This window comes from Agromyces italicus DSM 16388 (assembly GCF_000421545.1).
Taxonomy (GTDB): domain Bacteria; phylum Actinomycetota; class Actinomycetes; order Actinomycetales; family Microbacteriaceae; genus Agromyces; species Agromyces italicus.
On sequence record NZ_ATXF01000010.1, the window covers coordinates 1 to 57,671 of the forward strand.

Below are 57,671 nucleotides of genomic sequence, written 5' to 3' on the forward strand. Positions count from 1 at the left end.
GCATGGTGCTCACCCTTGCCGACGTCCAAGCCGACGAAGATCTCCACGCTCTCGTAGCCAGCGACACTCAGGTTCACGCGTTCCTCCGATCGTCAGGTCATTGACGGCCTGCTATCGGCAGTGAGTGTCGGCATCCACGTTACGAATGACCTCGGATCTGTCTCCGGGCCCAGCCCCTATCAGCGATCACGCACTGCCAGACCAGGCCCGGTGACAACACCCCCCAGATCATGACTTCGACAGGGGGCAGTAATCATGCCGGGCCCGGCAGGCCGTCGCCCCTCAGCTTGCCGCCGAGAAGGCTCACGAAGAAGGTAACGGGGCGTGCGCGGGCTGGACGGGGCGACATCGCCCGCCCGGAGGCGCACCCCACCGCCTCGAACGGCCGGCAGCGCGCCTGCCTGCTCGATCACGAACCAGCACGCCGTCGTCCGCGTGCCCGAGACGCTCGCCCGGTGGGTGCGCGAACCGGCCTGCGTCGAGGCCGCATGATGCGCGCATCGCTCGCACCCTCACGCAACGCCGCGGAGTTCGAAGCGCGCACGCCCGCCGAGCCTCGGCCGCTGGTCGGGATCGACGTGGGGTGGTGGAACGAACCAGATCTCGTGCCGCCGCGCGAGGATGCGCCACCCGTCGCGGTGCACCTGGTGATGACAGTGGGTGCAGAGCAGCACCCCGTTGTCGAGGTCGGTCGGACCGGTATCGCGCTCCCACCAGCTGATGTGGTGGGCGTCGACGTAGCCGATGTTGCGACCGCAGCTCGCGCACCCGCCGTCGCGTTCGGCGAGGGCGACGCGTTGCGCCCTCGTGAACAGTCGCTTGGCCCGACCGACGTCGAGCGGTTCGCCGCGCCCGCCGAGCACGACCGGGATGATCTCGGCGTCGGCCGCCATTCGCCGGAGCGTCGCCGCCGAGGCGACCCGGTCGAACCCGTCGATCGAGCCGAGCCCGCCCGGCGTCGACGGCGCGGCTGAACCGTGCCGCGTGCGGTCGTCGCGTGCTGCGGCCGGATCGCCGGCGAACGCATCGCGCACCGGCGACAATGCCGCCGCGAGCGCATCGGCGCTCATGCGCAGGACCACCGTGGTCTTCGCCACCGATGGCAGCTCGGCGCAGCCGAGCGCATGCCGGGCGAGATCGGCCAGTGCGTCTGCCTGCAACTGCGGGATCGACCGCAGATCATCGATGGCCGGACCGTCATCTTCGGGCCCGTCGTCTGACGTCGCCCGACGCCGCCGCTGCAGCACCTCCGTGACGATCTGCTCGATCGCGGCCTTGACGGGGGCCGCGGTCGCGACGTCGAATCGCCCGTGCAGTCGAAGCATGCCGGACGCATCTTCGGCGAAGGTCAGTGATCGCTGCTCGTGCAACGCTTCATCGCGCGGCTCGACGCCGTCGGGATCGAGCCGGGCCTCGGCGTGCGTGAGCGCGCGTTGCAGCAACGAGGAGGGCACCGTCGTGGCGAAGGCGGCGAGCTCGCGCTCGTACGCTTCGGCTCGCGCGGCGCTCGTTCGAGGAGCGACCCGCTCGAGCATCGAGCAGATCGCGTCGGCTGCTTCGACACCGATCGCCCCGACCTCGAGAACGCCGGCAACCGCAGGCCGTCGTGGCGGCAACCACCCACCCGTGAATGACGCTCGCGGCCGGGTCGCTGCGCCCACCCGCACGAGCATCGCCGCATGGCGCGCCGTCGTGCCGACCGCGCCGGCGACGAGCTGGCTCGCGTTGCGATGCCCGTGCTGCTTCGCGAGCCCCTCCGTGCCGAATGCACCGTCGCTGCGCTGGTCGACCTCGGCGGCGAGCGCCGCGAGCACCCCGTCGAGCTGACGTCGCAGCCCGCCCGCGACCTCGAGCACACGCACGAGGCCTGCATCGCTCATCGCGACGACGTCATCGAACCCGGCGTCGACCCGCCCACGGGCGTCGGCACCGAACGCCGGCGCAGCCCCCACCCACTCGGCGCGCAGCGCGTCGAGCCGAGCCTCGAGGGCGGCGAGCGGGTTCGTCATGCTTCGATCCTGCCGCTACCCACCGACATTCGATCGCGCAGAGAATCATCGGCTGATCAGCGATTTGCCCTGTGGACAACCCCACAAGAGTACGCCCTGTGGAGGAGAAGTCGGGCCGCTCAGCGGCCGCCCGGCGAGGCATCCTCGATCAACCGCTTGCCGAGGCTCACCGCATCGTCGACCGCGTACCCGAGGCGCTCGTAGAACGCGATGACCTCGGTGTTCGAGGTGCGCACCTGCAGGTTGAGCTTGGGGCATCCCCGCTCGATGAGCAGGCGCTCGGCCTCGGCCATGAGCAATCGCCCGAGGCCCGTGCCGCGCGCGGGGTCGGCCACCGCGAGGTAGTTCACCCAGCCGCGGTGACCCTCGTATCCGATCATCGCGGTGCCGACGAGTCCAGCGGACTCACCGTCGACCGCGCCCGCGTCCGCGGCCTCGGCCACGAGGAACAGCTCGGGCTGCACGCCGAGCTTGCGCTCGATGTCGAGGTACGGGTCGTTCCACGGCTTCACGAGCCCGGCCGCGCGCCAGAGCGCGACGACCGCCTCGGTGTCGGCGACGGCGAACGGCCGGATCGACGTCGATCCGGCCGTCGCGTCGTCGTGGTTCCTATCGCTCACGCGTCGAGGCGGAGCAGCCAACCGTGCCGGTCGTCCACGCGCCCGTACTGGATGCCCGTGAGCTCCTCGCGCAGCGACATCGCGAGCTCGGCAGCCGCGTCGCCCTCGTGCACGATCTCGAAGTCTTCAGCGAGGAGGCGCCCGATCGGGGTGACCACCGCAGCGGTGCCACAGGCGAAGGCGCCCACGATGTCGCCGGATGCCGCGCCCTCGCGCCACTCGTCGATCGTCACCCTGCGGCGCTCGACGGTGTGGCCGCGGTCCTTCGCGAGCTGAAGCACCGAGTCGCGCGTGATGCCCTCGAGGATCGAGTCCGACTCGGGCGTCACGAGTGTGCCGTCCTGGTAGACGAGTACGACGTTCATGCCACCGAGCTCTTCGAGGTACTTGCCCTCGTCGAGGAAGAGCACCTGCTGGCAGCCGTGCTCGGCCGCCTCCGCCTGCGGCAGGAGCGACGACGCGTAGTTGCCGCCGGTCTTCGCCGCACCGGTGCCGCCCTTGCCGGCCCGCGCGTAGTTCGTCGACAGCCAGATCGAGACGGGCTGAACGCCGCCCTGGAAGTAGGCGCCGGCGGGGCTCGCGATCACGTAGTACGCGACCTTCTTCGCGGGGCGTACCCCGAGGAACGCCTCTTTCGCGAACATGAACGGGCGCAGGTACAGGCTCGTCTCGGGCGCCGACGGCACCCAGTCTCCATCGATCGCGATGAGCTTCTTCAGCGACTCGATGAAGATGTCGCTCGGCAGCTCGGGCAGCGCGAGGCGCCGGGCCGAGCGCTGCATGCGTGCCGCGTTCTGCTCGGGGCGGAAGGTCCAGATCGAGCCGTCGGCGTGCCGGTACGCCTTCATGCCCTCGAAGATCTCCTGCGCATAATGCAGCACGGCGGCGGCCGGGTCGAGCGGGATCGGGCCGTAGGGGGTGACGCGGGGGCGGTGCCACCCGCCCTTCTCAGACCAGCACACGTCGACCATGTGGTCGGTGAAGTGGTTGCCGAAACCCGGGTCGGCGAGGATCGCCTCGCGTTCTTCGGGCGTCCTGGCGTTCTCGTTGCGGACCGTCTGCCAGATGAGTCCGGCGGCGGAGGGGGCCTGGAGCGGGAGGTTGATCGTCATGAGGTGTCCTTCGATGCGCTTGCGCTTGATCAGTCGAGTGCGCCGATGCGTGCGGCGATCGCGTCGCCGACCTCGGAGGTCGTACGCGTGGCCGCGCCGCGTTCGGCGATGTCGGCGGCGACCGCCCGCGAGACCTTCGCCGAGGCTTCCGCGAGACCGAGGTGGTCGAGCAGGAGGGCCACGGAGAGGATGGCCGCGGTGGGGTCGGCGATGCCCTTCCCGGCGATGTCTGGAGCCGAACCGTGCACCGGCTCGAACATGCTCGGGAATCGGCCGTCGGGGTTGATGTTGCCCGAGGCTGCGAGGCCGATGCCGCCGCTGATCGCGCCGGCCAGGTCGGTGAGGATGTCGCCGAAGAGGTTGTCTGTGACGATGACGTCGAATCTAGCAGGGTCGGTGACGAGGAAGATCGTCGCGGCGTCGACGTGCAGGTAATCGACGGTCACGTCGGGGTACTCGGATGCCACGGCGTCGACTGTGCGCTTCCACAAGGCGCCTGCGAAGACGAGCACGTTGGTCTTGTGCACGAGGGTGAGCTTCTTGCGCGGGCGCGCGTTCGCGGCGGCGAAGGCGTAGCGCACGACCCGCTCGACGCCGAAGCCGGTGTTCACCGAGACCTCGTTGGCGACCTCGGCCGGAGTGCCGACGCGGATCGCGCCGCCGTTGCCGACGTACGGGCCCTCGGTGCCCTCGCGCACGACGACGAAGTCGACCTCGCCCGGGTTCGCGAGGGGGCTCACGACGCCGGGGTGGAGCACCGACGGGCGCAGGTTCACGTAGTGGTCGAGCTCGAAGCGGAGCTTCAGCAGGAGCCCGCGCTCGATGTTCGCACCAGCGAGGCGCGGGTCGCCCGGCACTCCCCCGACGGCCCCGAGCAGGATCGCGTCGTGACCCTTGATCGCGTCGAGGTCGGCGTCGGTGAGCACGTCGCCGGTCTCGAGGTAGCGGGCCGCACCGAGCGAGAACGGCGTCTGCTCGAAGACGGTGTCGCCCCCGGCCGTGACCGCGCCCAGCACCTTCAGCGCCTCGCCGACGACCTCGGGTCCGATCCCGTCACCGGGAATGACCGCGAGCTTGACCGTTCCACCCATGAATACTCCTTCGTGCGACAAGCCCCTCAAGCGTACTGCCGTCGCGCGCCGCACCCCGATTCATGACGGGCATCGGGTGAGGTCCCGCGTCACCCGACGTTCAGTCGTGGTTCGCGGGGTTGCGCAGCGTGACGGCCGCGATCGTCGCGGCGGCGACCATCAGGCCGACGCCGATGAGCGAGGTCACGAGCACCCCGCCGTCGAACGCGATCGCCGCCGCGTGCATGAGCTCCTCGGCCTGCGCCGCCGGCAGCTCGGCCGCCACCGCCGCCGCGCCCGCGAGCGTTTCGCGCGAGGCATCCATCTGCGCAGCCGTGAGCGAGGCGGGCAGTTCGATGGCGCTCGCGTAGTGCGCCGCGATGATGCTGCCGAGGCCCGCGGTGCCGAGCACCGCGCCGAGTTCGTACGCCGTCTCGGAGACCGCGGAGGCCGCGCCCGCCTTCGACGGCGGGGCGCTCGAGAGGATGAGCTCGTTCGAGACCGTCTCGGCCATGCCGATGCCGATGCCGAGCATCGTGAACGCGAGCACGACCGCGCCGAGCGACCCCTCCGAGGCGCCGAACGCGACGACGAGGTAGCCGCCCGCCGAGAGCGCGAGGGCCGCGGGCACGAGCACGCGCGGGCGCACCCTGCGCGAGATCGGCACCACGGCGAGGCCGGCGATGATCATCGCGACGAGCCCCGGCAGGAGGGCGAGACCGGCCTCGACCGGCGAGAGGCCCGCGATGATCTGCAGGTGCTGCGACACGAAGAACAGGAAGCCCACGAGCGAGACGACGCTCAGCAGGTTCACGAGCACGGCACCGCCGAACGGGCCCGCCGTGAACAGGCGCACATCGAGCATCGGCGACTCGCTCGCGAGCTGCCTGCGGACGAACAGGTAGGCCGCGAGGAGCCCGGCGAGGATGAAGAGCGGCCCCTGCACGTCGAGGCCCTCGGTGGCGAGGTGCTTGATGCCGAAGACGATGGGCGCCATCGTCGCGAGCGAGAGCAGGATGCTCCAGGCGTCGATGCGGCCGGGGCTCGGGTCGCGGCTCTCGGTGATGAGCATCGGCACGAGCACGAGCATCGGCACGAGCACCGGCACCGCGAGAAGGAACACCGAGCCCCAGGCGAAGTGTTCGAGCAGGAGTCCGCCGACGAGCGGCCCGAGCGCGCTGCCCGCGGCGAACGCCGAGGCCCAGATCGCGATCGCGAGACGACGCTGCTCGCGATCGGTGAAGATCGAGCGCAGCAGCGACAGCGTCGAGGGCATGAGCATCGCACCGAAGAAGCCGAGCACGGCGCGCGCGGCGATGAGGAGCTCTGCGGTCGGGGCGAAGGCCGCACCGACCGAGACGACGGCGAAGCCGATCGAGCCGATCATGAGCATGCGGCGACGACCCCAGCGGTCGCCGGCGCTGCCCATCGCGACGAGCAGGGCGGCGAGCACGAGCGGGTAGGCGTCGATGATCCAGAGCTGCTGGGCGGCCGTGGGTGCGAGGTCGCGCGAGATCTCGGGCAGCGCGAAGCTCAGCACCGTGTTGTCGATCGACACGAGGAGCGCGGGCAGCATGAGCACCGCGAGCGCGATCCAGGCGCGGCGCGGGGCGCGGCCGGTCGCGGCCGCGGCACGGCTTCGCTTCGCGATGGCGCGAGGGGTCGCGTCGGTCATCGAGGTGGGCGACGAGTCGGTCGTCGGGGTCGTGGTGGCCGTGTGATCGGTCATGTTCTCACTCAGTTTCTATACCGTCCGGCTGGTATAGTAACAGAAGCGGCGGCGCTCCGACAGTGCGGTCGATCCGCACGCGACCGCCGAGCTCTGGGAGAATCACGCCATGTCCCGCCCACCCGCCGCCCGCGAAGCAGTCCTCGACGCCTTCGAACGGCTCATCATCGCCGACGGCGAGCGCACGGCCACGCTCGATGCGACGGCGCGCGCAGCAGGTGTCTCGAAGGGCGGCCTGCTCTACCACTTCGGCTCGAAGCAGGCGCTCGTCGCAGGCCTCATCGAGCGGCTGCTGCTGCTCGTCGACGACGATCTCGTGCGCATCGACGAGGCACCCGACGGGGCGATCGCCTACTTCCTGCGCTCATCGCTCGACATCCAGACGCCGCTCGACCGCGCCTTCGTGGCGATCCTCCGACTCGCGCAGGGCGGCGATCGCGAGGCCGGCCGAGCGCTCGACGAGGCCGAGACGCGCTGGCTCGCCGCGCTCACCCGGCACGTCGGCGACCCGACGCTCGCCCTCGCCGTCACGCTCATGGGCGACGGGCTCTACCATCGGGCGGCGCTGCGCGCCGAAGCCGCCGACCTCGGCGAGGGCGATCTCTCGGCCGCGACGACGGGCGAGGTCTCCCCCGAACGCCTGAACGCGCTGGTCGCGCTGCTCGAACGCCTCGCCGCCCGCTGAGGTCGCGTCGCCGAGGCCACCACACACCTCGAACGACCCGGCGGACGCGTTTCGCGAAGCTCGGCTGGAGGACGGTCCGCACCCCGGCATACGCAGATGCCGGCCGCACCGCACCGCACCGCACCGCACCGCACCGCAGCTTGCAGGACTATTCAGCGACTTCCCCCGCATGTGCGACTCGTGAACGTGTGATCCTGCAACTCGCGCGAGCGACGGATGCCTCGGCGTGTCGCCCGCGAGGAGAAGCCGTGGCCCGACTGCGCGACGCGGGCCGTCACACGGCCCCAGATACGCGGATGCCCCGGCGCTCACCCTGCGAAGGGCATGCGCCGAGGCATCCGACCGACTGAGGTCTACTCGGTGATGTCGATCTCGACGAAGACCTTCGCGTCGATCGCCTCACGCACCCGCTCGAGCACCTCGGCGGGCACCGGCGAGTCGACCGTGAGCACGCTGAGCGCGGTTCCGCCGGCCTCGCGGCGGGCGATCTGCATGCCGGCGATGTTGATGCCGGCTTCGCCGAACTCCTGGCCGTAGACCGCGACGATGCCGGGGCGGTCGGTGTAGCTCATGACGATGTGGTGCTTCGCGATCGGCACCTCGAGGTCGTAGCCGTCGATGCCGACGAGCTTCTCGGCCTGCTTCGGCCCGGTCAGCGTGCCCGACACCGACACCTGGGTGCCGTCGGCGAGCGCACCGCTGAGGGTGATGACGTTGCGGTACTCGGGGCTGTCGGCCTCGGTGATGAGGCGAACCTGCACCCCGCGCTGCTCGGCGAGGAGCGGCGCGTTCACGTACGACACCGACTCGGAGACGACGTTCGTGAACACGCCCTTCAGTGCGGCGAGCTTCAGCACGCTGACGTCGTAGTCGACGAGTTCGCCGCGCACCTCGACGTCGAGGCTCGTGAGGCCGCCGTGCTCGCCGTGGGCGAGACCCGAGAACAGCTGGCCGAGCTTCTCGACGAGAGGGATGCCGGGGCGCACGTACGGGTCGATGACGCCGCCGGCGACGTTCACCGCGTCGGGCACGAGCTCGCCGGCGAGCGCGAGGCGCACCGACTTGGCGACCGAGATGCCCGCCTTCTCCTGCGCGTCGTCGGTCGAGGCGCCGAGGTGCGGGGTGACGATGAGGTTCGGCAGGCCGATGAGCGGCGACTCCTTCGGTGGCTCCTGCACGAAGACGTCGAGGGCCGCGCCCGCGATCTCTCCGGCGACGAGCGCGTCGTGGAGAGCCTGCTCGTCGATGAGACCGCCGCGGGCGACGTTCACGACGTAGGCGGTCTGCTTCATCTTCTGGAGCTGCTCGGTGCCGATCATGCCGAGCGTCTCGGGCGTGCGGGGCATGTGGATCGTCACGAAGTCGCTGCGCTCGAGCAGTTCGTCGAGCGACACCGTCTGCACGCCGAGCTGCTGCGCGCGGGCCGCCGTGATGTACGGGTCGTAAGCGATGACCTCCATGCCGAACGCCTGAAGGCGCGCGGTGATGAGGGCGCCGATGCGGCCGAGACCGATGATGCCGACGGTCTTCTCGTAGAGCTCGGTGCCCGTGTACGAGGAGCGCTTCCACTGGCCGGCCGAGAGCGAGACGTGCCCGGCGGGGATGTGGCGGGCGAGGCTCAGGATGTGGCCGATCGTGAGCTCGGCGGCCGAGATGATGTTCGACGTCGGCGCGTTCACGACCATGACGCCGGCCGTCGTCGCCGACTTCACGTCGACGTTGTCGAGGCCGACGCCCGCACGGGCGACGACCTTGAGCTTCGGTGCGGCGGCGATCGCCTCGGCGTCGACCTGGGTGGCCGAGCGGATGAGGATGGCGTCGGCATCGGCGAGCGACGACAGCAGCGCCGGTCGATCGGTGCCGTCGACCCGACGGATCTCGAAGTCGGGCCCGAGGGCGTCGACGGTGGCGGGCGAGAGTTCTTCGGCGATCAGCACGACCGGCTTTGACACGAACGGTTCCTTCGGAGCGATGCGCGTGCGAGACGCGCGAGGGGAAGCGCCTACGCCAGTGGGGGCGCCGTTACCCCGCCAACCCTACTGGAGTGTTGCGCGCCGTCGCGTACTGTGACGGCGCACGACGTCGCCGAGCGGGCGAACCGCTCAGACGACGACGCCGCCGAGCTGCCCGAGGAGCACGGTGAGACCGAGGAACAGCGCGGCCGAGACGCAGAGGCCCGCGAAGTACAGCGCGATGCGCGCGAGGACGCCTCGGCGGCGCCCCAGCGCGAACGCCGCGGCGAAGCACCCGAGCGGGGCGAGGAGCGCGACGATCATGACGGCCCAGCCGACCGCCGTGAACGAGAGGCCGATGCCGAGCAGTTGCACGATGCTCTCGACCACCTCCCACACGTCGTACGCGTAGAAGAGCCCGAAGACGACCGCGAGCGAGGCATCGAGCCAGAGCGGCAGGTACGGCGCGGGGGCGGATGCCTCGGGCTCGGCCCCTGCGGGGACGTCGGCTGCGGCGGATGCGGCGGTCATGCGGTCACTCCGAAGATGAAGGGCAACGGCGCCAGCACGACGGCCCCCACCACGAGCCAGACGAGCCGGGAGCGGGCGGTGCGGGCACCGCGCAGCGCGAGCACGAACCACAGCGGGGCGGCGAGCACGGCGAGCCAGAGGCCGAGACTGTACATGAAGTCGCCGACGATGCTCGTGCCGGGCGTCGCCGTGCGGAGCGCCGTGATGATCCAGCCGATCGTGTAGAGCAGGTAGACCCCGCCGAGCACTCCGAGCACGACGAGCTCGACCGAGCCGGTCTGGGGTGCGCCGGGCGCCGCGGCATCGTGGCTGTCGCTTTCGCTGGCGTCGGCGTCGGCGTCGGCGGCTGCGGCCCCGGTCGCGGGTGCCGCCGTCGCCGCGCCGCCCTTCAGCGGAACCGGGCTGCCGACGGCCTTCCAGCCGGGCGCGAGCGTCGCATCGTCGTCACCCTCCCAGCGCAGGGCTTCGTCGTCGGCATCGGGGTCGGGGCGCATGCCTCCAGCCTAGCCACGCAGGGGTGCCGCGGGCACTGCGGAGGCGGCCGCGATCGCTGCGGCGACGAGCGCCGCATCGGTCTCGTCGAAGCCGTCGACCCCGCCGCCCGGGCCGCTCGCACCACCGCGCAGCGCCCGGCCACGTGCCGACAGGTGCACCGCGTCGACCCCGGCCGCCGTGAGCGCCGCGATGTCGTCGAGCTGTACGCCGCCACCCGCCATGATCTCGATGCGGCCGCCGGCCGCCGCCGCCATGTCGGTGAGCGCGCCGAGCCCGGTGCGGCAGTCGGGCGCACCGCCAGAGGTGAGCACGCGGCGAACGCCGCGCCCCGCGAGCGCGGCAACCGAGCCGAGCGGGTCGGCCGAGGCATCCACCGCCCGGTGCACCGTGACGTCGGCGTCGCCGGCTGCCTCGACGAACCGCGCGATCGCGTCGAAGTCGAGCTCGCCCGCATCGGTGAGCGCGCCCACGACGACGCCGTCGGCGCCTGCTGCGACCGCCGCCCGGATCTCGCGGAGGATCGTGCGCTGCTCGTCCGCGTCGTAGACGAAGCCGCCGCCGCGCGGGCGCACAAGCACGTGCACGAATCCCCTCGCGCCGGCGTCGCGCGCTGCGTCGACCGCAGCCTCGACGAGCCCGGCCGAGGGCGTCAGCCCGCCGAGGCCGAGGGCCTGGCAGAGCTCGATGCGTGCGGCTCCATGTTCGAGGGCGATGCGCGCGCCTGCGGCATCCTGGACGGCGATCTCGACGGGGAGCAGTGGGGCGACCATTCTCGACAGCGTAGCGGGCGCGACGGGGCACGCCTCGATGCCGCCGAACGCTCACGCGGAGGCACTCGCGAACCGGCGGTAATTCGCCAGTAATGGCACGCCGGTAGCGTGCCGCCATCCCGCGTTCGACGACGACGTCGCCCCGCGCGGGCCGGAGCCGTCAACCGTCCTGAAGGAATACGACATGCACAAGCCAAGAACCGCCCGAGCATGGGTGGCCTCGCTCGCGTCCGCCGCCGCGGCCGCCGCGTTCGTCATCGCCGCACCGCCGGCCCTCGCCGCCCCCGCCGGTGCCGGCGCCGACAAGATCGATGCGGCCGTGATCGACGCCGCGCAGCGCGGCGAGCAGACCGCCTTCTACATCGTGCTCACCGAGAAGGCCGACCTCTCGGGCGCCCGCAAGGCGAAGGGCCACGAGAAGAAGGCGACGCTCGCCTACGAGTCGCTGACCGCGACCTCTGCGAGCACGCAGCGCCCGCTGCGGAACTTCCTCGACAAGCACGACGTCGAGTACCAGCCGTTCTGGATCACGAACACGATCCGCGCGACCTCGTCCGACGTCGAGCTCATCGAAGAGCTCGCCTCCCGCAAGGACGTCGCGCAGATCGTGCCCGAGCAGACGCACGCCCTCGACGACACGGTGATCGAAGGCTCGACCGATGCGGGCGTGGCCGCGACGGTCGACGGGGCGGTCGTCACCGCAGAAGCGCCCGTCGAATGGGGCATCGCCGACATCAAGGCCGACCAGGTCTGGTCGCAGTACGGCGTCGACGGCGAGGGCATCGTCATCGCGAACATCGACAGCGGCGTGCAGTACGACCACCCCGCGCTCGTCGCGAACTACCGCGGCAACCTCGGCGACGGCTCGTTCTCGCACGACTACAACTGGTACGACCCGACCGGGGTCTGCACCACCGCGGCCCCCTGCGACAACAACAACCACGGCACTCACACCATGGGCACGATGGTCGGCGCGGGCGGCATCGGCGTCGCGCCGGGCGCGACCTGGATCAGCGCGAAGGGATGCGAGGGCCGCTCCTGCACCGACGGATTCCTGCTGCAGGCCGGCCAGTGGATGCTCGCCCCGACCGACCACAACGGGCAGAACCCCCGCCCCGACCTCTCACCCGACATCATCAACAACTCGTGGGGCGGCAGCGACGACCAGTGGTTCTACGCCGACCTCATCGAGGCGTGGAACTCGGCCGGCATCTTCGAGGCCTTCGCCGCGGGCAACGACGGCGACGGCGTGACCTGCTCGACGACGGCCGCCCCCGGTGGCCGCGGCGACGTGTACGGCGTCGGCGCGTACGACGTGAACGGCAGGATCGCCTCGTTCTCGGGCTTCGGTCCCTCCCCCGTCGACGGGTCGCAGCGCCCCGACATCACCGCTCCGGGTGTGAACGTGCGCTCGGCGGTCTCGGGCGGCCGTTATCAGTCGATGAACGGCACCTCGATGGCGACGCCGCACCTCGCGGGCGCGGTCGGCCTGCTGTGGGCCGAGGCGCCGAGCCTCATCGGCGACATCGAGGGCACGCAGGCACTGCTGAACGACGCCGCGCGCGACGTCGACGACACCCACTGCGGCGGCACCCCCGCCCGCAACAACGTCTGGGGCGACGGCATGCTCGACGTGCTCGCCACCGTGGATGCGGCACCGCACACGCGGGCGATCATCACCGGCACTGCGACGGATGCCGCGACCGGCGCCGCGCTCGCGAACCTCACCGTGCGCGTCACGGGCGACGGCTTCGACCGCACGACGACGACCGACGTGAACGGCGCATACCGCGTGGTGCTGCCGGCCGGCACGTTCACCTTCGAGCTGAGCGGGTACGGCTACGCGCCGCTCGTCGACGAGGGCTACGTGGTCACGGCAGGGTCCGACGCGGTGCACGATCTCGCGCTGAACGCGGTCGCGCACCACAGTGTCACCGGCGTCGTCCGCGACGTCGTCGGCGCACCGCTCGCCGGCGTCACCGTCACGCTCGAGAACACCCCCGTGTCCGCCGTCTCGACCGACGCCGAAGGCCGGTACACCCTGCCCGAGGTCGCCGAGGGCTCGTTCTCGCTCGCCGCGACGCCTGCGGCACCGGTGCTCTGCAACGGCATCTCGCGTGCGGCGCTCACCGTCGGCGCCGACCTCGTCAACGACATCGACCTGCCCGCCCGCACCGACGCGGCCGGCACCTCGTGCCTGCCCGCGAGCTACTCGTGGATCAAGGGCACGTCGAAGGTCGCGATCTCGGGCGATGAAGACGCGAAGACGATCGCACTGCCGTTCCCGGTGACCCACTACGGCACCAGCTACACCTCGGCCGCCGTCACGACCAACGGCCTCGTGAACTTCGTCGCACCGCGCGTGGGCGACTACGCGAACACCGCGCTGCCGACCGCGACCGCGCCGAACGGCATCATCGCCGCGTACTGGGACGACCTCGTGATCGACAAGAAGGCGAGCGTGCAGACCGCGACGACCGGCACGGCAGGCGCCCGTCGCTTCGCGATCGTCTGGAACAACGCCGCGATCGCCGACGACCCGAGCGTGCGCCTCTCATTCGAGGTGGTCTTCGACGAGAAGACCGGCGCCGTCACCCTTCAGTACAAGGATGTCGCGGGTTCCGCGCTCGAGCGCGGATCGTCGGCGACGATCGGCATCGAGGACGCCGCCGGCACCGACGCCCTGCAGTACTCGTTCAACCAGGCCGTCGTCACCGACGGCTCTGCGATCAGCTTCATCCGAAAGGGAGCATGATGTTCACCCGCACACAACGCCGAGCGATCGGCATCACCGCCGCCTGCGCGGCCGTCGCGATGACGTTCGGCATGGTTTCGCCGGCGTACGCGGCAGAAGGCACCGACCTGCTCGTGCTCACGCCCGAACAGGTCGACGACCTGACCGCCCGCGCGCAGGCCGACGTCTACCGCGACGGCCCGGCCGGCGCGACGACCGAGCCCGACGCCGCCACCACCGGCGCCGAGATCGGCACGGGCGGCACCGCCGAGCCCGGCACCGAGCCCGAGGCATCCGACGGCGGGAACGAACTGCTCGCCGAGACCGAAGCCACCACCTGGAAGCACACCGTGCGGGCGTCGGTCGAGGGCAACTACGGCATGGCCGTGACCGCTCCCGTCGCCGGCGGCGGCGACGACTACTTCGCGATCGATTCGCTCGGCATGCTGCAGCGGCGCACCGCCGACGGCGCCGAGGTCTGGCGGCGCGACAACACGTCGTGGTACACCGAGTGGGGTGTGAAGCCCGCTCGACCGTGGCAGCTCGAGCCGTTCCCGGCGCGCATCGTCGTCGGCTATAACGCGATCAGCCCGTTCACGCCCGCGTCCGAAGACGGCTTCGCGACCGGCGACCTCACCGGTGACGGCGTCGCCGACCTGGTCTTCAGCGCATCGGTGGGAGCGAGCCCCTACCGGCCGATGCAGGGCGCGCTGTCGACCGGCACCTTCGTCACGATCGTCGACGGCGCCGACGGCCACACACTGTGGTCGAAGCTCTACGCGGCGATCTACTCGCTCGAGCTCGTCGACGGCACGCTCGTCGTCGCCGACTCGCCGTACTTCAACATCAACGCGCCGTCCGGCTCGAAGATGACGATGAGCGGCCTCACGTTCGCCCCGGCGGGCGACGAACTCGAGGTCGCATCGACGTGGACGTACGACCCGGATGCTCCGCGGGCGTCGGGATGGGCCGACCTCGAGCCGATCGGCGATGGCCTGCTCGCCGCGTCGTGGGATCGCCGCAAGGACGCGCTCGCCACGATGCCGAGCGGCAACACGCTCGTCATCGATACCGCCACGGGCGAGGTCGAGTGGACGGCGACCGACCGCCTGTACTCCCGTCAGCTGCGCCTCGACGCCTCGCGCGACCGCCTCGTGGCACTCGAACAGTCCGACCCGAACGAGGGCGTGCAGTACCAGATCGTCTCGTACGCCCTCGACGACGGCGCCCGCGAGGTGCTCGACACCCGCGTCAACGCGATGCCGCTCGCCTCGGCGATCGGCGACCTCGGCGGCTCGACGGCCGGCGAGATCGTGGTGAACGAGGCAACGCTCGACGGTTCGATGACCCTCAACGCCACCACGACCCGAGCCCTCGACGGCGACTCCGGCTCGCAGCTCTGGTCGCGCACCCTCAAGCGCGATCCCGACAACCTGAGCGACGGAATCCTGGGCTGGGGCGTGCAGATCGCCGACGGCCGAGTCATCGTCAACTACCGCGACGACGCGGCTGCGGAGACGGCCGACAATCGCGGCGGTTCGTGGTACGGACGCATCACCGCCCTCGCCGGCAACAACGGTGCGGTCAAGTGGGAGCACACCGGCACCGCGGCCTCGCAGCTGTGGTCGCAGGTCATCACCGAGGGGAAGGGCACCCGAGTCCGCACCGTCGACACACTCCAGAACGTGCGCACCTTCAACCTCGGCTCGGGCAAGGAGGTCGGCGTCACGCCGCTCCCGGCCGACTCGTCGTCGGCGACCGCGATCGACATCACCGGCGACGGTGCCGACGACCTCGTGGTCGGCGGCAACTCGCAGGGTGTCTTCGCCTACGACGGCCGCGCCCTCGTCGACGGTGAGCGGGTGCCGCTGTGGACCGCGACCGTTCCCGGCTCGGTGCACAAGCTCGTGCTCGCCGACGTGACCGGCGACGGCCGCGACGAGATCGTCGTCGCCGCCGACACCGCGGCCGCCGTGATCGACGCGAGCAGCGGCAAGGTGCTCCGCACGTTCGACGGCGACGGCCAGTTCGTGCGCACGGTCGCCGCCGCCGACCTCGACGACGACGGCAAGGCCGAGGTGGTGCTGTCGACCGATGCGGTACACGCCTACCACGGCGACGGCAAGCTCGCGTGGAGCTACGCACCGCAGGACGGCGTCGTGTTCGGCGACGTCTCGTTCGGCGACGGAAGGGTCTACGCCGAGTACGAGACCCGCAACGCGCTCGCGCTCGCCGAGCCCGGCGCCCTCGGCGGCGTCGCGCTCGACGGCGACACGGGTGCGGTGGTGTGGGAGACTGCGGCGCCGGCCACCCCCACCGAACTCGGCTTCGCCGGCCCGGTGCGTGGCGTCGGGATGCGCGCGGCGACGTTCGCCTCCCCCGAGATCCCGTACGCCGACGGTCACGCCGTCGTCTTCACGTGGACCGCGAGTGCCGCAACGCCCGGTGCCCCGCCGAAGATGTTCATGGAGATCCGCGACGGCCGCACCGGTGAGGTGCTGCACACCGCGAGCCTCGGGGGTGTGCACAACCTCAACAACTGGGTGACGGCGCCCGAGGGCCTCGTCGCCGGCTCGACCGCCGCGTTCCGCACCTTCGGCGCGAACGGCGACGACGCGGTCATGCTCGCCTTCGCGACGTTGGAGGTCGCCGGGTTCGCCACGACGCCGAGCGGAGAGCGCATCCTCGTCGCCTCGACCGACGGCGGCATGAGTTCGCTGCCCGCCTCCGCGCTGGTGAACTCGCCCTCGCATGTGAGCATGGCGGCGACCGTCGGCGTCGTGGGCGGGCGCGAGCTCGCGCTCGCCGACCTCGACGGTGACGGACGGGTCGAGATGATCTCGCTGAACTTCGACGCACGCGGGGCCGACCGCACCGCAGGGCTCCACGGTTCGGCGTACTCCTCGCCGTTCACGGCGATGCGGCAGTTCGTGGTCGCGACGGTCGACGCGCTCTGATCCTGCGCACGGCGTCGCCGGCCCCCTGTCCCGTCCCGGGCAGGGGGCCGGCTGGCGTCGGCGGCCGAGTACCCTCGGATGCATGGCCAGTGCGACGGATGCTGCTGCGGGCGCACCGGACGCACCGCTGCTCCGCGTGCACCTGCTGGGCGGCTTCCGAGTCACCCGTGACGGAGGTGTGCAGCCGCCCGAGCAGTGGACCCGGCCGAGTGCGCGCACCATCGTGAAGCTGCTGGCGGTCGCCCCCGAGCACCGGTTGCACCGTGAAGAGCTCATCGCGGCGTGCTGGCCCGACACCGATCCCGAGGCGGCCTCGCGGAGCCTCGCGGTGGCACTCCACGCGGCGCGTCGGGCGCTCGAACCCGAGCTGGCCGCGCGGCGGCCGTCGAGCTATCTCACGTCCGACGGCGCCCTGCTTCGGCTCGACCCCGGCACCGTCCGGGTCGACGCCGACGAGGCCGAACGGCTCGCGACCGCGGCGCTCGAGTCGGGCGACGTCGCCGAGCTCAGTGAGGCCGCCCGGTGGCTCGCGGGCGATCTCCTGCCCGAAGACCGGTACGCGGCATGGGCGACCACTCGCCGCGATCGACTCGATGACACGCGCCTGCGCGTGCGCCTGCACCTCGCCGACGCCCTCGTGGGCGCCGACCGCGCCGACGACGCGATCGCCGCAGCCCGCGAGGTGCTCGTGTCGCACCGTGCGGAGGAACGCGCCCACCGCACCATCATGCGCGCGTACCTGGACCTGGGTCTGCGGCGACAGGCGATCCATCAGTACCACGCGTGCCGCGAGTCGCTCGACGCCGAGCTCGGCGTCCGGCCGGGCCCGCAGACGGAGCAGTTGCATCTGGAGGCCCTCGACGCCGACGCCGACGCCGCCCGACCGGTCGACGCCGCCGTCCTGCCCCCGGCCCTGCGTACGGCGCTCGTCGCCCCGCTCCGAGGCCGCGCCGAGGAGATCGAGCGCCTGAGCGCCCCTGATGCCGCCACCGTGCTCCTCGTCGCCGGAGAGGCCGGCATCGGGAAGACGCGTGTGGTCGCCGAAGCCGCTCGCCGCGCATTCGACGACGACACGATCGTGCTCTGGGGCGCCGGTCACGACACCGAGGGGCAGGCGCCGTACGGGGCGTTCGTCGAAGCGCTCGACGGCTGGCTCTCGAGCCGCTCCGCGTCGGAGAGGGCGAGGGTCGGGGGCGAGTACCCGGAACTCGCGGGCCTGCTCCCGAGCCTCGGCAGCACACTGCCCGAACCGCAGCGCAGCCCCGACGACGAACGTCGCCGGCTGTTCCAGGCGGTGGCCGCGATGCTCGAGGATCTCGCCGGATCGGCCCCGGTGCTGCTCGTCCTGGACGACCTGCATGCCACAGATCTCGGAACGCTCCAGTTGATGAGCAGCCTCGCCCGGCGGCGCGCGACCTCACCTTCTCCGTGGCGTGCGATCGCCACGTTGCGCGATGACGAGTTCGCCTCGGACGACCCTCGGCGAACGGTGCTCGACGCGCTCGAGCGCGACGGGCTCGCGACAACCCTGACGTTGCCGAGACTCGACCGGGCGTCCTGCCTTGCGCTCGCGACCGACATCGCCGGTCCCGGTGCCTCGGAGCGGGTATGGGAGCTGTCCCTCGGACACCCGTTGTTCGCGGTCGAGCTGGCTCGGGAAGCCGATGCGTCCCCCGGCGGCCGGCAACAGACCTCGACCGGAATACGGCAGCTCGTCGCCGCACGCCTCGCGCGGCTGCCCGCGGCCGCGCGCCGCGTCGCCGAGGTCGTGGCCACCGCGGGCGGCGAGGCCGCGATCGCCGAGGTGGTCGATGTCGCCATGACGGTCCTGCACCCGCCGCTGTCGACGGGCGAGACTGCCGAGGCGGTCGACGCGGCCCTCCGCTCCGCCGTACTCTTCGAGCGTGACGTGATCATCGACGGCCGACCCGTCCCCGGGCTCGTGTTCCAGCACCCGCTCGTACGCCTGACCACGTACGACGAGCTCTCCGGCGTTCGTCGTCAGCTGCTGCACAGCGCCTACGCCGACGTGGTGCTGCGTCGTCGACCGCACGCCGTCGATGCGCTCGCGACGCACCTCGTCCGCGCCGACGACCCTCGAGCGACGACCTATCTCCGCCGCGCGGCCGAGCGCGCGGCGAGCCTGAGCGCCAACGACACCGCCGACCTCTACTACACCGAACTCATCAGCCGACTCGACGCAGTGAGCGCCGAAGCAGCGTGGGTCCGCCTCGACCGGAGCATCGTCCTGCAGCGCACCGGACGTTTCCAGGAGGCTCGCGCCGTCCTCGAAGAGGCGCTCGGCGAGCTGCGACGACGCAGCGATCACGACGGCGTGATCCTCGCCATCGCCCGCATCGCGGAGGTCGTCATCAGCACCGCCGCCCCGCAGGAGGCGTTGTCGGTTCTCGATGCCGATCCGGTCGTGAACGACACCGGTGCGCTCGCCGCGACGGCCCACTACCTCGCACACACCAGGGCGCTGCTGGTGACCGGGCGGTACGCCGATGCGGTCGAGTACGCGCGTCGGGCCCTTGAGGTCGCGCAACGAACGGCGGAGCCGGCCCGTCGCGGACTGTTCGCCCGTGCGCTGCAATACCAAGCGGTCTCACTCGCGCTGGACGGGCGCATCGCCGAAGCGGGTCCGGTCGCAGATGAGGCGCTCCCGCATGCCGAAGCGTACGGCGATCCGCAGATCCTCGCGTCGGTGCTGTCGGTCCAGCGCGAGCAGGCCCGCAGATCGGGTCGCCTGTCCGAGGCGTTCGCGACCGGACGTCGTGCGCTCGAACTGGCCGCACGGTCGGGCGAGCGGCTGTCGTTGGCCTTCGAGCAGGCGAACCTCGCCGAACTCCATCTGCTCGTCGATGAGATCGATGAGGCCGAAGCGCTCGCGAATGAGGCGGTCGCGGCCACCGCCGACGAGGCGGGCCTGTCGACGCCGTACGCGCTGCTCGCGCTCGCCCGGGTGCGCATGCGGCGCCACGAGGATCCGCTCGCCCTGCTCAGCCGGGCCCAGCGCGCGGCCGAGGAGTCATCGGATCGACAGGCCCTCGACGAAGTCGGCCAGGCCCATGCCGAGTGGCTCGTCGACATCGGCGCGCACGACGAGGCCCTGCGCATCCTGACGGCGCTGCCGCGCAGCTCGGCGACGACGACGGCACGAGCGCATCTGGGCCTCGGCGATGCCGTCACCGCCGAGCGGATCGCTGGAGCCGAGGTCGCGCGTGCGGAGTCAGGGGGCGAACGCCTCACCGAGGTCGACGCGCGGATCGTCCATGCCGCGGCACTCCGTGCGCTGGGCGATGCCCGCGGTGCCGGCGACGAGTTCATCGCCGCCGAGGAACTCGCGACCAGGCTCCCCTACCCGGCCGGTCTCGACCGACTCGCGCGCGTGCGCGGCACCCGCGCCGCGCACGCGCGCCCGCTCGACGGGCCTCGATGAAGCGCCCGCCGAAGGGGATGGCGGAACGAGACTCGTCGCCGGGCGCCGCGCACCGGGGCTCAGAACACCGGCACCCCGCCCCGCACGAGCTTCCAGTTCTCGACGTGGAATGACGCCGGGTCGATCGTGCCCGCCGCCGAGGCGTACGCCACGATCGCCTCCCGGATCGCGACCTGCGCGTTGTACACGACCGGCGCCGCGGCGATGTGCGGAAACCCGCCGCCGCCCGACTGCCGGTAGTTGTTGACCGCCACGAGGAACCGCTGCTCGTCGGCGACCGGCGCACCCTCGTACGTGAGCGGCGAGATGCGCCGGCCGATCGGCTGCGAGATGTCGATCGTGTACTCGACGCCCGAGATCTGGTCGTAGTTGTAATCGGGAATCGGGCGCGAGGTCGGCTCCGGCCACGGGTTGTTCGTCCAGTCGGCGGGAACGACCGGCGCATCGGGGGCGACCTGCGTGAAGTACTTGGCCGAGTACTCCAGGTACTCCCTGATCTGGGCGCCCGTCAGCACCGACGCCATCAGCGTGTTGTCGTAGATGTAGAGCCCGGCGACGTCCTTGATCGTCACGGCCCCCGCGGGAAAGCTCGCTGAGCGGTTGAACGGCGCGGCGATCGAGACGATCGGCAGGGATGCCTCGGGAGTGCCCGCGACGGCGGCGGCGACCGTCGCGATCTGCACCTCGTTGACGTAGTCGAGGATCGCCGTGTCCTTCCAGCAGGCTTCGGCCGCCGACATCGCCTCGATCGAGTTCGCGACCGGCGAGTTCATGTATCGCACGACGGCGTCGTGCTGATCGCGCACGAGCGCGACGAACGCCGGGTCGTCGACCACGGTGTTGGTGTCGACCGTCATCGCGTGATGCTCGGCGACGTGCCAGCTGCCGCGTGCGAACTCGAGACGCAGGTCGAACACGCTCACCCGCTGGCCCCAGTTCTTCGGTTCGCTCATGATGACCTCGGCACCCGTCGCGAGGTTCTCGACGAGCCGCTCGGGGACCTCCAGGTGCGCGTGACCGAACAGGATCGCGTCGATGCCCGGCACCTGCTCGGCGACGAGTGCCGCCGCGTTCTCGATCGGGAGGTCGCCGCTGTACGACGACTCGCCGTTGTCTCCTGAGTGGGCGCTCACGACGACGATGTCGGCACCCTCGGAGCGCATCACCGGCACCCAGCGCGCCGCGGCCTCGACGAGCCCCTGCACCTCGACGGCGCCCTCGACGTTCGCCTTGTCCCAGATGACCACCCCCGGGTTCGTGAGCCCGAGCACCCCGACCCGGATCGGCGGGCGCCCCTTCACCTTCAAGGTCGTGATCGTGTACGGGCGGAACCGCGGCACCTTCGTGCCCGCGTGCACGGCGTTCGCCGCGAGCACCGGTGCGTCCATCTGGGCGATCCAATTGTCGAGAAACTCGAGGCCGTAGTTGAACTCGTGGTTGCCGAGCGCGACGGCGTCGTACCCGAGGGCGTTCATCTGCGCGGCCATCGGGTGGGTGGCGCCCGTCTCGGTCACCGGCTCGACCGTCGCGTAGTAGTAGCCGAGCGGGGTGCCCTGGATCGTGTCGCCCGCGTCGAAGAGCAGGGTGCGGTCGACGCCGCGGTCGGCCCGGATCTGCTTCACGATGCTCGCGACGCGCGCGAGACCGACGGCGTTGCCGGCGCTGTCGCTGTAGCTCGCGTCCTTGTAGTAGTCCCAGTTGACGACGTTGGTGTGCAGGTCGGAGGTGCCCATGATCGTGATCGTCACCGACTTGTCGTTCGGTGCGGCCTGGGCCGGGCCCGACCAGCCGACCGCGGCGAGGGCACTCGCAGCGGTCGCACCGATCAGGACGTTGCGCCGCGAGAAGCCGCTGCGCGGCTCGACCTCGTCGTCGGGCACGGCGCACGAGCACCAGCGGGGAACGGGTTCGGAGTGACGGTGTGAGAGTTCGCTCATGACACCAAATGCGACCACATCGGGTGCCACCACGACAAGGGCTCGGTGCTGAATTCTCCGTGCTCATTCGCGCACGGAGCGATGGGCCGACCGGTACTCCCGGATTCCGCGAGCGAATGCGAGGAGATCTGCAATCCAGAGGACGAGCTGAGGGCCCGACCTCCTCGAAATCGCAGATCTCCTCGGTGACGCGGCGTCTCTACGCGTGACGCGAGCTCAGCGAGCGACCTCACCGTCGACGTAGTCGTCGTCGTCCGACGAGTTCCACGCGAAGAGCTTGCGGAGGTCGCGCCCCGTCGACTCGATCGGGTGCTGCTCGCCCTTGGCACGGAGCTCGAGGAACTCCTTCTGCCCGTTGTCCTGGTCGGCGATGAAACGCTTCGCGAAGGCACCGTCCTGGATGTCGGCGAGCACCGCCTTCATGTTCTCCTTGACCGACGGGTCGATGACGCGGGGGCCCGACACGTAGTCGCCGTACTCCGCCGTGTCGGAGACCGACCAGCGCTGCTTGGCGATGCCGCCCTCCCACATGAGGTCGACGATGAGCTTCAGCTCGTGGAGCACCTCGAAGTAGGCGATCTCGGGCTGGTAGCCGGCCTCCACGAGGGTCTCGAAGCCGTACTGCACGAGCTGGGAGGTACCGCCGCAGAGCACGGCCTGCTCGCCGAACAGGTCGGTCTCGGTCTCTTCGGTGAAGGTCGTCTTGATGACGCCGGCACGGGTGCCGCCGATGCCCTTGGCGTACGACTTCGCAAGCTCCCAGGCGGTGCCGGTCGCGTCCTGCTCGACGGCGATGATGTCGGGGATGCCTCGGCCGGCGACGAACTCGCGACGCACCGTGTGGCCCGGCGCCTTCGGCGCGACGAGGATCACGTCGACGCCCGCGGGCGCCTCGATGTAGCCGAAGCGGATGTTGAAGCCGTGGCCGAAGACGAGCGCGTTGCCCTCGACGAGGTTGTCGCGCACCGACTCGGCGTAGATGTGACGCTGGTACTGGTCGGGCGCGAGGATCACGACGACGTCGGCCCACGCGGCCGCGTCGGCGACGTTCTTGACCTCGAAGCCGGCTTCTTCGGCCTTCTGGATCGACTTCGAGCCCTCCTTGAGGCCGACGACGACCTCGACGCCCGAGTCGCGCAGGTTCTGCGCGTGGGCGTGGCCCTGCGAGCCGTAACCGATGACGGCGACCTTCTTGCCCTGGATGATCGAGAGGTCGGCGTCCTGGTCGTAGTACATCTCAGCCATTGCTGTTTCTCCTTGGTGTGGGTTGCGTGAGGGATGCTCCGGCGCGCGCCGCGGCATCCGTTTCAGTTCTTGAAGACGCGCTCGGTGATCGACTTGCCGCCGCGACCGATCGCGAGAAGGCCCGACTGGGCGATCTCCTTGATGCCGTACGGCTCGAGCACCTTGAGGAAGGCGGTCGTCTTGCCCGAGTCGCCCGTGACCTCGATCACGAGCGCGTCGGTCGCGACGTCGACGACGCGGGCACGGAAGAGGTTCACTGCCTCGAGCACCTGCGAACGGGTGGTGTTGTCGACGCGCACCTTGATGAGCAGATGCTCGCGCTGCACCGACTGCGCGGGATCGAGTTCGACGATCTTGATGACGTTGATGAGCTTGTTGAGCTGCTTCGTCACCTGCTCGAGCGGCAGTTCATCGACGTCGACGACGACCGTGATGCGGCTGAGGCCGTCGATCTCGGAGTGGCCGACGGCGAGCGACTCGATGTTGAATCCGCGGCGTGCGAAGAGGCCCGCGACGCGGGTCAGGAGGCCGGGCTTGTCCTCGACGAGGAGTGAGAGCACGTGGGTCGACATGGTCAGTCCTCCTCGCTGAAGGCCGGCGCGTGATCGCGGGCGTACTGGATGTAGCTGTTCGACACTCCCTGCGGCACCATCGGCCACACCATCGCGTCGGCCGAGACGACGAAATCGATGACGACCGGGCGGTCGTTCGTCTCGAGCGCGAGCTTGATCGCCGCGTCGACCTCTTCTTTCTTCGTGACGCGGATGCCGAGGGCGCCGTACGCCTCGGCCAGCGTCACGAAGTCGGGGATGCGCACCGAATCGTGGCCGGTGTTGAGGTCGGTGTTCGAGTACCGGCCGTCGTAGAACAGGGTCTGCCACTGGCGCACCATGCCGAGGGAGGAGTTGTTGATGACGGCGACCTTGATCGGGATGTCGTTCAGCGTGCAGGTCGCGAGCTCCTGATTGGTCATCTGGAAGCAGCCGTCGCCGTCGATCGCCCAGACCACGCGGTCGGGCTCGGCGACCTTCGCGCCCATGGCCGCGGGGACCGCATAGCCCATGGTGCCCGCACCGCCCGAGTTCAGCCACGAGTTCGGGCGCTCGTACTTGATGAACTGCGCCGCCCACATCTGGTGCTGGCCGACACCCGCGGCGTAGACGCCCTCGGGACCGGTCAGCCGGCCGATGCGCTCGATCACGTACTGCGGTGCGAGCAGGCCGTCGCGCGGCTCGGTGAAGCCGAGCGGGAACTCGCTGCGCAGGCCGTCGAGCGTCGCCCACCATTCGTCGAGCTCGGGGGCCGCGCCGCCGGTGGCCTCGCGGTAGGCGGCGGTGAGGTCGACGAGCACGTCTTTCAGGTCGCCCACGATCGGCACGTCGGCCGTGCGGATCTTGGAGATCTCGGCCGGGTCGATGTCGACGTGCACGACCTTGGCGTTCGGGGCGAACAGCGCCGCCTTGCCGGTCACCCGGTCGTCGAAGCGGGCGCCGAGCGCGACGATCAGGTCGGACTCCTGAAGCGCGAGCACCGCAGGCACCGTGCCGTGCATGCCGGGCATGCCGAGGTGCTGCGGGTGCGAGTCGGGGAACGCGCCGCGAGCCATGAGCGTCGTCACGACCGGGGCCTTCGTCGTCTCGGCGAGCGTGAGCAGTTCGTCGGAGGCCCGGGCACGGATCACGCCGCCGCCGACGTACAGCACCGGGCGCTTCGCCTCGGCGATCAGCTGGGCCGCGGCCGCGACCTGCTTGCCGTGCGCCTTCGTGATCGGACGGTAGCCGGGCAGCTCGACCTTCGGCGGCCAGCGGAACGAGAACTTCGCCTGCTGGGCGTCCTTCGTGATGTCCACGAGCACGGGGCCGGGGCGGCCGGTCGTCGCGATGTGCACTGCGGCCGCGATCGTCGCCGGGATGTCCTCGGCCTTCTTCACGAGGAACGAGTGCTTCGTGATCGGCATGGTGATGCCGACGATGTCGGCCTCCTGGAAGGCGTCGGTGCCCATGAGCGTCGAGAACACCTGGCCGGTGATCGCGAGCAGCGGCACGGAGTCCATGTGCGCGTCGGCGATGGCGGTGACGAGGTTCGTCGCGCCGGGGCCCGAGGTGGCGATGGTGACGCCGAGCTTGCCGCTCGACGCGGCGTAGCCCTGGGCCGCATGGCCGCCGCCCTGTTCGTGGCGCACGAGGATGTGACGCAGCTTCTTGCTCTCGAAGAGCGGGTCGTAGACGGGGAGGATGGCGCCGCCCGGGAGTCCGAACACGTCGGTGATGCCGAGCATCTCGAGCGAACGGACGACCGCCTCGGCGCCCGTCATCTCGACGGGTGCGCCTGACGGCACTGCAGCGGGCGACGGCACGGGGGTCGATTCCGTGGTCATTCGATTCCTGTTCTGGTGGGCGATGGGTGCGGGAAGCGCAGCGCTCAGCCCGTCGTGGCGCCTTCGGCGGCGGAACGCACGAGCTTGGAGTACTTCGCGAGAACGCCTCGGGTGTAGCGCGGGGGAAGCGGAGCCCAGCCTTCACGGCGGGCGGCCAGCTCGGCCTCGTCGACAAGTAGGTCGATGGACCGGGCTGCGATATCGACCCGAATAAGATCACCATCGCGCACGAGAGCAATAGGACCTGCGTCTACTGCTTCGGGTGCCAGATGGCCGATGCACAGGCCGGTTGTGCCGCCTGAGAATCGACCGTCCGTCAAGAGTAGTACATCTTTTCCGAGGCCGGCGCCCTTGATGGCCGCGGTGATGGCGAGCATCTCGCGCATGCCCGGGCCGCCCTTGGGGCCTTCGTAGCGGATCACGACGACGTCGCCGTGCTTGATCTCGCCGTTCGTCAGCGCGTCCATCGCGCCGCGCTCGCGCTCGAAGACGCGCGCCGGGCCCTCGAACACGGCCGCGTCGAAGCCCGCCGTCTTCACGACCGCGCCCTCGGGAGCGAGGGTGCCGTGCAGGATCGTGAGCCCTCCGGTCTCGTGGATCGGGTCGTCGAGCGTGTGCAGCACCTCGCCGTCGAGCGGGGGGAGGTTCAGCTCGGCGAGGTTCTCGGCCATGGTCTTGCCGGTGACGGTCAGCACGTCGCCGTGCAGGAGGCCCGCATCGAGCAGCGCCTTCATGAGCACCGGCACGCCGCCGCGACGGTCGACGTCGTTCATGACGTACTTGCCGAACGGCTTGAGGTCGCCGATGTGCGGCACCTTCGAACCGATTCGGTTGAAGTCGTCGAGGGTGAGGTCGACCTCGGCCTCGCGGGCGATCGCGAGCAGGTGCAGCACGATGTTGGTCGAGCCGCCGAGCGCCATGCCCACGGCGATCGCGTTCTCGAAGGCCTTCTTCGTGAGGATCTGCCGCGCGGTGATGCCCTTGTTCAGCAGGTTCACGACGGCCTCGCCCGAGCGGTGCGCGTAGTAGTCGCGACGGCGGTCGGCCGAGGCCGGCGACGCCGAGCCGGGCAGCGAGAGGCCGAGCGCCTCGGCGACGGACGCCATGGTGTTCGCCGTGTACATGCCGCCGCAAGCGCCCTCGCCGGGCGCGAAGGCGCACTCGATGCGCTTGGCGTCCTCCTCCGACATGGTGCCGGCCTTCACCGCGCCGACCGCCTCGAAGGAGTCGATGATCGTGATGTCCTTCTCGGTGCCGTCGGAGAGGCGCACCCAGCCGGGGGCGATCGAACCGGCGTAGAGGAACACGCTCGCCAGGTCGAGTCGGGCGGCCGCCATGAGCATGCCCGGGATGGACTTGTCGCAGCCGGCGAGCAGCACCGAGCCGTCGAGGCGTTCGGCCTGCATGACGACCTCGACCGAGTCGGCGATGACCTCGCGTGAGACGAGCGAGAAGTGCATGCCCTCGTGGCCCATCGAGATGCCGTCGGAGACGGAGACGGTGCCGAACTGGAGCGGGTAGCCGCCGCCGCCGTGCACGCCCTCCTTCGCGGCCTGCGCGAGGCGGCCGAGCGAGAGATTGCACGGCGTGATCTCGTTCCACGAGCTCGCGATGCCGATCTGGGGCTTGTCCCAATCGGCATCGCCCATGCCGACGGCGCGGAGCATGCCCCGGCTCGTCATGGCCTCGATGCCATCGGTGACAGTACGACTACGCGGTTTGGGATCGAACTCCGACATGGATCGAGTCTATGGCCAGCGCGAGGGGCCCCCGCGCGCCGGGTCACGCACATCGGCCAGACGCTCGAGGAGTTCGGCGACATCCTCGGGGCTGCGAACCCGGTGCGCGGCGAGCGACTTGCCCTGGCCGACCTTCACGCCGAGGTCATCGCCCTCGAGCGTGACGAAGGCGTCTTCGTCGGTCACGTCGTCGCCGATGTAGACCACGGCGCTCGCGCCGGCGTGCTGGCGCAGTCGGGTGAGCGCCTCTCCCTTGTCGCTCGAGCGCACCGAGAACTCGACGACCCCCTTGCCGCCGCGCACGGTGAGGTCGGGCAGCTCTCGCTCGACCTGCTCCCGGGCCTCGCGCTGCAGTTCGCTGCCGCGGGCCGCCGGCAGCACCTTGCGGGTGTGCAGTGCGAACCCCGCGGGCTTTCGCTCGACCCAGGCGCTGTCGGCGCGCGCCGCGACCCCTTCGAGGATGGCGTCGAGGCGGCGGAGCTCCCCCAGCTCGCTGTCGCGCAGCTCGATCATGACCTCGCCGCCGTCGAGTTGCAGCTCGACGCCGTGCGAGCCGCTGAGCAGCGCCCCGTGGGGCGGATCGGCGACCTCGCGCAGGCTCCCGAGCGCCCGCCCCGAGACGATCGCGACGCGGGTGTCGTCCGAGGCGGCGAGCCGCTCGACGGCGGCGCGCGCACGACCGGTCGCCCGGGCGTCCTCGGGCCGATCGACGAGCGGTGCGAGCGTACCGTCGAAATCGAGGGCGATCAGCAGCCGTTCGGTTCCGGCGATGCGTTGCAGCGCGGCGGCGAGCGTCTCGGGAATACCCGGTTCGATGATCCCGGCTCCGGTCAGCGTCTTCAGGAAGCTCGCCGACCAGTTCGCCACATCGTTCTCGCGCACCCGCCTGCGCAACGCCCGCATGCGGCGCGAGCGCTCGCGCCTCGGCATCGAAGCCGCCTCGATCATCGCGTCTTTCAGACCCTCGATATCGTGCGGATTCACGAGCACCGCCTGGCGCAGTTCGTCGCTCGCTCCGGTGAACTCGCTGAGCAGCAGCACCCCGTCCTCGTCGAAGCGGCAGGCCACATACTCCTTCGCGACGAGGTTCATGCCGTCGCGGAGGGCCGTGACGAGCATGACGTCGGCGGCGAGATACAGCGCGACCATCTCTTCGCGCGGGTACCCGTGGTGCAGGTAGGCGATCGCCGCATGACCGAGCGTCGAGTGGTCGCCGTTCAAGCGACCCACCATGAGCTCGATCTCGTCGCGCAGCTGCCGATACGTCTCGACGCGCTCGCGCGACGGGCTCGCCACCTGCACGAGCGTCGCCTGCTCGACCGTGAGCCGTCCGTCGCGCAGCAGTTCGCCGAAGGCCTTCAGTCGGTGGCGGATGCCCTTCGTGTAGTCGAGCCGGTCGACGCCGAGCATGATCGTCTCTGGGTTGCCGAGGCTCTCCCGGATCTCGCGAGCGCGAGCCTGCACCTCGGGGCGGCGGGCGATCTCCTCGAAGCCCGCGGCGTCGATCGAGATCGGGAACTGTCGGGCGACGACGTGTCGCACCTGCCCCGTGGCATCCGGCACGTCGATGACGCTGCCCCGGGTCGCGTAGCCGAACAGGCGACGCACCGCGCGCGTGAAATTGCCCGCGTCGGCGGCGCGCTGGAAGCCGATCACGTCGGCGCCGAGCAGCCCGTCGATCACCTGGCGGCGCCATGGCAGCTGCGAGTAGATGCCGTATGCGGGAAAGGGAATGTGATTGAAGAAGCCGATGACGAGGTCGGGTCGGGTCTCGCGGAGCATCCGCGGCACGAGTTGCAGCTGGTAGTCCTGCACCCACACGACGGCGCCGGGCGACGCGGCGCGCGCCGCCGCTTCGGCGAAGCGCCGGTTGACGCGCACGTAGGCGTCCCACCACTCGCGGTGGAACGAGGGCGGCGCGATGACGTCGTGGTAGAGGGGCCAGAGCGTGTCGTTCGAGAAGCCCTCGTAGTACTCCTCGAGCTCCGACTCCGACAGCGGCACCGGGATGATCGAGATGCCGTCGTGCTCGAACGGGTCGAACTCGCGGTCGGCGACGCCGGCCCAGCCGATCCACGCGCCGTCGGCCGCGCGCATGACCGGCTCGAGCGCGGTCACGAGCCCGCCGGGCGAACTCTTCCACTGCGTTTCGCCGTCGGGCCCGGCCTGGTAGTCGACCGGCAGGCGGTTCGAGACCACGATCATGTCGTAGGCGGCATCGACGTACAGGTCGCCGCGTGATCGTTCGGGGGCGTTCATAGAGCGGATGTCCCTCCTCGCGCTGTCCCTCAGGCTAACAGTGCGGTGTCGGCGGTCGGTGCGATGGTCGAGGCATGGAGATCGCCCGCTTGCAACCCGCCGGGCTCGTCGTGAGCCCCGCTTTCAGCCACGTCGCCGTCGTGCCCCCCGGCGCGACGACGATCTACCTCGGCGGCCAGAACGGCGTCGACGAGACGGGTGCCGTCGTCTCCGACGACGTCGCCGTGCAGTCCGTCCGCGCGATCGACAACGCGAGCCTCGCGCTCGAGGCGGCCGGCGCGAGTCTCGCCGATGTCGTGCAATGGACGGTGCTCATCGCCGAGGGCGCCGACCTCGGTGCCGCGTACGGCGCTATCGCGCCGCGACTCGCCCGCCCGGGCTCACCGCCGCTCGTGACGGCCGCCGTCGTGCGCGCGCTCGGGGTGCCCGGCGCGCTCATCGAGGTGAGTGCGATCGCGGCACTGCCCTCGGCCTGAGCCGCCTTCATTCTCGAGCCGTCCCCCCTTCTCCGCGGCTGAGTCGCCGACGCGTTGGGGCTCGCACTGAGGCCCGTTCCTTGGTCTGAACCCCACCCGTTCCGCATTCAGTCGCGCGAATGGGGTTCAGTCGCGTGGACCGCTCGCCGCCCGCGACCGTCAGCCGAGGGCGGTCGCGGCGAATCCGATCGAACGGATGCCTCGACGGCGCCCCACCACGAACGCGGTGCCGACGACCCCGAGGAGGCCGAAGAGCGCGAGCACCCCTGCCGCGCCGGCGATGACGCCGCCGCCCGCCCCCGCGATGATCGACTGCATGCCTTGGACCGCCCAAGTGAGCGGCAGGAAGGGGCTGATCGCCTGGTATGGTCCCGCGAGCACCTCGATCGGCACGAGTCCGCCGGCCGCGGTGAGCTGCAACGCGACGAGCACGAGCGACACGAGCATTCCCGCACGCCCGAGCCAGACCGTCAAGAAGGCGTGCAGCGCGGTGAACACGAGCGCGAGCAGCGCGGCGAACGCGAGCGTCTGCGGCAGCAGGCTCCACGCGACGCCCATCGTGCCGTGCAGCAGCAGCACGACGGCCACGGCTTGCGCGAGTGCGAGCAGGCCGGCGCGGGCGAGCGCCCGCCACACGAGGCCGCCGGTGGAGGCGGTGCTCCGCAGTGCCTCGCGCCCGAACGGGCGGAACACGAGGAACATCGCCATCGCGCCGAGCCAGAGGCCGATCGGCACGAAGAGCATGCCGATCACTCCCCCCGTCGAGGCGATCTCGTTGTCGCGTGTCGCGTCGACCGTGACGGGTTCGGCGACGACGTCGGCGGTCTGCTGGGCGTCGATGTCGCCGAGCTGCTGCGCCTCCTTCGCGCCGGCGGCGAGGCCGTCGGCGAGCTCATCCGCGCCCGAGGCGAGCTTCGTGGCACCGTCGGTCGCGCCGTCGGCGCCGGCCTGCAGTTCGCCGAGGCCGCCGGCGAGTTCGCCGATGCCCGAGGCGAGGCCCGTCGCGCCGTCGCTGAGGCCGGCGGAACCGGCGGACAGCTGCTGCGCACCCGAGGCGAGCCCCGAGGCGCCGTCGCGGATTCCGGTGGAGCCGGCCGAGAGCTGTGCGGCGCCTGCGGAGAGCTGGGAGATGCCCGCCTGCGTCTTGTCGATTCCGGCCTGGGTTCCTGCGGCGAGCTCGGTGCCGGCCTTTTCGAACGCCGTCAGCTTGCCCTGCTGCTCAGTGATCTCGGCGATCGCCTCATCCACGGCCGGCTGGAGCTCGGGGTACTTCTCGGCGAGCGCAGTCAGCTCAGCGATCAGCGGGTCGATGCCCGAGCTGATCTGCCCGATCACCCCGTTGACCCCGGCGACGTACTGGGTCACGCCGCCGGCGAGCTGATCGAGACCGGCGGAATCGCGGTCGAACGTCGCCAGCCCGCCGGCGATCCCGTCGACCCCCTGCGTGTACTGCGTCACGCCCGTCGAGTACGATCCGAGCCCGCTCGCGATGCCGTCGACGCCGTCGGTGTACTGCGCGACCCCGTCGGCGTACGCCGTGGCGCCGCTCGCGGCATCCGATGCCCCCGAGGCAGCCTGCCCGACGCCGTCGGAGAGCTTGCCGAGCCCGCCCGACAGCGTGCCGATGCCGCTCGAGAGCTGCGTCGCCCCGTCGGCGGCCTCGCCGAGCGAGCCGCCCATCTGGGCGAGGTTCGTGTAGAAGCCCTCGAGGTACTGGGCGGTCAGTTCGCGGCCGAACGCGGTCGACATCGCGTCGCCGACCGACTGCGCGACCGAACCGGCCAGGTACCCGTGCGCGTCGTCGGTGCGGATGTCGAGGTTCGCCTGCGTCGGCGACTGGCCCGAGATCGAGGTGACCGACTCCGAGAAGTCGGACGGGATCGTCAGCACGGCGTACGCGTCGCCCGAGGCGAGGAGCTCGGAGGCCTCCTCGTCGTTCGAGATCGTCCAGGCGAAGCCTGCTGCGTCGGCGCCGGTGAGCTCGGCGACGAGCTGGCGACCGGCCAGCACCGGCTGCTCGGTGCCGTCGGGCAGCGTCATCGAGACCATCTCGTCGTTGTTCACGACGACGGCCGGGATCTCGGCGAGGTTGTCGGTTGCGCCGCCGAGCGCGCCCGAGACGAGGCCGGCGACGGCGAGCGGAACGGCGATGACCGCGGCGACGAGCACGCCGAAGCGCGTGCGGCGCTGCGCCGGGGTCGAGCCGAACAGACGGGAGAGTCGGGTGCTCATCGGTGTGCCTCCAGGCTGCGCGAGACGGGTTCGAGGGTGCGGATGCCACGGGCCGCGAGTTCGGGCGAAGCGTCGAGCGGCGACGCGGCCATGCCGAGGCCGACGATCAGGGTCACCGTCGCGGGCACGAGGGCGGAGAGCGCCGACCAGAGCTCGGCGCTCGCGTCGCTCGGTTCGTCGTCGAGGTCGATCACGACGAGCTTCGGCCGTTCGGCGAGCGCGGCCGCGACGGCCACGATCGTGCGGGCCTCGGCGCCGAGCGAGGCGAGCGGGGTGTCGGCGTCGAACCGCGCAGTCGAGGTGCCTCCACGCTCGGATGCGCCCGCCCCCGGGGTCGAGGCCGCGCCGAGCGAGCGAGCCGCCCGCTCCGCCCACTCCCGCACCTGCGAACCCGCGACGCCGAGACGGTACCAGGGCCTCGTCGCGTCGAGTCGTGCGGCGATGAGCTCGCTGACCGTGGTCCCCGTCGGGGCATCCGAGGCGACCTCGGCCATCGCGACGTGGCGCATGACCTGCCCCTGCCCGGTCGGCAGGGGCGTGCCCTGCACGGCGACGCGACCCGAAACCGGGGCGAGCCGGCCGGCGAGGGTCGCCGCGACGACCCTGCGGTCGACGGGCTCGCCGCGCACGACGAGCACGCCGCCCGCGGGCACCTCGACCGAGAGCGGACCGATGGGGCGCTCGACGAGTCCGAACACGGCGTCGTCGACGTTGATCGCGGCGGGGCGGGCGGCGGCCCACTCCTCCTGCTCGAGGTGGGCCCGCAGCCCCTCCCCCTCGATGTCGACGTCGGGCAGGCGCTTCGCGAGCCACGCCGGCAGCCACCAGGCGGCCTTGCCTGCGAGCGCCATGGCAGCGGGAACGAGCGTCATGCGCACGAGGAAGGCATCGAAGGCGACGCCGATCGCGAGCGCGAACGCGATGCCCTTGATCACCCCCGATCCCTCGGGCACGAAGGCGAAGAAGACGAAGAACATGATGAGTGCGGCGGCGGTGACCACACGGGCCGCGTGCTGGAAGCCGTGCACGATCGAGGTCCGCGGCTCCTTCGTCTTCACATACTCCTCGCGCATGCCCGAGACGAGGAACACCTCGTAGTCCATGGCGAGGCCGAAGAGCACCGCCATGAGCAGGATCGGCAGGAAGCTCAGGATCGGCCCCGGCTCGACGTGGAGCAGCTCGGCGAACCATCCCCACTGGAAGATCGCCACGGTGACGCCGATCGCGCCGAACGCCGAGAGCAGGAAGCCGAGGGCCGCCTTGATCGGCACGAACACCGAGCGGAACACCATGAGCAGCAGCACGATCGAGAGCCCGACGACGATGAGCGCGAACGGGATGAGCGCGTCGGCGAGCCGGTTCGAGATGTCGATCGCGACGGCGGTGTAGCCGGTGACGGCGATCGCGGTGCCGAACTCCGCCTCGATGGAGGGGGCGAGTTCGCGGATCTCCTCGACGAGCGCCTTCGTCTCGGGGGTGTCGGGGGCGCTCTCGGGCACGACCTGGATGATGGCGGTGTCGACGGTCTCGTTCGGCAGCCCCTCGCCGACGTAGGCGACGTCGTCGAGCTCGGCGAGTTGCGCCCCGATCGCGTCGAGGTCGTCGAAGATGTCGGTGGTCTGCGTGATGTCGACGGTGACGATGAGCGGTCCGTTGTAGCCGGGGCCGAAGCCGCTCTCGATCATCTCGTACGCCTCGCGCTGGGTGGAGCCCGGCGTGCCCGCGTTGTTCGGCAGGTTGAGGTCGAGGCTCGCCGCGGGGATCGCCGCGGTGCCGAGAAGCCCCACGACGAGCACGACGAAGACGACCGGGGCCTTCAGCACGAGGTCGACCCAGCGCCGGCCCATCGTCGGCTTGCCGCCGTCGTCGGCCGCGTTCGCCCGCCGGTGCGCACGGCTGCCGGGCTTCGGTGCGAGGCGGCGCCCGAAGACGCCGAGGAGGGCGGGGAGCAGCGTGACCGCGCCGACGACGGCGATGAGCACCGCGAAGGCGGCGCCGACGCCCATGACGCTGAGGAAGGGGATGCCGACGACGAGCAGGCCGAGCAGGGCGATGATGACGGTGAGCCCGGCGAACACGACCGCTCCGCCCGCGGTCGCCACCGCCTCGGCGGCGCTCTCCTCCGGATCCTGACCGCGGGCGAGCTGGTTGCGGTGCCGCGAAAGGATGAAGAGGGCGTAGTCGATGCCCACCGCGAGACCGATCATGACCGCGAGCATCGGCGCGGTCGACGAGACCGTGGCGAAGGACGCGACGATGAGGATGCCGCCGGAGGCGGCGCCGACGCCGACGAGGGCGGTGAGCAGCGGCATGCCCGCCGACAGCAGCGAGCCGAAGGTGATGATGAGCACCACGGCGGCGAACAGCACCCCGAACACCTCGGTGACGGTGAGGCCGAAGCTCGTCTCCTGGAAGACGTCGCCGCCGAACGCGACCTCGAGGCCTGCGGCCTCGCCGAGCTCGCCGGTCTCGGTGACGGCGTCGAGCATCTCGGGCGTCACGTCGGTGACCTGCCCGTCGAAGGTGACCTGGATGTAGGCGGTGCGCTCGTCGCCCGAGATCTGGTCGCCCGCATACTCGTCGAAGGGGCCGAGCACGCTCGCGACGCCGTCGAGTTCTTCGAGCTCGGCCTCCATCGCCTCGATGGCCGCGCGGGCGTCGGGCGACTCGACGGTGTCGCCCTCGGGCGCTTCGATCACGGCCTTCGCCGAGGCGCCCGCCGTCTGCGGGAACACGGCGGCGAGCTGGTCGATCGCCGTCTGCGACTCGGTGCCGGGGATGGCGAACGAGTCTTGCAACTGGCCGCCGAGGCCGAGTCCGGCCCCGAGCAGGGCGCCGAGCGCGAGCACCCAGGTGACGATGACGAGCCAGGCGCGGCGGTACGCGAAGCGGCCGATGCGGTGCAGGAGGAGAGCCATGGGCGGGCCTATCGGGTCTGGCGGCCGTCGGCCGGGAGGAGGAGTTCGGAGACGACGTCGACGAGGGCTTCGCGGAGCTCCTCGTCGGTGTGGGCGTTCAAGGTCTCGTTCACGGGATCTTCGTCGCCGAAGAATGTGGCGCCGGCGACGAGCGCGTAGGTCGCCCCGGCGAGCGCGACGCCGAACCGCATCTGCTCGACGAGGGTCGCTCCGCTGCAGATCGCGTCGGCGAGCACCCGGACCGCGGCGTTGCCCCGCTCGACGATCGGAATGCCGCCGAGCGAGTGCCCCTGGTTGACGAAGAGGTGCACGGCGAGGCGCTCGCCGAGCAGAAGGTCGACGAAGCTCCCGATGAAGACCCCGCGCGCGGCGTCGGAACGGCGCCCCTCGGCGAATTCGCCGACGAGGACCTCGAGGCGTTCGATCGCCGGGGTGATCGCGGCTTCGAGCAGCGCCTCCTTCGAGGCGTAGTGGTAGAGCACGCTCGACTTCGAGTAGCCGGCATGGTCGGCGATCTGCTGAAGCGAGGTGCCGACGAAGCCGACGGTCGCGAACTGCTCGAGCGCGGTGCGCAACAGCTCGTCACTGGCTCGGGCGCGCGAGGGGAGGGTCGCGTCGGTGGGCATGCTCCGACGATAATTGACCGATCGGTCAGATCCTGCACGATCGGTCAGATTCACGGATGACTCCCAGCCCGCGTTCACCGCACGGTAGCGTGGCCGACATGCGCAAGTACCTCTTCAGCGGCGCCGTGATCAGCGCGGTCATCAGCGGCATCGGCGTGGCCAAGACCACGCTCGACGGCCCGCGCGACTGGCGCCTGCTCCTGATGTGGGTGTCGTGGGCGGCGAGCCTCGCGATCGCGATCGGCACCGTCGCCGAAGAGACGAAGCGACCCGAACTCGGCGAATAGCGAACCTCCGCCGCGCGTGCGCGGCGTGTCATTCGGAATCCGCGCCGCCGTGCCCGAGACTGGGACGAACGACCCGAGACGACCGCAGTACCCGCTGCACACGACCGAGAGGGGCCACCGATGTTCCGCCGCTGGCGCCGCGCACGGCTTGCCGCCCAGGCCTCCGCACACGCTGCCGCTCCTGCCGCAACCCCGCCGCGCCCGACCGCGGCCGACCTGCGCGGTGAGCACATCTTCGAACTCCTGAACGCCCGCCTCTCCGAGTTCATCGGCCAGGGTGGCGGCTGGTCGCTCGTGCGGCGTTCCGACGGCGACACCGACCGCATCTTCCATGCGATGCTCACGCACCAGATCGCGGCCGAACTCACCCGCGCCATCCTCGACGAGCGCGACTCGGTCGCCGTCGTCGTGCCCGCGGGCGAAGAGTCGATGGCCTTCGGCTGGGAGCCGGCACCGCTCATCGTCTGGGCCGATCCCGTCGCGAGCGACGGCGCCGAGGCGGTCGACGCCGCGGAGACCGCCGACGCCGAGGCATCCGAACTCGCCGCCGTGCGCATGATCGGGCCGATGACCGAGCTCGAGACGCGCGCCGCCGCCTGAGCCGGTCGCATCCTGCCCCTTCCAAAATCGGGCGAGCATTCTTGTACGGCTGAGCCGACGGGGCCCTCCCCCGCCCTTCTAGCGTGAAATCACGGGTGAACCGCCCGCCACGCCACCAGAGGGGAACCGATGAGCACCGCACCGAGCAGCACCCCGTCGTCCGAGATCAGCACCCCGTCCGAGATCACCGACGAGACGCCCGCCCCGACGCCGACGCGTCGCGGGACCGCGCGCGATCTCGCCCAGATCGCCGTGTTCACCGGGCTCATCGCCGCGCTCGGCCTCCCCGGTGCGCTCTACCTCGGCGGCGCGGCGGTGCCGATCACCTTCCAGACGCTCGGCGTCATGCTCGCGGGGGCCGTCCTCGGCGCACGGAAGGGCTTCCTCTCGGTGCTCCTGCTCCTCGCCCTCGTCGCAGCGGGCCTGCCCCTACTGTCTGGCGGCCGCGGCGGCCTCGGCGTCTTCGTCGGCCCCTCGGTCGGCTACCTCGCGGGCTGGCTCCTCGGCGTCGCCGTGATCGGCTGGGCGACCGCGCGCCTGCTCCCGCGCTACCGCGTCGTTCCCGCGCTCCTCTGGACGGCGCTCGGCGGCATCGTCGCGATCTACCTCGTCGGCATCCCGGTGTTCGCCGCGATCACCGGCACCCCGTTCGGCGTCGCCGTCGTCGGCGCGACCGTGTTCCTGCCGGGCGACGTGCTGAAGGTCGTCGTCACGGTGCTCGTCGCGAAGGGCGTGCACCGTGCGTGGCCCGGGCTGATCGAGCACCGTGCCTGGCCGTGGGCCCGGCGTGGCGCCGGCTCCGCGGGCACGACGGCGGTCGACGCCGCGTGAGCGAGTGGCTGCGGGGAGCGCCGGGTGCGCCCGCCCTCGCGTTCGGCGGCGACGTCGTGCGCGTCGGCGAGCTCGCCGCGGCGGTCGCCGCAGCCTCGCTTCCGCCGGGTGACGGGCTCATCGGATGCCCCGCCGGCATGCCGCCCGTCCTGCTGATCACGACCGTGCTGGCCGCGCTCGAGCGCGGTCGGCCCGTGCTCGTCGGCGGTGGCTCTGAGGAGGCGGCAGCTCTCGACGGCCGCCTGCCCGCCGGCACCGCACTCGCGCTGCGCACCTCGGGCTCCTCGGGCGGCGGGCCGGCCGTCGTCGCCCGCACCGAGGAATCGTGGCTCGCCTCGGCGGTGCCGCTCGCGGAGATCACCGGCATCGAGGCATCCGACCGCATCGCGGTCACCGGGCCCCTGCACGTCTCGATGCACCTCTACGCGGCACTGCACGCGCTGTGGGCGGGTGCGTCGGTGGGCGATGGGTTGCGGGGTGCCAGTGTGGTGCACGCGACACCGACCCGGCTCGCGCGACTCCTCGGCAACGAGCTCGACGCGGCCCGCGCGCCCGACGTGCGCATGGCCGTCGTGGCCGGTGCCGCGATGAGCGCCCCGCTCCGCGAGGCGGCGGGTGCGCGGCTCCACTTGGTCGAGTACTACGGCGCCGCCGAGCTCTCGTTCGTCGCCGTGGGGCGCGGCGACGGGCTCGAACCGTTCGCGGGCGCCGAGCTCGAGCTGCGCGAGGCGGCGGCCGGGCGAGAACTCTGGGTGCGATCGCCCTATCTGGCGCTCGGTGCGATCGGCGGCGGGATGCTCCGCCGCGACACCGCCGGATTCGCTACCGTCGGCGACCTCGCCGAGACCGCGGCCGACGGCCGCCTGCGCGTGCTCGGGCGAGGCGACGCGGCGATCACGACCGCGGGCGCCACCGTGCTCGCCGAACACGTCGAGGCGGAGCTCTCCGCGCTGCCCGGGGTCGCGGCGACGGCGGTCGTCGGCGAGCCGCACGAGTTGCTCGGCGAGCGGGTGGTCGCCGTCGTCGAACTCTCGCCTGCTCCTGCATCCCGGCGCGACGCCGCGAAGCGGGCGGTCGTCGATGCAGCCCGCGCCCGACTCGAGCCGGCCGAACTTCCGCGACGGTGGTTCTTCGGTGCGGTGCCGCGAACCGATTCGGGCAAGGTGGCCCGGGGTGCGGTGCGTGCCGCGCTCGCGGCGGGAACCCTCGAGGGCGAGTCCGCATGACCACCGCACCCGCAGCCGTGCTCGTCGCCGCGCGACGCACCCCGATCGGCACTGCCGGCCGCGGTCTCGCCGCGCACCCGGTCGATGCGCTCGCCGCGCCCGTGCTCGCCGCGGTGGCCGCCCAGGTCGCCCCCGCCGGCCTGCCGATCGACGACGTGGTGCTCGGCAACTGCATGGGGCCGGGCGGCGATCTCGCCCGGGTTGCGGCGCTCCGCGCGGGGCTCGGTACTTCGGTACCGGGCGTCACAGTCGACCGCCAGTGCGGCTCGGGGCTCGACGCCGTCATGCAGGCGGCGTCGCGCGTGCGCGCCGGCGACGCCCGCCTCCTCATCGCGGGCGGCGCCGAATCGGCGTCGACCGCACCGCACCGGCTCTGGCCGGGCACCGGCGAGCGGTACACCCGCGCCCCGTTCGCGCCGCCCGGCTTCGCCGACCCCGACATGGGCCCCGCCGCCGATCACCTCGCGGCCGTGCAGGGCATCACCCGCGGCCGGCAGGACGCCTGGGCCGAGCGCTCGCACCGGCTCGCGCTCGAGGCGCAGGCCGTGGGGCGTTTCGACGCCGAACTGGTGCCGGTCGACGGCATCGCGCGAGACGACCGGCCGCGTGCGATGAGTGCGGCGACTCTCGCTCGCTTCGTACCGGCGTTCGCCGAAGCATCCATGACCCGCGCCGATGGCGTCGCGCATGAGGCGACCGTCACCGCCGGCAACTCCTGCGGATTCTCCGACGGCGCCGCCGCGATGGCCGTGACCCTGCCCGAGCTCGCCCGCGAACTGGGGCTGCCGGCCCTGCGGGTGCGCGCCGCCGCGGTCTCGGCCGGCGACCCCGCGCTGCCCGGGCTCGGCGCCGCCCCCGCCGCCGCGGCCGCACTCGATCGCGCCGGCCTCACCGCCCGCGACCTCGGCTTCGTCGAAATCACCGAGGCCTTCGCCGCGCAGCTGCTCGCCGTGAGCGACGCGCTCTCGCTCGACGAGGGCGTCATCAACACCGACGGCGGCGCCATCGCACTCGGACACCCGTGGGGGGCATCCGGCGCGGTGCTGCTCGTGCGCCTCGCCGCGCGCATGCTGGGCGCCGACGACGATCGACCGGCCCTCGCCGCCTGCTCGATCGGCGGCGGTCAGGGCATCGCCATGATCGTGGAGCGTGCAGCATGAGCCGCATCGAGTTCGACCGCGTCTCGCACGACTTCGGCGCCGAGCAGATCGTCGACGGCGTCTCGCTGACGCTGACGGAGCACCGCGTCGGCATCGTCGGCGCGAACGGATCGGGCAAGTCGACCCTCGCCCGGATGATCAACGGCCTCGTCACCCCGAAGTCGGGCCGGGTCGAGGTCGACGGCCTCGACGTCGCCCGCCGCGGCCGCGAGGTGCGCCGTCGTGTCGGCTTCGTGTTCACGAACGCCGACAACCAGATCGTCATGCCCACCGTCAGAGAGGACGTCGCGTTCACTCTGCGCCGGCACAAGCTGCCCGCCGAGGATGCCGCGGCGCGCGTCGAGGCGACGCTCGAGCGCTTCGGGCTGACGGCGCTCGCCGACCGGCCCGCCCACCGGCTCTCGGGCGGGCAGAAGCAGCTGCTCGCGCTCGCCTCGGTGCTCGTCGCCGATCCGGCGCTCGTGGTCGCCGACGAGCCGACGACCCTCCTCGACGCCCGCAACGCCCGCCTCGTCTCCGAGCACTTCGCTGCACTCGAACAGCAGCTCGTCGTGGTGAGCCACCAGCTCGAGCTGCTCGACGAGTTCGACCGGGTGATCGTGATGGAAGCGGGTCGCGTCGTCGCCGACGACGCGCCCGGGCCGGCCCTCGCCACCTACCGGGCGCTGATCGGGTGAGGGCGGCCCGATGATCGGCGTCTACCACCCCGGCGACTCGCTCGTGCACCGCACCCCCGCGCTCGTGAAGCTCGGGCTGCTCGCGGCCGCCGTCACCGTCGTCGCGTTGCAGGGCTCGCTCATCGCGCTCGGCATCGCGGCGGTGGCGACGGCCCTGCTGTTCCTGCCCGCACGCCTGCCCCCAGCCGCCGTCTGGGGGCAGATCGCGCCGGTCCTCTGGCTCCTCGTCTTCGCGGTGCCCGTGCAGTGGCTGTTCGCCGGCTGGGAGGCCGCGGCGACGATGGGGCTGCGACTCGTGATCGCGGTCGCGCTCGCGGCGCTCTACACGCTCACGACGCCGGTGACGGCGACGCTCGATGCCATGCAGATGCTGCTGCGCCCGTTCCGCCGCTGGATCGACGCCGACCGGGTGGGCCTCGCCCTCGCCCTCGCGATCCGCTGCGTGCCGCTCCTCGCCGAGATCGTGCGCGAGGTGCTCGAAGCCCGCAAGGCCCGCGGCGCAGAGGGCTCGGTCGTCGCCCTCGCCGTGCCGGTCATCGTGCGTGCGCTGCAGACCGCCGACCACCTCGGCGAGGCGCTCATCGCCCGCGGCTTCGACGACTGAGGCTCGCGCATGAGAAAAGCCCCGATCCTGGCGAGAGGATCGGGGCTTTCAGTGCACCCCCAGGGACTTGAACCCTGAACCCACTGATTAAGAGTCAGTTGCTCTGCCGATTGAGCTAGAGGTGCATGATTCGGATGCCGTGTTCACAACCCGAACCGAGGCACTACGTTATCAGGTGATCGGGGCGGAATGCCAATCGAGCGCGGCACCGGCCGTTCACCGCTGCCCGATAGCCTGAATCGGTGACCGTCTACGCCGCTGATCTCGCCCTCGCACTCGAACTCGCCGACCTCGCCGACACCGTCGCGCTCGCCCGATTCCGCGCTGCCGACCTCGCCGTGTCGACGAAGCCCGATCGCACCTTCGTGACGGAGGCCGACCTCGCGGTCGAACGGGCGCTCCGCGAGCGCCTCGCCGAAGCCCGCCCGGCCGACAGCATCCTGGGCGAGGAGTTCGGCACCGAGGGCGATGCCGTGCGCCAGTGGATCATCGACCCGATCGACGGCACCTCGAACTTCATGCGCGGCGTCCCCGTCTGGGGCGCGCTCATCTCGCTCGCGGTCGACGGCGTTCCCGTCGTCGGCGTGGCCTCCGCACCGGCCATGGGCCGACGCTGGTGGGCTGCCGCGGGCGGCGGCGCCTTCACCACGGATGCCTCGGGCGCAGCCCCGCGGCCGATCTCCGTGTCATCCGTGGCCGAACTCGGCGACGCCTCGCTGAGCTTCCAGAGCATCGCACAATGGCGTGACGCCGGGTACCTCGATCAGCTTCTGGGCCTCGCCGCGCAGGTCTGGCGCGACCGTGCGTACGGCGACCTGTGGTCGTACATGCTGCTCGCCGAGGGCCTCATCGACGTCACGGGCGAGTTCGACGTGAAGCCGTACGACCTGGCCGCGCTCGTGCCCATCGTCGAGGAGGCGGGCGGCCGATTCACCTCGATCTCGGGCGAACCGGGGCCGTGGCACGGCAGTGCGCTCGCGACGAACAGGCTGCTGCACGACGCCGTGCTCGACGCGCTCGGCGACCGGGCCTGATCGCGGTGGAGCTCTGCATCTTCACCGAGCCCCAACAGGGCGCGAGCTACCCTCACGACCGTCGCGGCCGCGACGCGCGACGGCTGAGGGCGACGCCGATGAGGCAGAGCGCGCCGCCCACCATGCCGAGCAAGGTCGGCAGCTCGCCGAGCAGCGCCCAGCTGAGCAGCACGACGATCGCCGGCACCGCGAGGGTCGCCGAGGCCGTGACACCGGCCGGGCTCCGCTTCAGCACGTACGCCCACAGCAGGAACGCGACCGCCGACGGGAAGATGCCGAGGAAGACCATCGCCCAGACGGCCGGGGCGGGCGCCGCGCCCACCTCGACGACCGTCTGCGGCAGGAACGGCAGCAGCACGGCCGCACCGATCGCGCAGCCCACCCAGGTGGCGCTCAGCGCGTCGGCCTCGCGCAGCGCCACCTTCTGCACGAGCACGCCGAGCGCGTAGAGCACGGCGGCGAGCACGCCGAGGGCGATCCCGAGCATGTCGGCGTGCGCGCCCACCCCGCCCGTCGCGATGATCACGACGCCGGCGAAGGCGACGAGCAGTCCGACCACGAGCGAACGCGGGAACCCCTCTTTGAGGAACACTCCTGCGGCGACGGCGACGAGCAGCGGCGCGATGTTCACGAGCATCGCGGCCGTGCCCGCGTCGAGGTGGCGTTCGGCGAGGTTCAGCACGAGGGTGTACCCGGCGAACCAGAGCACGCCGTAGACGGCGACGAGCGCGAGCGTGCGCCCACGGGGCAGCGGCGGTCGCCGGATGAGTGCGACGGCGACGAGGGCGGCCGTGCCGACGAGCTGGCGGCCGAGCGCGAGCGGGCCCGGTGAGATCGCGTCGCCGACGAAGCGGATCGCGATGAACGCCGAGGCCCACAGCAGGAGCACCACGAGCATCGCGACGAGCACCTTCCAGCGGGCGGCGTCGCTCGCACCGGCGGCCGGAGTCACTGGGACGGCGGGCGGGGTCGCCGCCGGAGTCGGAGTCGAGATCGTGTCGGCGGGTTCGGGGGTGGTGCGTGGCATCCCTCAAGCCTGTCGAGAGAATCACGACAGCACAAGTGAACGATGCTTGGCTTCAATTCAGCAGGACTGTACGATTGGGCCATGGTCGACCCGCACCGACTCCAGATCTTCCGCGCCGTCGTGCAGACCGGCTCGATCAACCGAGCCGCCGAGCGACTCGGCTACACCGCTTCTGCGGTGAGCCAGCACGTCAGTGCGCTGCAGCGCGAGACCGGGCTCACGCTCGTCGAACGGCGCGGGCGCGGGATCGTGCCGACCTCGGCCGGCGTCGCCGTCGCCGACCGGGCGGCCCGCGTGCTCAACCACCTGGCCGACTTCGACGGCGCGCTCGACGACCTGCGCGCGGGCCGCAGCGGCACGCTCCGCCTCAGCTCGTTCATGTCGGCCAACCGCGCCTGGCTGCCGCCGATCGTGGCCGAACTCAGCCAGGAGTTCCCGCTGCTGCGGCTCGAGCTCAGCATGATCGAGCGACCGGGGCGTGCGGCGGGCGAGCCCGACCTCGAACTGTACGTGGCCGAGTCGGTACGCGGCGACCGCGACCCGGCCATCGCCGACGGTTCACCCGACGGCTACGACCTCGAAGAGCTGCGCACCGAGGGCTACGTCGTCGTGATGCCCGCAGGGCACCGGCTCGCCGAACGCCGATCGGTCGATCTCGCCGAGCTCGACGGCGAGCAATGGATCGACAACGACGACAGCCACGGCACCTGCCGCGAGATCATCGTCTCGGCCTGCGCGGGGCTCGGCTTCGCGCCGCGGTTCCGCCTGCACGCGCCCGACTACACGAGCGCCTTCGACTACGTCGCCAACGGCGTCGGCATCACGGTGCTGCCGCGGCTCGGGGCGATCGACCTGCCCACGGGCGTCGTGAAGCGGCCGATCGCCGACGAGGCCGCGCGACGGCGCATCATGCTGCGGGTGAAGCGGTCGATGCGCACGCACCCCGCCGTCGAACTCGCGACCGCGCGCCTGCGAGCCGTCGGCGCAGCGGGCTGAACGCCGACGACTCGTGGTTACTCAGGGCCGCAGCGTCGGCAGCGGGCCGCCCGCGCGGGCGTCGGCCCAGAGGTCGACGCCGGCGTCGCCCGCGAAGCGATCGATCTCCGCGAGCTCATCGGCGGTGAACTCGAGTCTCTCGAGTGCCGCGACGTTCTCCTCGAGCTGGGCGACGCTCGAGGCGCCGACCACGAGACTCGTGACGCGTTCATCGCGCAAGGCCCACGCGAGCGCGAGCTGCGCGAGCGACTGTCCGCGCCGTTCGGCGATCGCTGCCAGCCCGCTGAGACGTTCGAAGGTCGTCTCCGACAGCATCCCCCGGTCGAGCGAACCGTCACTCGCGGCACGCGAGCCCTCGGGGATGCCGCCGAGGTACTTGCCGGTCAGCAGGCCCTGGGCGAGCGCGGTGAAGCCGATCACGCCGAAGCCGTCGTCGGCGGCCGCATCGAGCAGACCGTCGGTCTCGATCCACCGGTTGAGCATCGAATACGAGGGCTGGTGGATCGTGAGGGGCGTGCCGCGCTCGGCGAGCAGGCGGGCGAGCTCACGCGAGGGCTCGGCGGCGTACGACGAGATGCCGACGTAGAGCGCCCTGCCCGAGCGCACGATGTGGTCGAGCGCCGCGGCGGTCTCGTCGAGCGGGGTGTCGGGGTCGGGTCGGTGAGAGTAGAAGATGTCGACGTAGTCGAGGCCGAGACGACCGAGCGACCGGTCGAGACTCGAGATCAGGTACTTGCGGCTCGCGCCGACCCCGTACGGGCCCGGCCACATGTCCCAGCCGGCCTTCGTCGAGATGACGATCTCGTCGCGGTAGGGGGCGAGGTCGCTCGCGAGAAGCCGCCCGAAGTTCGCCTCGGCGGCGCCATATGGCGGCCCGTAGTTGTTCGCGAGGTCGAAGTGGGTGATGCCGAGGTCGAAGGCCCGGCGCACGATCGCCCGCTGCGTGTCGAGGGCGCGATCGTCGCCGAAGTTCTGCCAGAGCCCGAGCGAGAGTAGAGGCAGCCGGAGTCCGGAGCGCCCGGTGCGGCGGTAGGGCATGCGGTCGTAGCGAGCTGGGTCGGCGAGGTAGGGCATGCGGCAATGCTAGCCAGCCGAGGCCTGCCGGCGCTGTGACGCAACGGCCGACGCTTTCGCGCACCGCGTCGCGCCCGCCGTCTCGACGCAGTGTCGATACACCGACCCGAACTTCTCCACCCCGGCCATTTCGACGCCGCTCGACGACTGGCAAAATGTTCAACCATCGTGCCGCGACCCCCGCGCGATGCGAAGGCCCGACGAAGGATCCGATGATGGACGAGCACCAGCCCACCCCGTGGTACTGCCCCGACGGCGACTGCGACTACTGCGGAGGCGCGTTCACCGACTGACGCGGTGCGTCGCCGACGACCGGATCGGTTGTGGCTCACGGACATCGCCGAGCAGTGGACGGCCGAGAGGAGCTGTCCTGCTGCCCGAAACAGAGCGTCTACAGAAGTTGACGCAGCCCACCTTCCGATACCTGCGCGCCCTGCCGGTGAAGGTCGGCGCGCACCCGCCGATATCCGTTGACCTCGCGATCCCTCGTGGCTTTCGGCCACGAGGGATCGCAACCCGGTCACGGCGCTCCTGCGAGGAACGCCCCAACTGCGACCGACGGGCAACGGCCCGCAATCTGCTGCCAGCATTCAGTATCGTTCGACCCGGAGCACGGGCTCAAGCTTCAGGGAGGCCACGCGAGCCCTGGGCGCCCTGATGACCCGTATGGCTCCACAGTGTGCGACAACGGCTTCAACCAGCCCCTCTTCAGGGTTCAGATTCGTCATGAGACGCTCTGTCGGTTGCTTTGGTGGAGATGGGGGGAATTGAACCCCCGTCCATCGCTGAGTTTCCACGCCTTCTCCGGGCGCAGCCTGTGAAAGCGTTCTACTCGGCCCCGACCTTTGCCACAGGCACCTAGGTCGACGGGCCCAGCCTGAAAGAGTCCCGCACGTCGCTCAGGCGACGACGCGCAGCAAGTTCCCTAGATGACGCCAGCAACCGGGGCGGGAACAGACCCGGACTGACGGACTATCGGACTCGCTTAGGCAGCGAGGGCGAAGTCGGACTGCTTCTTATTGGCAGTTATTGTTTTGCAGAGATCGTTTACGAGATAACCCTGCATCCTCGGCCCGCTTCTCGTGGGTACGCAGACGATGTCGAAACCGATCATCCCCATGTGGCGTCGAAGAATTCGACGGGCCGTTGTCGCACGCTGTGGAGTTCTCAAGATCGGGCGAACCCGATTCACGGCGAGCATTCACCTCTCGATGACTGCCCGGCCTTACAGTCTAGAACAGGCGCGTCCGCTCCGCCATTCCCGAGCGGGCATCAGGAGGACACTGTGGCAACCGTCATCGCCGTGCGCGGCACCGCCGAAGAACGCATCGACCCCGAACTGGGCGCCGTCGCCCTCACCGTCGGCGTCTCCGAACCCGATCGCGACACCGCGCTCGCACGCACCACCGAGGCGCGCGAGCGCCTGATCGCCGAGATCCGCGAGCTCGAAGACGCAGGCCTACTCGACACCTGGTCGGCAGGCCAGTTGCGGGTCTGGTCGCACCGGCCGTGGAACAACGAGGGCAAGCATCTGCCGCTCGTGCACCAGACGAGCGCCGAGGTCGAGATCGTCTTCACCCACCTCGAGCGGCTCGGCGAGTGGGTCAGCGGGGCGAGCATCGGCGAGGCCGTCGCGATCGGCGGCATCGACTGGCGATTGACGGATGCCTCGCGCCGGCGTGTGCAGGAGCTCGCCCAGCGGGCGGCCGTCGCAGATGCCCTCGAGAAGGCCCGCGTCTACGCCTCGGCACTCGGCCTCGGCGCGCCCGTGCCGGTCGAATTGGCCGATACCGGACTGCTCACGGCGCGCCCCGTGCCGCAGCCGCGAGGCGAGCGGATGTTCGCCATGGCGGCCTCGGCAGACACCGCGGGCGGCTCGGCCGCCGAGTTCGCGCCCGCGAAACTCGTGATCGAAGCCTCGGTCGAGGCTCGCTTCGAGGCCGCGGTCGGCTGAGGCCCGCGAAGAACTCGACTCAGCGCGTCTCGACCAGCAGGGTCTCGAGCGCGGCGAGCTCGCCGAGTTCGAGGCCCGAAGCGAGCAGGTACTCGCGGGTCGAGCCGTGCGCCCGCTCGACGGTGTCGAGCACGCCCTCGATGGCCTCACGCGGGCTGCCGCCCATGAGGGTGCGCAGCGCCGGGGTGTCGGGCACCCCGTACCGGCCGATCATCTCGACCATCTCTTCGAGCCACTCGCCCGCGAGGTTCGCCTCGGTGCGGGCGTAGTCGTCGATGACCGACTCGCGGTCGACGCCGACCGCCATCAGCGTGAGCGCGACGACGACGCCCGTGCGGTCCTTTCCGGCGGTGCAGTGCACGACGACCGCCCGCTCCCCCGCGCTCGCGATCTCGCGCAGCGCCGAGACGACGACGTTCGCGTGCTGGGTGACGATGCGCTCGTAGAGCGCCTCGAGCGAGATGCCCGCCGCGCCCTGCGAGGCGCCCGACCCCTCGAACACGGGCAGCCGCAGCACCTCGACCTCGAGGCCGTCGAGGTCGTCAGGCATCATCTGCGCCTCGTTGTCGTCGCGCAGGTCGATCACGATGCCGACACCGAGCTCGCGGAGCTCGGACTTGCCGGCGTCACCGAGTCGGTACAGCCCGTCGGAACGGTACAGCACGCCGTCGCGCACGACCCCGTTGCGGGCGGGCAGCCCGCCGACATCGCGGAAGTTGAACGTACCGGGAACAGGGATGCGAATCGACGTCTTCATCGAGCCAGATCCTACCGCGCGCCACCCCGCCGAGTCTGGGCGGAGGATTCGAGACGCCCCTACTCGCCGAGATTCTTGCGGCTCGAGATCGCCCGGTCGGCTTCGCGCTTGTCCTGCCGCTCGCGCAGCGCCTGACGCTTGTCGTACTCGCGCTTGCCCTTCGCGATCGCGAGTTCGACCTTCGCGCGGCCGTCCTTGAAGTACAGCGACAGCGGGACGAGCGTGTACCCGCCCTCCTTCGTCTTGTGGCTGATCTTCACGATCTCGTGCTTGTGCAGCAGCAGCTTTCGCTTGCGACGCGGGGCGTGGTTGTTCCAGGTGCCCTCGGTGTACTCGGGGATGTGCACCGCATCGAGCCAGAGCTCGCCGCCGTCGACGAACGCGTAGCCGTCGACGAGCGAGGCGCGGCCCTGCCTGAGCGACTTCACCTCAGTGCCCGAGAGCACGATGCCGGCCTCGTAGGTGTCCTCGATCGTGTAGTCGTGGCGCGCCTTGCGGTTGGTGGCCACCACCTTCTGACCGCTTTCCCTGGGCACGGCTGGCTCCTTCGATTCGAATGACGGATGCCCCGGGGCATCCGAGACAGCCGTTCAGTCTAGCTCGTTTCGTCAGACCTTCAGGTAGCGCGTGATCGCGATGCCCGCCGAGACCGCGGCGAGGAGCACCCCAACGACGACGAGCAGCGGCACCACGAGCAACGCGTCGCCGAGGCTCACGAAGGTGAACGAGAGGTTCTCGGCGAGGTAGCCCTGCACGAAGACCTGCACGATGGCCACCACCGCGCCGCCCGCGAGGAGCGAGCCGATGAGCCCGGCGAAGACGCCCTCGAGCACGAACGGCGTCTGGATGAACCGGTTCGAGGCACCGACGAGTCGCATGATGCCGAGTTCGCGTCGTCGCGAGAACGCCGACAGCCTGATCGTCGTCGCGATGAGCAGGGCGGCGGCGACGAGCATCACGACCGCGACCGCGATCGCCGTGTAGCTCGCGGTGTTCAGCGCGTCGAAGATCGGATCGAGGTAACGGCGCTGGTCGACGACCTGTTCGACCCCCTCCTTGCCCGCGAGGCTCTCGACGATCACGTCGGACTGCGACGGATCGACGAGGTTGACCCAGAAGGTCTCGGGCAGCACGTCGGGCGTCACGTAGTCGGCCGACGGGGTGCCCTCGAACTGCTTCTGAAAGTTCTCGAACGCCTGCTCGTGGTCTTCGAAGTAGTACTCGTCGATGAACGGCGCGAGCGTATCGCTCGTGAGCTGCGTCTCGACCGCCGCCTTCTGCTCTTCGCTCGCCTCGCCGCCGACGCAGGTCGCGGCGGTGGAGAGGTCGGTGCAGAGGAAGACGGCGACCTGGGCTCGGTCGTACCAGAAGCCCTTCATCTGGGCGATCTGCAGCTGCAGGAGCGCCGCGGTGCCGACGAAGGTGAGCGAGATGAAGGTGACGAGCACGACCGACACCACCATCGAGGCGTTGCGGCGCAGGCCGTTGGCCGCCTCGCCGAGCACGAGACCGAGCCTCATTTCGTCGGCCCCACTTCCTGGTCGTCGTCGCCTTCCCGCGGGCCTCCCGGGGCCCTGAGCCCGAGGCGTTCGGCGAGGGTCAGATGTTCGGATGCCGCGGGCTTGCCGCCGCCCTTCGGCACGAGTTTCTCGGGGTCGACCACGATCGCGCCCGTGGCCGCCTTCGTGATCTCCGCGGCGGCTTCGGTGACCTCGTCGGTCGCCTCGGGCTCGACGTAGAGCGGTTCGGCGTCGCGCATGACCTCGGGGGTCACCTTCGGGGCTGCGTGGCCCGTGGTGCTCATCGTGCCGGTCGCGGCGGCCGCGGAACCGGTCGCTGCGGCGATGTCGCGCCCCGTGGCATCCGTCTCGTCGACCTCGGCATCGGAATCGACTGGGGCCCCACCTGCGGCGTCGCCCGTCTCGGGAACGTAATCGACGTCGCGGACGGTCTGGCCGTCGTAGCCGGCGCTGCGCTCGTCGCGCACGATGTCGCCCGCCGAGAGCTCGATCACGCGGCGGCGCATCTGATCGACGATGCCGGCCTCGTGCGTGGCCATGACGACCGTCGTGCCGCCCGCGTTGATGCGTTCGAGGAGGGTCATGATGCCGGCGCTCGTCACGGGGTCGAGGTTGCCCGTCGGCTCGTCGGCGAGGAGGATCTGCGGCTTGTTGACGATGGCGCGGGCGATCGCGACGCGCTGCTGCTCGCCGCCGGAGAGTTCGTGCGGCATGCGCTTCGACTTGCCGTCGAGACCGACGAGCTTCAGCGTCTCGGGCACCGCCGACTGGATGAAGCCGCGCGACTTGCCGATGACCCGCAGGGTGAACGCGACGTTCTCGAAGACCGATTTGTTCGGCAGCAGCCGGAAGTCCTGGAAGACGACGCCGAGATCGCGCCGGAAGTACGGCACCTTGCGCGTCGAGATCTTGCCGAGATCCTGCCCGAGCACGTGGATCCGCCCCTTCGACGGCTTCTCCTCCTTCAGGATCAGCCTGAGGAAGCTGGACTTGCCCGAACCCGACGCACCCACGAGGAAGACGAACTCGCCGCGCAGGATCTCGACCCCGATGTCGTTCAGGGCGGGCCTCGATTGGCCGGAGTAGGACTTGGTGACGGAGTCGAAGCGGATCATCGTATTCGAGCCTAGGCAGGGGGGACGCAAAAGTGGGCAGCGACACCGGATTTCGATGTCGCCGCCCACCGGATCGGGACGAGCGGCTCGCTCAGAGTCCGAGGAATCCGACCACGAGGTAGCCGACGAGGCTCAGCACCGCCGCGATGCCCGCGTACGGCAGGATCGCGCTCATCAGGTTGAGCGGCTTGATGCCGATCGACCGCGACGCGAGGATGATGCCGTCGCCGTAGAGGCACGTCGTCGACCCGAGCGCGGCGCCCGAGAACACGGCCGCGCCGGCGATGATCGGGTTCACGTCCATCGCGAGCGCCAACGGGATCACGATGGGGGTGATGACCGCCGCGAGGTCCCAGAACGAGCCGGTCGCGTAGGCGTACACGCCGCAGACGAGGAACACCATCGCGGGCAGGAGGGCGCCGATCATGACCGGCTCGGTCGAGGCGATCACGAAGTCGGCGAGCCTCAGGTCGATGTTCATGTGCTGCACCATGAACGCGAGCGCGGTGAGCACGATGACGAAGAGCATGCTGCCCACGCCGTCGAACGCGGCCTCGAAGACGGCCTTCACCTTGAGGCGGCGCTGCACCGTGTACATGACGATGGCGACGAGGAGGGCCGCGACCGTGCCCTTCAGCACGTCGACCTCGGTGAGGATCGTGACAGCGATCATGACCGCGATCGGCACGAGGAAGTTCCACGGGCGGGGCTTGGCGAGTTCGGGCGCGCGTGTCGCGACGGCGGTGGCGTTCGCCGCGGGAGCGGTCGCGACCGCGCGTTCGGCGTCGTCGCCCGAGACGGCGAACTCGCCCACCTCGACGGGCTCGAGCAGGACGCCCTCGGCGGCGCGCTCCTCTGCGCTCGTGCCGGCAGGGAGCACGTCCCCGGTCGCCTCCGCGCGGACGACGTCCTTCTTCAGGACGCCGAGCTTCGGGAAGACGCCGAACGCGACGAGCGCGGCGATCGCCAACGCGATCCAGCCGAAGAAGATGTACGGGATCGACTCGAGGTAGGCGCCGAAGCCCGAGCCGTTCGCGGTGACGCCCTGCGCCTCGAGGAGGCCCGCGAAGAACAGCGCCCAGGTCGAGAACGGCACGATGACGGCGATCGGCGCCGCCGTGAGCTTCATGATCGTGCCGAGCTCGGTGCGCGGCACCCGGTACCGGTCGGTCACGGCCTTCATCGAGGTGCCGACGGTGAGCACGTTGAGGTAGTCGTCGACGAAGAGCACGATCGCGAGCAGGAAGCTCAGCACGGTCGACTTGCGCCGCGAGTTCACGAAACGCTCGGCCCAGGCGGCGAACTCGCGCACGGCGCCCGAGCGCTCGAAGAGCGTGATCAGGATGCCGAAGAGCACGACGACGAGCATGAGCCATTGGAGCGTCTCGTCGGCCATCGCGGTGCCGAAGTAGCCGATCCAGGAGTCGAAGAAGCCCCAGCCGCCGAGTAGCACGGCACCGACGAGGGTGCCGCAGAGCATGGCGAAGAGGGTGCGTCGGGTGAGCACCGCGACGACGAGGATGATGACGACGGGGAGGAGCGCGAGGGCGCCGACGTCTTGCATGGTTGCCTCTGATTCGAAGGGGGTCAGGCGGCGGATGCCGCGGTCAGGGGTCGCCCGTCGACGATCGTCGTCAGCACGGGCAGGTCGAGCAGTTCGTCCGCACCGACGGCGAGCGGGCTGTCGGCCCACACGACGAGGTCGGCGCGGCACCCCGGCGCGATGACGCCGAGGTCGCGGTCGCCCTGGGCGAGCGCCGCCCAGACGGTGTAGCCCTGTAGGGCCTCGTACGGCGTGAGCACCTGGTCGGGCTCGAACACCGGGGCATCCGGGTTGCCGGGTTCGCGGCGGAGCCTGGCCCAGGCGAGGCCGATGCGCGCATCGGTCTGCGCCACGGGCCAGTCGGAGCCGAGCGCGACGGGCGCACCGGCGTCGATCATGTCGCGCACGCGCCAGCCGAGCGCGGCACGCTCGGGGCCGAGCCGCTCGGCCCAGAAGTCGGAGCCGTCGGCCTTGCGCCACTGCATGTGCAGCGGCTGCACCGAGGCCGTGATGCCGGTCTGGGCGAGGCGCGCGAGGTCGCGGTCGGCGAGCAGCTCGAGGTGCTCGATGCGGTGCGGCGCGCCCTGCGCCGAATGCACCCCGGCCTTGAGGTAGGCGTCGATCGTCGTGCCGATCGCACGGTCGCCGATCGCGTGCGTCGCGATCTGGAAGCCGGCCTCGCTGTACCGGGCGACGACGCGCTCGAACTCGTCGGGGTCGGCCCAGAACGAGTGCAGGCCCTCGCCGTGGGTGTCGGGCTCGTAGAGCCAGCCGGTGCCGGTGTCGATGACGCCGTCGTTGAAGAGCTTCACGAGCCCGCCGCGCCAGCGGTGCCCGCGACGGTCGCGCTGGGCGAGGTAGCGCTGCGTGCGCTCCTCGTCGTAGCCGGGGTTGTGCGCCATCGCGGAGACGATGCGCACGGGCAACCGCCCCTGCGCCTCGGGGTCGTCGGATGCCCCGCCGTCGAGTTCGTCGAGGAGGTCGAGTGTGCCGGGGTTGCCGTCCATGATGCAGCCGCCCGTGATGCCCGAAGCGGTGAGGGTGCCGAGGATCTCGCGCACCCGCTCGAGGGTCTCCTCGCGGGTGTACTCGGGCGCGGTGCGGAGCACGATGTCGAAGGCCGAGTCCTCGCGCAGAGCGCCCGTCGGTCGACCGCTCTCGTCGACCACGATCTCTGAGGTGTCGCCGAAGCTGCGGGCGCCGGTGATGCCCGCACGGTGCAGTGCCTCGGTGTTCGCGAGCGCCGTGTGCCCGTCGAAGAACATGAGGAAGGAGGGCGCGCCCGCGGTGGCCTCGTCGATCGCCGCGGCAGTCATGGGCAGCGCGGTGAACACGTCGTAGTCGATGTTCCAGCCGCGCACCCAGCCGCCGGCGGCACCGCCGCCGGAGACGCGCTCGGTCTCCGCGCGCAGCATCTCGAGGAAGCGCTCGGGGTCGCGCACTCCCCCGAAGTCGACGCCGACGGCGAGCTCGATGCCCTGGATCGGGTGCATGTGGGCGTCGATGAGCCCCGGGGTCACGGACGCCCCGTGCAGGTCCTCGACGACCGTGCGCGGGCCGTGGAACTCGGCGAGGGTCGCGGCGTCGCCCACCGCGAGGATGCGCCCTGCGCGAATGGCGATCGCCTCGGCGATGGGCTGGCGGGGGTTCATCGTGATCACCCGCGCACCCACGAGAATGGTGTCGGCGAAGCTGCACTGCATGTTGCTCGTTTCCGCGCCGTCGCCCTCATTGGCCGGCTGCGCAATTTAACGTGATTAAATTCGGGCACACGATACTCCGCGCTCGCCCGACGACCAAATCGAGCCCGACGCAGACGACCCGACCCCGCATCCCGACTCGCACCCACCGAAGGAGCCAGGTGACCCCGACCCCCGCGAAGCGCACCGCCGGCCGCCCGCGCACCCCCGTGCTCAGCGCCGAGCAGATCATCGACGCCGCGTTCGCCCTCGCGAAGACGGCCGGACCCGACGGGTTCACCATGGCGGCCCTCGCCCGCTCGCTCTCGGTGCACCCGCCCGCGCTCTACCACTATTTCCGCGGCAAGGCCGAGCTCGTGCGCGCGATGCGCGGGCGGCTCGCCGAGCTCCTCGACGTCACCGGCTTCGACGACCCGGCGACCCGGCTCGACGACGCCGTACTGCGCTGGGGCCACTCGTACCGCACCGCGTTCGCGGCGCACCCCACCGGCATCGCGCTGCTCGCGACGACCGCGATCGACGGGCAGGAGCGCTCGGTCCTGAACTACGAGGCGATCACGCGCCGACTGCTCGCCGAGGGCTGGCCGTCGAGCGGCGTGGTCGACGCGATCGTCGCGCTCGAGTCGTTCATCATCGGTTCGGCGCTCGACGCGCTCGCGCCGCCCGACATCATGTCGCCGGGCGTGGCCGCCGGGCACGCACCTGCCTATGCCCGCGCCGAGGCCCGCCGCAGCGTGCTGGCGGCGGCAGGTGGCATCCGGGTGACCGATCGCTCATTCGAACGCGGGCTGCTCGCGATGCTCGCGGGCCTGCCCGCGACGCTCGCCGCGGCCGACGACGCCGAGCGGGCCTGACCTGCCGCTCAGTCTTCCTTGCGCTTGCGCCACTTGATGCCGGCGGCGATGAGCCCGTCGAGGTCGCCGTCGAACACGATCGCCGGGTTGCCGACCTCGTAGCCGGTGCGCAGGTCTTTCACGAGCTGCTGACCGTAGAGGAAGTAGGAGCGCATCTGGTCGCCCCAGCTCGCGGTGATGGTGCCCGCGAGCTCCTTCTTCTGGGCCGCCTCCTCTTCGCGTTTCTGCAGGAGGAGTCGGGTCTGGAGGACCCGCATCGCCGCAGCGCGGTTCTGGATCTGCGACTTCTCGTTCTGCATCGAGACGACGAGGCCGGTCGGGATGTGGGTGATGCGCACGGCGGAGTCGGTCGTGTTGACCGACTGGCCGCCGGGGCCCGAGGAGCGGAAGACGTCGACGCGGATGTCGTTCTCGGGGATCTCGACCTCCTTCGCCTCCTCCATGATCGGGATGACCTCGACGGCGGCGAAGCTCGTCTGCCGCTTGTCGGCGCCGCCGAACGGGCTGATGCGGGCGAGACGGTGGGTGCCGGCCTCGACCGAGAGCGTGCCGTAGATGTACGGGGCGTCGATCTCGAAGGTCGCCGACTTGATGCCCGCGCCCTCGGCGTAGGAGGTGTCGAGCACCTTCACCGGATAGTTGTGCCGCTCGGCCCAGCGCAGGTACATGCGCATGAGCATCTCGGCGAAGTCGGTGGCGTCGTCGCCGCCGGCGCCCGAGCGGATCGTGACGACCGCGCCGCGGTCGTCGTACTCGCCGTCGAGCAGCGTCTGCACCTCGAGGTCGCCGACGGTCTTCTGCAAGGCCGCGAGCTCGGCGCGGGCCTCGTTCGCGCTGTCCTCGTCGTCCATCTCGAGGGCGAGTTCGACGAGCACATCGAGGTCGTCGAGGCGCTGGTCGACCTCGGTGATGCGCTTGAGCTCGGCCTGACGGTGGCTGAGGGCGCTCGTCACCTTCTGCGCGTTGGCCGTGTCGTCCCACAGGTCTGGGGCACCGGCCTCATCGGAGAGGCGGGCGATGTCGGCTTCGAGGGCATCGACGTCGACGACGGCGCGGATGTCGTTGAAGGTGGCGCGGAGTGCGGAGATCTCGGGCGCAAGGTCAAGTTCGAGCATGGCGCCCTCCAGCCTAGTCGCGCGCGGGGCGGGCGGGTGTAGCGTCGGGGTGATGACCACCGCCACGCCTCCGTTCTCGTGGCGCGGCATCATCCTCCCGGCCTACCTGCCCACGCTGCTCTTCTCGCTCGGCGAGGGCGCGCTCATCCCCGTCATCCCGGTCGTCGCGACCGAGCGCGGCGCCTCGCTCGCCCTCGCGGGCCTCATCGCGGCGATGCTCATGGTGGGCGAGCTCGTCGGCGACCTGCCGGCCGGATGGCTCGTGGCCCGCATCGGCGAGCGCAACGCGATGATCGGGGCGGCCCTGCTCGCCGTCATCGGGGTGCTCGTCGCACTCGCCTCCCCCACGACGGCGGCGCTCGGCATCGGCGTGTTCCTGCTCGGCCTCGCGACGGCGGTGTTCGGGCTCGCCCGCCACGCGTTCCTCACGAGCTACGTGCCCGAGCGCGTGCGCGCACGCGCACTGTCGACGCTCGCGGGCGTGTTCCGCGCAGGTTGGGCGATCGGCCCGTTCGTCGCGGCGGGCATCATCGCGTTCGCCGGCTCCTCGGAGCCCGTGTTCTGGGTGCTCGTCGCCAGTTGCTTCGCGGTCGTCGTCGTGCTGGTGCTGCTGCCCGACCCCGAGCGGGTGTTCGGCGCGGCGCGGCTCGCGCGCGAGGCATCCGCCGTCGACGTCGGCGCCCGTGACGGTGCCGACGTGACCACGGCCGGTCGGGCCGCGGCGGATGCCTCGTCGCACGGCGTGTTCCGCGCGATCGTGACGCACCGCGGGGTGCTCGCACGCATCGGCACCGGGGTGGGGCTGCTCGCGGCGATCCGGGCGAGCCGCACGATGATCCTGCCCCTGTGGGCGGTGTCGATCGGCGTGCCGCCCGAACAGGCGGCCCTCGTGATCGGCGTGTCGGCGACGATCGACTTCGCACTCTTCTACGTGAGCGGCCAGGTGATGGACCGCTTCGGGCGGCTCTGGAGCGCCATTCCCGGCATCGTCGGGCTCGCGGCCGGACACCTCGTGCTCGCGTTCACGCACGACGTACCCGCCGCCGTGGCCTGGTTCACCGCGGTCGCGGTACTGTTCGGCATCGCGAACGGACTCTCGAGCGGGGTGATCCTGACGCTCGGCGCCGACCTCGCGCCGAAGGCGAACCCGGCGCCGTTCCTCGGCGCGTACCGCACGATCGCCGATGCCGGGCAGGCGGTCGCGCCGCTCGTCGTCGCCGGAGTCACCTCGCTCGTCTCGATCATGGCGGCGGCCGCGGCGATGGGCGTCGTCGGCCTCCTCGGCGCCGCCGCGCTCCTCCGCTGGGTGCCCCGCTACGCGCCGCGCCGACGGCGCTGAGCGCAGTGCGCACCGCGCTGCGCCGCACCGCGCTGCGCCGCGCTGCGCCCTCTCAACCGCTGCGGGGGTGCTTATCCGCAAGTTTCACGGGTAAGACGCTTGAGATCTTGCGGAAACGCACCCCCGAAACGGTCGGTTCCGGGAGCGGGAGCGGGAGCGGGCGCGCGCGGGCGCGCGGGCGCACTGCCAGTCAGCGACCGTTGAGCTTCTCGAGCTGCATGACGAGGATGACCCGGTCGGCGTGGTCGGCCGGAACCGCGGTGTCGGCGTCGCCGTAGCGCTGGCCGAGGTGCACGTAGAACGCGCCTTCGGGGTCGGGCACGACCTCGGCGAGGCGCCCGCG

The 57,671-nt window shown here is 71.0% G+C and carries 45 protein-coding genes, 1 tRNA gene and 1 other RNA gene (1 of these 47 running past the window's edge); 17 read left to right on the plus strand and 30 right to left on the minus strand.

Annotated features, from left to right (window positions below):
- Nucleotides 1–512 precede the first annotated feature (512 nt).
- From H516_RS0114870 to H516_RS0114890, 5 genes are all read right to left on the minus strand, one after another.
- Nucleotides 513–2,009: an HNH endonuclease signature motif containing protein gene (locus tag H516_RS0114870; protein ID WP_022890504.1), complete on the minus strand. Its 1,497-nt coding sequence runs from the start codon at nt 2,007–2,009 to the stop codon at nt 513–515.
- A gap of 119 nt (nt 2,010–2,128) precedes the next feature.
- Nucleotides 2,129–2,629, minus strand: coding sequence for a GNAT family acetyltransferase (locus H516_RS0114875; protein ID WP_022890505.1), 501 nt, complete (start codon nt 2,627–2,629; stop codon nt 2,129–2,131).
- Nucleotides 2,626–3,741 (minus strand): branched-chain amino acid aminotransferase, encoded by a 1,116-nt coding sequence (locus H516_RS0114880; protein ID WP_022890506.1) that lies wholly within the window; start codon nt 3,739–3,741, stop codon nt 2,626–2,628. The genes H516_RS0114875 and H516_RS0114880 overlap by 4 nt, the downstream gene beginning before the upstream one ends.
- 29 nt (nt 3,742–3,770) lie before the next feature.
- A complete protein-coding gene (locus H516_RS0114885) occupies nt 3,771–4,832 on the minus strand; it encodes a 3-isopropylmalate dehydrogenase (protein ID WP_022890507.1) in 1,062 nt (353 codons plus the stop codon).
- 100 nt (nt 4,833–4,932) lie between these two features.
- Nucleotides 4,933–6,486, minus strand: coding sequence for an MFS transporter (locus H516_RS0114890; protein ID WP_051138858.1), 1,554 nt, complete (start codon nt 6,484–6,486; stop codon nt 4,933–4,935).
- A 163-nt stretch (nt 6,487–6,649) separates the two neighbouring features.
- Between H516_RS0114890 and H516_RS0114895 the strand changes: the two genes are divergently transcribed.
- Nucleotides 6,650–7,225, plus strand: a complete 576-nt coding sequence (locus H516_RS0114895) for a TetR/AcrR family transcriptional regulator (protein WP_022890509.1) — start codon at nt 6,650–6,652, stop codon at nt 7,223–7,225.
- Between the two features lie 353 nt (nt 7,226–7,578).
- Here H516_RS0114895 and serA read toward each other — a convergent pair whose 3' ends face one another.
- The 4 genes from serA to H516_RS0114915 form a co-directional block, all read right to left on the minus strand.
- Nucleotides 7,579–9,177 (minus strand): phosphoglycerate dehydrogenase, encoded by a 1,599-nt coding sequence (gene serA / locus H516_RS0114900; protein ID WP_022890510.1) that lies wholly within the window; start codon nt 9,175–9,177, stop codon nt 7,579–7,581.
- Between the two features lie 150 nt (nt 9,178–9,327).
- Nucleotides 9,328–9,708 carry a hypothetical protein gene (locus tag H516_RS21440; RefSeq protein WP_022890511.1) on the minus strand — a complete coding sequence of 127 codons (381 nt, stop codon included), beginning with the start codon at nt 9,706–9,708 and terminating at the stop codon, nt 9,328–9,330.
- Nucleotides 9,705–10,202 carry a hypothetical protein gene (locus tag H516_RS20440; RefSeq protein WP_022890512.1) on the minus strand — a complete coding sequence of 166 codons (498 nt, stop codon included), beginning with the start codon at nt 10,200–10,202 and terminating at the stop codon, nt 9,705–9,707. Before H516_RS20440 ends, H516_RS21440 begins: the two co-directional genes overlap by 4 nt.
- A 9-nt stretch (nt 10,203–10,211) precedes the next feature.
- The gene (locus H516_RS0114915) at nt 10,212–10,973 is read right to left on the minus strand and encodes a copper homeostasis protein CutC (protein ID WP_022890513.1); all 762 of its coding nucleotides are present in this window, start codon (nt 10,971–10,973) and stop codon (nt 10,212–10,214) included.
- Between the two features lie 184 nt (nt 10,974–11,157).
- Between H516_RS0114915 and H516_RS0114920 the strand changes: the two genes are divergently transcribed.
- From H516_RS0114920 to H516_RS20450, 3 genes are all read left to right on the plus strand, one after another.
- Nucleotides 11,158–13,728 carry a S8 family serine peptidase gene (locus tag H516_RS0114920; protein ID WP_022890514.1) on the plus strand — a complete coding sequence of 857 codons (2,571 nt, stop codon included), beginning with the start codon at nt 11,158–11,160 and terminating at the stop codon, nt 13,726–13,728.
- Nucleotides 13,725–16,664: an FG-GAP-like repeat-containing protein gene (locus H516_RS20445; protein ID WP_157432283.1), complete on the plus strand. Its 2,940-nt coding sequence runs from the start codon at nt 13,725–13,727 to the stop codon at nt 16,662–16,664. Before H516_RS0114920 ends, H516_RS20445 begins: the two co-directional genes overlap by 4 nt.
- An 82-nt stretch (nt 16,665–16,746) precedes the next feature.
- Complete coding sequence (locus H516_RS20450; protein ID WP_022890516.1) at nt 16,747–20,106, plus strand: ATP-binding protein; 3,360 nt, start codon at nt 16,747–16,749, stop codon at nt 20,104–20,106.
- Between the two features lie 59 nt (nt 20,107–20,165).
- Here H516_RS20450 and H516_RS0114935 read toward each other — a convergent pair whose 3' ends face one another.
- From H516_RS0114935 to H516_RS21445, 6 genes are all read right to left on the minus strand, one after another.
- Entirely contained in the window at nt 20,166–22,043 is a 1,878-nt protein-coding gene (locus tag H516_RS0114935; protein WP_084620730.1) for a bifunctional metallophosphatase/5'-nucleotidase, read from the minus strand.
- A 216-nt stretch (nt 22,044–22,259) separates the two neighbouring features.
- On the minus strand, nt 22,260–23,345 hold the full coding sequence (gene ilvC / locus H516_RS0114940; protein WP_084620731.1) for a ketol-acid reductoisomerase: 1,086 nt from the start codon (nt 23,343–23,345) through the stop codon (nt 22,260–22,262).
- A 5-nt stretch (nt 23,346–23,350) separates the two neighbouring features.
- Entirely contained in the window at nt 23,351–23,860 is a 510-nt protein-coding gene (ilvN, locus tag H516_RS0114945; RefSeq protein ID WP_022890519.1) for an acetolactate synthase small subunit, read from the minus strand.
- A gap of 2 nt (nt 23,861–23,862) precedes the next feature.
- On the minus strand, nt 23,863–25,665 hold the full coding sequence (locus tag H516_RS0114950) for an acetolactate synthase large subunit (protein WP_026378850.1): 1,803 nt from the start codon (nt 25,663–25,665) through the stop codon (nt 23,863–23,865).
- 44 nt (nt 25,666–25,709) lie between these two features.
- Complete coding sequence (gene ilvD / locus H516_RS0114955) at nt 25,710–27,404, minus strand: dihydroxy-acid dehydratase (protein ID WP_022890521.1); 1,695 nt, start codon at nt 27,402–27,404, stop codon at nt 25,710–25,712.
- Between the two features lie 9 nt (nt 27,405–27,413).
- The gene (locus tag H516_RS21445) at nt 27,414–29,663 is read right to left on the minus strand and encodes a bifunctional alpha,alpha-trehalose-phosphate synthase (UDP-forming)/trehalose-phosphatase (protein WP_022890522.1); all 2,250 of its coding nucleotides are present in this window, start codon (nt 29,661–29,663) and stop codon (nt 27,414–27,416) included.
- A gap of 74 nt (nt 29,664–29,737) precedes the next feature.
- Between H516_RS21445 and H516_RS0114965 the strand changes: the two genes are divergently transcribed.
- The gene (locus H516_RS0114965) at nt 29,738–30,139 is read left to right on the plus strand and encodes a RidA family protein (protein WP_022890523.1); all 402 of its coding nucleotides are present in this window, start codon (nt 29,738–29,740) and stop codon (nt 30,137–30,139) included.
- Nucleotides 30,140–30,298: 159 nt separating this feature from the next.
- Here the strand turns inward: H516_RS0114965 and H516_RS0114970 are convergent, their stop codons facing one another.
- Genes H516_RS0114970 through H516_RS0114980 form a run of 3 tightly spaced genes read right to left on the minus strand, consistent with a single transcriptional unit; the run spans nt 30,299 to nt 35,915 of the window.
- Entirely contained in the window at nt 30,299–32,371 is a 2,073-nt protein-coding gene (locus tag H516_RS0114970; protein ID WP_022890524.1) for a YhgE/Pip domain-containing protein, read from the minus strand.
- Nucleotides 32,368–35,289 carry an MMPL family transporter gene (locus tag H516_RS20460; RefSeq protein ID WP_022890525.1) on the minus strand — a complete coding sequence of 974 codons (2,922 nt, stop codon included), beginning with the start codon at nt 35,287–35,289 and terminating at the stop codon, nt 32,368–32,370. The genes H516_RS0114970 and H516_RS20460 overlap by 4 nt, the downstream gene beginning before the upstream one ends.
- 8 nt (nt 35,290–35,297) lie before the next feature.
- Nucleotides 35,298–35,915 carry a TetR/AcrR family transcriptional regulator gene (locus tag H516_RS0114980; protein ID WP_022890526.1) on the minus strand — a complete coding sequence of 206 codons (618 nt, stop codon included), beginning with the start codon at nt 35,913–35,915 and terminating at the stop codon, nt 35,298–35,300.
- Between the two features lie 98 nt (nt 35,916–36,013).
- Between H516_RS0114980 and H516_RS0114985 the strand changes: the two genes are divergently transcribed.
- The 7 genes from H516_RS0114985 (at nt 36,014) to H516_RS0115015 (ending at nt 41,300) form a co-directional block, all read left to right on the plus strand.
- Nucleotides 36,014–36,202 (plus strand): hypothetical protein, encoded by a 189-nt coding sequence (locus H516_RS0114985; protein ID WP_026378852.1) that lies wholly within the window; start codon nt 36,014–36,016, stop codon nt 36,200–36,202.
- 120 nt (nt 36,203–36,322) lie between these two features.
- Complete coding sequence (locus tag H516_RS0114990) at nt 36,323–36,802, plus strand: hypothetical protein (protein WP_022890528.1); 480 nt, start codon at nt 36,323–36,325, stop codon at nt 36,800–36,802.
- 129 nt (nt 36,803–36,931) lie between these two features.
- Nucleotides 36,932–37,633: a biotin transporter BioY gene (locus H516_RS20465; protein ID WP_022890529.1), complete on the plus strand. Its 702-nt coding sequence runs from the start codon at nt 36,932–36,934 to the stop codon at nt 37,631–37,633.
- Complete coding sequence (locus H516_RS20470; RefSeq protein WP_157432284.1) at nt 37,630–38,859, plus strand: AMP-binding enzyme; 1,230 nt, start codon at nt 37,630–37,632, stop codon at nt 38,857–38,859. The genes H516_RS20465 and H516_RS20470 overlap by 4 nt, the downstream gene beginning before the upstream one ends.
- Complete coding sequence (locus H516_RS0115005; protein WP_022890531.1) at nt 38,856–40,019, plus strand: thiolase family protein; 1,164 nt, start codon at nt 38,856–38,858, stop codon at nt 40,017–40,019. The genes H516_RS20470 and H516_RS0115005 overlap by 4 nt, the downstream gene beginning before the upstream one ends.
- Entirely contained in the window at nt 40,016–40,696 is a 681-nt protein-coding gene (locus H516_RS0115010; RefSeq protein ID WP_022890532.1) for an energy-coupling factor ABC transporter ATP-binding protein, read from the plus strand. The genes H516_RS0115005 and H516_RS0115010 overlap by 4 nt, the downstream gene beginning before the upstream one ends.
- Nucleotides 40,697–40,706: 10 nt before the next feature.
- Nucleotides 40,707–41,300 (plus strand): energy-coupling factor transporter transmembrane component T family protein, encoded by a 594-nt coding sequence (locus tag H516_RS0115015; protein ID WP_022890533.1) that lies wholly within the window; start codon nt 40,707–40,709, stop codon nt 41,298–41,300.
- Nucleotides 41,301–41,352: 52 nt separating this feature from the next.
- Here the strand turns inward: H516_RS0115015 and H516_RS0115020 are convergent.
- Nucleotides 41,353–41,425: transfer RNA gene (locus H516_RS0115020), tRNA-Lys, on the minus strand.
- 117 nt (nt 41,426–41,542) lie between these two features.
- Between H516_RS0115020 and H516_RS0115025 the strand changes: the two genes are divergently transcribed.
- On the plus strand, nt 41,543–42,334 hold the full coding sequence (locus tag H516_RS0115025; RefSeq protein ID WP_022890534.1) for an inositol monophosphatase family protein: 792 nt from the start codon (nt 41,543–41,545) through the stop codon (nt 42,332–42,334).
- A 52-nt stretch (nt 42,335–42,386) separates the two neighbouring features.
- Here H516_RS0115025 and H516_RS0115030 read toward each other — a convergent pair whose 3' ends face one another.
- Nucleotides 42,387–43,361 (minus strand): DMT family transporter, encoded by a 975-nt coding sequence (locus H516_RS0115030; protein WP_022890535.1) that lies wholly within the window; start codon nt 43,359–43,361, stop codon nt 42,387–42,389.
- An 81-nt stretch (nt 43,362–43,442) separates the two neighbouring features.
- Here H516_RS0115030 and H516_RS20475 point away from each other — a divergent pair, with 81 nt between their 5' ends.
- On the plus strand, nt 43,443–44,357 hold the full coding sequence (locus H516_RS20475) for a LysR family transcriptional regulator (RefSeq protein ID WP_022890536.1): 915 nt from the start codon (nt 43,443–43,445) through the stop codon (nt 44,355–44,357).
- 21 nt (nt 44,358–44,378) lie between these two features.
- Here the strand turns inward: H516_RS20475 and mgrA are convergent, their stop codons facing one another.
- Nucleotides 44,379–45,431 carry an L-glyceraldehyde 3-phosphate reductase gene (gene mgrA, locus H516_RS0115040; RefSeq protein WP_022890537.1) on the minus strand — a complete coding sequence of 351 codons (1,053 nt, stop codon included), beginning with the start codon at nt 45,429–45,431 and terminating at the stop codon, nt 44,379–44,381.
- A gap of 749 nt (nt 45,432–46,180) precedes the next feature.
- Nucleotides 46,181–46,549: a transfer-messenger RNA gene (gene ssrA, locus H516_RS21880) on the minus strand.
- A gap of 167 nt (nt 46,550–46,716) precedes the next feature.
- Here ssrA and H516_RS0115055 point away from each other — a divergent pair.
- A complete protein-coding gene (locus tag H516_RS0115055) occupies nt 46,717–47,385 on the plus strand; it encodes an SIMPL domain-containing protein (RefSeq protein WP_022890540.1) in 669 nt (222 codons plus the stop codon).
- A 19-nt stretch (nt 47,386–47,404) separates the two neighbouring features.
- On the opposite strand, the gene H516_RS0115060 is transcribed toward H516_RS0115055, so the two are convergent.
- The 6 genes from H516_RS0115060 to H516_RS0115085 all read right to left on the minus strand — a co-directional run bounded on the left by H516_RS0115060 (nt 47,405) and on the right by H516_RS0115085 (nt 54,023).
- Complete coding sequence (locus H516_RS0115060; RefSeq protein WP_022890541.1) at nt 47,405–48,142, minus strand: tyrosine-protein phosphatase; 738 nt, start codon at nt 48,140–48,142, stop codon at nt 47,405–47,407.
- Nucleotides 48,143–48,201: 59 nt separating this feature from the next.
- Nucleotides 48,202–48,678 (minus strand): SsrA-binding protein SmpB, encoded by a 477-nt coding sequence (smpB, locus tag H516_RS0115065; RefSeq protein WP_022890542.1) that lies wholly within the window; start codon nt 48,676–48,678, stop codon nt 48,202–48,204.
- A gap of 72 nt (nt 48,679–48,750) precedes the next feature.
- Nucleotides 48,751–49,662, minus strand: coding sequence for a permease-like cell division protein FtsX (gene ftsX, locus H516_RS0115070; protein ID WP_022890543.1), 912 nt, complete (start codon nt 49,660–49,662; stop codon nt 48,751–48,753).
- On the minus strand, nt 49,659–50,777 hold the full coding sequence (gene ftsE, locus H516_RS0115075; protein ID WP_022890544.1) for a cell division ATP-binding protein FtsE: 1,119 nt from the start codon (nt 50,775–50,777) through the stop codon (nt 49,659–49,661). The genes ftsX and ftsE overlap by 4 nt, the downstream gene beginning before the upstream one ends.
- A gap of 91 nt (nt 50,778–50,868) precedes the next feature.
- On the minus strand, nt 50,869–52,341 hold the full coding sequence (locus tag H516_RS0115080) for a Na+/H+ antiporter NhaC family protein (RefSeq protein WP_022890545.1): 1,473 nt from the start codon (nt 52,339–52,341) through the stop codon (nt 50,869–50,871).
- Nucleotides 52,342–52,364: 23 nt separating this feature from the next.
- Nucleotides 52,365–54,023 carry an amidohydrolase gene (locus H516_RS0115085; protein ID WP_022890546.1) on the minus strand — a complete coding sequence of 553 codons (1,659 nt, stop codon included), beginning with the start codon at nt 54,021–54,023 and terminating at the stop codon, nt 52,365–52,367.
- A gap of 158 nt (nt 54,024–54,181) precedes the next feature.
- On the opposite strand from H516_RS0115085, the gene H516_RS20480 reads away from it, so the two are divergent.
- Entirely contained in the window at nt 54,182–54,874 is a 693-nt protein-coding gene (locus tag H516_RS20480; protein ID WP_022890547.1) for a TetR/AcrR family transcriptional regulator, read from the plus strand.
- 8 nt (nt 54,875–54,882) lie between these two features.
- Here the strand turns inward: H516_RS20480 and prfB are convergent, their stop codons facing one another.
- The gene (gene prfB / locus H516_RS0115095; protein WP_026378855.1) at nt 54,883–55,989 is read right to left on the minus strand and encodes a peptide chain release factor 2; all 1,107 of its coding nucleotides are present in this window, start codon (nt 55,987–55,989) and stop codon (nt 54,883–54,885) included.
- A 52-nt stretch (nt 55,990–56,041) separates the two neighbouring features.
- Here prfB and H516_RS0115100 point away from each other — a divergent pair, with 52 nt between their 5' ends.
- A complete protein-coding gene (locus H516_RS0115100) occupies nt 56,042–57,328 on the plus strand; it encodes an MFS transporter (protein WP_022890548.1) in 1,287 nt (428 codons plus the stop codon).
- A 190-nt stretch (nt 57,329–57,518) separates the two neighbouring features.
- Here H516_RS0115100 and H516_RS0115105 read toward each other — a convergent pair whose 3' ends face one another.
- Nucleotides 57,519–57,671, minus strand: partial view of a TIGR03618 family F420-dependent PPOX class oxidoreductase gene (locus tag H516_RS0115105; RefSeq protein ID WP_022890549.1) — the 3' portion only. 246 nt of this gene lie beyond the right edge of the window; the window shows 153 of its 399 coding nt (coding positions 247–399); the start codon falls outside the window, past its right edge; it ends in the stop codon at nt 57,519–57,521.

Coding starts and splice junctions, on each gene's coding strand:
- H516_RS0114870 (WP_022890504.1), bottom strand. CDS start 2,009: ATGACGAACCCGCTCGCCGCCCTCGAGGCTCGGCTCGACGCGCTGCGC.
- H516_RS0114880 (WP_022890506.1), bottom strand. CDS start 3,741: ATGACGATCAACCTCCCGCTCCAGGCCCCCTCCGCCGCCGGACTCATC.
- H516_RS0114885 (WP_022890507.1), bottom strand. CDS start 4,832: ATGGGTGGAACGGTCAAGCTCGCGGTCATTCCCGGTGACGGGATCGGA.
- H516_RS0114890 (WP_051138858.1), bottom strand. CDS start 6,486: ATGACCGACGCGACCCCTCGCGCCATCGCGAAGCGAAGCCGTGCCGCG.
- H516_RS0114895 (WP_022890509.1), top strand. CDS start 6,650: ATGTCCCGCCCACCCGCCGCCCGCGAAGCAGTCCTCGACGCCTTCGAA.
- H516_RS21440 (WP_022890511.1), bottom strand. CDS start 9,708: ATGACCGCCGCATCCGCCGCAGCCGACGTCCCCGCAGGGGCCGAGCCC.
- H516_RS20440 (WP_022890512.1), bottom strand. CDS start 10,202: ATGCGCCCCGACCCCGATGCCGACGACGAAGCCCTGCGCTGGGAGGGT.
- H516_RS0114915 (WP_022890513.1), bottom strand. CDS start 10,973: ATGGTCGCCCCACTGCTCCCCGTCGAGATCGCCGTCCAGGATGCCGCA.
- H516_RS0114920 (WP_022890514.1), top strand. CDS start 11,158: ATGCACAAGCCAAGAACCGCCCGAGCATGGGTGGCCTCGCTCGCGTCC.
- H516_RS20445 (WP_157432283.1), top strand. CDS start 13,725: ATGATGTTCACCCGCACACAACGCCGAGCGATCGGCATCACCGCCGCC.
- H516_RS20450 (WP_022890516.1), top strand. CDS start 16,747: ATGGCCAGTGCGACGGATGCTGCTGCGGGCGCACCGGACGCACCGCTG.
- H516_RS0114935 (WP_084620730.1), bottom strand. CDS start 22,043: ATGAGCGAACTCTCACACCGTCACTCCGAACCCGTTCCCCGCTGGTGC.
- ilvC (WP_084620731.1), bottom strand. CDS start 23,345: ATGCCGCGGCGCGCGCCGGAGCATCCCTCACGCAACCCACACCAAGGA.
- ilvN (WP_022890519.1), bottom strand. CDS start 23,860: ATGTCGACCCACGTGCTCTCACTCCTCGTCGAGGACAAGCCCGGCCTC.
- H516_RS0114950 (WP_026378850.1), bottom strand. CDS start 25,665: ATGACCACGGAATCGACCCCCGTGCCGTCGCCCGCTGCAGTGCCGTCA.
- ilvD (WP_022890521.1), bottom strand. CDS start 27,404: ATGTCGGAGTTCGATCCCAAACCGCGTAGTCGTACTGTCACCGATGGC.
- H516_RS21445 (WP_022890522.1), bottom strand. CDS start 29,663: ATGAACGCCCCCGAACGATCACGCGGCGACCTGTACGTCGATGCCGCC.
- H516_RS0114965 (WP_022890523.1), top strand. CDS start 29,738: ATGGAGATCGCCCGCTTGCAACCCGCCGGGCTCGTCGTGAGCCCCGCT.
- H516_RS0114970 (WP_022890524.1), bottom strand. CDS start 32,371: ATGAGCACCCGACTCTCCCGTCTGTTCGGCTCGACCCCGGCGCAGCGC.
- H516_RS20460 (WP_022890525.1), bottom strand. CDS start 35,289: ATGGCTCTCCTCCTGCACCGCATCGGCCGCTTCGCGTACCGCCGCGCC.
- H516_RS0114980 (WP_022890526.1), bottom strand. CDS start 35,915: ATGCCCACCGACGCGACCCTCCCCTCGCGCGCCCGAGCCAGTGACGAG.
- H516_RS0114985 (WP_026378852.1), top strand. CDS start 36,014: ATGCGCAAGTACCTCTTCAGCGGCGCCGTGATCAGCGCGGTCATCAGC.
- H516_RS0114990 (WP_022890528.1), top strand. CDS start 36,323: ATGTTCCGCCGCTGGCGCCGCGCACGGCTTGCCGCCCAGGCCTCCGCA.
- H516_RS20465 (WP_022890529.1), top strand. CDS start 36,932: ATGAGCACCGCACCGAGCAGCACCCCGTCGTCCGAGATCAGCACCCCG.
- H516_RS0115005 (WP_022890531.1), top strand. CDS start 38,856: ATGACCACCGCACCCGCAGCCGTGCTCGTCGCCGCGCGACGCACCCCG.
- H516_RS0115010 (WP_022890532.1), top strand. CDS start 40,016: ATGAGCCGCATCGAGTTCGACCGCGTCTCGCACGACTTCGGCGCCGAG.
- H516_RS0115015 (WP_022890533.1), top strand. CDS start 40,707: ATGATCGGCGTCTACCACCCCGGCGACTCGCTCGTGCACCGCACCCCC.
- H516_RS0115030 (WP_022890535.1), bottom strand. CDS start 43,361: ATGCCACGCACCACCCCCGAACCCGCCGACACGATCTCGACTCCGACT.
- H516_RS20475 (WP_022890536.1), top strand. CDS start 43,443: ATGGTCGACCCGCACCGACTCCAGATCTTCCGCGCCGTCGTGCAGACC.
- mgrA (WP_022890537.1), bottom strand. CDS start 45,431: ATGCCCTACCTCGCCGACCCAGCTCGCTACGACCGCATGCCCTACCGC.
- H516_RS0115060 (WP_022890541.1), bottom strand. CDS start 48,142: ATGAAGACGTCGATTCGCATCCCTGTTCCCGGTACGTTCAACTTCCGC.
- ftsX (WP_022890543.1), bottom strand. CDS start 49,662: ATGAGGCTCGGTCTCGTGCTCGGCGAGGCGGCCAACGGCCTGCGCCGC.
- ftsE (WP_022890544.1), bottom strand. CDS start 50,777: ATGATCCGCTTCGACTCCGTCACCAAGTCCTACTCCGGCCAATCGAGG.
- H516_RS0115080 (WP_022890545.1), bottom strand. CDS start 52,341: ATGCAAGACGTCGGCGCCCTCGCGCTCCTCCCCGTCGTCATCATCCTC.
- H516_RS0115085 (WP_022890546.1), bottom strand. CDS start 54,023: ATGCAGTGCAGCTTCGCCGACACCATTCTCGTGGGTGCGCGGGTGATC.
- prfB (WP_026378855.1), bottom strand. CDS start 55,989: ATGCTCGAACTTGACCTTGCGCCCGAGATCTCCGCACTCCGCGCCACC.
- H516_RS0115100 (WP_022890548.1), top strand. CDS start 56,042: ATGACCACCGCCACGCCTCCGTTCTCGTGGCGCGGCATCATCCTCCCG.